Origin of the sequence: Clostridium acetireducens DSM 10703 (genome assembly GCF_001758365.1) — a bacterium.
In the GTDB taxonomy this organism is placed as follows: domain Bacteria; phylum Bacillota; class Clostridia; order Clostridiales; family Clostridiaceae; genus Clostridium_C; species Clostridium_C acetireducens.
Map to the genome: position 1 here is coordinate 1 of NZ_LZFO01000017.1, position 49,594 is coordinate 49,594.

47 protein-coding genes and 5 pseudogenes are annotated in these 49,594 nt (G+C 26.6%); 11 read left to right on the forward strand and 41 right to left on the reverse strand.

Features of this window, described 5'->3' with window-relative positions; all coding sequences use genetic code 11:
• Nucleotides 1-88 precede the first annotated feature (88 nt).
• From CLOACE_RS06700 to CLOACE_RS06780, 15 genes and pseudogenes are all read right to left on the reverse strand, one after another.
• Complete coding sequence (locus CLOACE_RS06700; protein WP_070110337.1) at nucleotides 89-1,939, reverse strand: coiled-coil domain-containing protein; 1,851 nt, start codon at nucleotides 1,937-1,939, stop codon at nucleotides 89-91.
• A complete protein-coding gene (locus tag CLOACE_RS06705; RefSeq protein WP_070110338.1) occupies nucleotides 1,926-2,648 on the reverse strand; it encodes a DUF6063 family protein in 723 nt (240 codons plus the stop codon). The genes CLOACE_RS06700 and CLOACE_RS06705 overlap by 14 nt, the downstream gene beginning before the upstream one ends.
• Before the next feature lie 12 nt (nucleotides 2,649-2,660).
• Complete coding sequence (locus tag CLOACE_RS06710; RefSeq protein ID WP_070110339.1) at nucleotides 2,661-4,271, reverse strand: hypothetical protein; 1,611 nt, start codon at nucleotides 4,269-4,271, stop codon at nucleotides 2,661-2,663.
• 12 nt (nucleotides 4,272-4,283) lie between these two features.
• Entirely contained in the window at nucleotides 4,284-5,291 is a 1,008-nt protein-coding gene (locus tag CLOACE_RS06715; RefSeq protein ID WP_070110340.1) for a Wadjet anti-phage system protein JetD domain-containing protein, read from the reverse strand.
• Between the two features lie 220 nt (nucleotides 5,292-5,511).
• Nucleotides 5,512-5,985 carry a hypothetical protein gene (locus CLOACE_RS06720; protein WP_070110341.1) on the reverse strand — a complete coding sequence of 158 codons (474 nt, stop codon included), beginning with the start codon at nucleotides 5,983-5,985 and terminating at the stop codon, nucleotides 5,512-5,514.
• A 217-nt stretch (nucleotides 5,986-6,202) separates the two neighbouring features.
• A complete protein-coding gene (locus CLOACE_RS06730; RefSeq protein ID WP_070110342.1) occupies nucleotides 6,203-6,487 on the reverse strand; it encodes a helix-turn-helix domain-containing protein in 285 nt (94 codons plus the stop codon).
• Nucleotides 6,480-6,845, reverse strand: a complete 366-nt coding sequence (locus tag CLOACE_RS06735) for a type II toxin-antitoxin system RelE/ParE family toxin (protein ID WP_070110343.1) — start codon at nucleotides 6,843-6,845, stop codon at nucleotides 6,480-6,482. The genes CLOACE_RS06730 and CLOACE_RS06735 overlap by 8 nt, the downstream gene beginning before the upstream one ends.
• Nucleotides 6,846-7,120: 275 nt before the next feature.
• Nucleotides 7,121-7,381, reverse strand: a complete 261-nt coding sequence (locus tag CLOACE_RS06745; RefSeq protein ID WP_070110344.1) for a hypothetical protein — start codon at nucleotides 7,379-7,381, stop codon at nucleotides 7,121-7,123.
• A gap of 156 nt (nucleotides 7,382-7,537) precedes the next feature.
• Nucleotides 7,538-8,005, reverse strand: a pseudogene (locus tag CLOACE_RS12075) (conjugal transfer protein TrbL family protein).
• Between the two features lie 20 nt (nucleotides 8,006-8,025).
• Nucleotides 8,026-8,150, reverse strand: a pseudogene (locus tag CLOACE_RS11970) (DUF6133 family protein); the annotation flags it as partial.
• A 336-nt stretch (nucleotides 8,151-8,486) separates the two neighbouring features.
• Nucleotides 8,487-9,679, reverse strand: a pseudogene (locus CLOACE_RS12110) (type IV secretory system conjugative DNA transfer family protein); the annotation flags it as partial.
• 119 nt (nucleotides 9,680-9,798) lie between these two features.
• A complete protein-coding gene (locus tag CLOACE_RS06765; protein WP_070110347.1) occupies nucleotides 9,799-10,362 on the reverse strand; it encodes an ATP-binding protein in 564 nt (187 codons plus the stop codon).
• A 72-nt stretch (nucleotides 10,363-10,434) separates the two neighbouring features.
• On the reverse strand, nucleotides 10,435-10,698 hold the full coding sequence (locus tag CLOACE_RS06770; RefSeq protein WP_070110348.1) for a YkgJ family cysteine cluster protein: 264 nt from the start codon (nucleotides 10,696-10,698) through the stop codon (nucleotides 10,435-10,437).
• Between the two features lies 1 nt (nucleotide 10,699).
• Nucleotides 10,700-11,719, reverse strand: a complete 1,020-nt coding sequence (locus CLOACE_RS06775; protein ID WP_070110349.1) for a hypothetical protein — start codon at nucleotides 11,717-11,719, stop codon at nucleotides 10,700-10,702.
• A gap of 29 nt (nucleotides 11,720-11,748) precedes the next feature.
• Nucleotides 11,749-13,422 (reverse strand): glycine zipper 2TM domain-containing protein, encoded by a 1,674-nt coding sequence (locus CLOACE_RS06780; protein ID WP_070110350.1) that lies wholly within the window; start codon nucleotides 13,420-13,422, stop codon nucleotides 11,749-11,751.
• A gap of 491 nt (nucleotides 13,423-13,913) precedes the next feature.
• Between CLOACE_RS06780 and CLOACE_RS06785 the strand changes: the two genes are divergently transcribed.
• Nucleotides 13,914-15,098, forward strand: a complete 1,185-nt coding sequence (locus CLOACE_RS06785) for an MFS transporter (protein WP_070110351.1) — start codon at nucleotides 13,914-13,916, stop codon at nucleotides 15,096-15,098.
• 83 nt (nucleotides 15,099-15,181) lie between these two features.
• Here the strand turns inward: CLOACE_RS06785 and CLOACE_RS06790 are convergent, their stop codons facing one another.
• From CLOACE_RS06790 to thiS, 5 genes are all read right to left on the reverse strand, one after another.
• Nucleotides 15,182-16,438 (reverse strand): L,D-transpeptidase family protein, encoded by a 1,257-nt coding sequence (locus tag CLOACE_RS06790; protein ID WP_242866416.1) that lies wholly within the window; start codon nucleotides 16,436-16,438, stop codon nucleotides 15,182-15,184.
• Nucleotides 16,439-16,829: 391 nt separating this feature from the next.
• Nucleotides 16,830-17,783, reverse strand: coding sequence for a bacteriophage abortive infection AbiH family protein (locus CLOACE_RS06795; RefSeq protein ID WP_070110353.1), 954 nt, complete (start codon nucleotides 17,781-17,783; stop codon nucleotides 16,830-16,832).
• A 411-nt stretch (nucleotides 17,784-18,194) separates the two neighbouring features.
• The gene (gene thiH / locus CLOACE_RS06800; protein WP_070110354.1) at nucleotides 18,195-19,355 is read right to left on the reverse strand and encodes a 2-iminoacetate synthase ThiH; all 1,161 of its coding nucleotides are present in this window, start codon (nucleotides 19,353-19,355) and stop codon (nucleotides 18,195-18,197) included.
• 11 nt (nucleotides 19,356-19,366) lie between these two features.
• Nucleotides 19,367-20,137, reverse strand: a complete 771-nt coding sequence (locus CLOACE_RS06805) for a thiazole synthase (RefSeq protein WP_070110355.1) — start codon at nucleotides 20,135-20,137, stop codon at nucleotides 19,367-19,369.
• Nucleotides 20,138-20,215: 78 nt separating this feature from the next.
• The gene (gene thiS, locus CLOACE_RS06810) at nucleotides 20,216-20,413 is read right to left on the reverse strand and encodes a sulfur carrier protein ThiS (protein WP_070110356.1); all 198 of its coding nucleotides are present in this window, start codon (nucleotides 20,411-20,413) and stop codon (nucleotides 20,216-20,218) included.
• 549 nt (nucleotides 20,414-20,962) lie between these two features.
• Between thiS and CLOACE_RS06815 the strand changes: the two genes are divergently transcribed.
• A complete protein-coding gene (locus tag CLOACE_RS06815) occupies nucleotides 20,963-22,465 on the forward strand; it encodes a sodium-dependent transporter (protein ID WP_070110357.1) in 1,503 nt (500 codons plus the stop codon).
• The gene (locus CLOACE_RS11650; RefSeq protein WP_139141314.1) at nucleotides 22,466-22,573 is read left to right on the forward strand and encodes a MetS family NSS transporter small subunit; all 108 of its coding nucleotides are present in this window, start codon (nucleotides 22,466-22,468) and stop codon (nucleotides 22,571-22,573) included.
• Between the two features lie 333 nt (nucleotides 22,574-22,906).
• Here the strand turns inward: CLOACE_RS11650 and CLOACE_RS06820 are convergent.
• Nucleotides 22,907-23,868, reverse strand: a pseudogene (locus CLOACE_RS06820) (tRNA dihydrouridine synthase).
• 221 nt (nucleotides 23,869-24,089) lie between these two features.
• Here CLOACE_RS06820 and CLOACE_RS06825 point away from each other — a divergent pair.
• Nucleotides 24,090-24,959: an SGNH/GDSL hydrolase family protein gene (locus CLOACE_RS06825; protein ID WP_175429445.1), complete on the forward strand. Its 870-nt coding sequence runs from the start codon at nucleotides 24,090-24,092 to the stop codon at nucleotides 24,957-24,959.
• A 123-nt stretch (nucleotides 24,960-25,082) separates the two neighbouring features.
• Here the strand turns inward: CLOACE_RS06825 and CLOACE_RS06830 are convergent, their stop codons facing one another.
• The 12 genes and pseudogenes from CLOACE_RS06830 to CLOACE_RS12040 form a co-directional block, all read right to left on the reverse strand.
• The gene (locus CLOACE_RS06830) at nucleotides 25,083-25,373 is read right to left on the reverse strand and encodes a sensor histidine kinase (RefSeq protein ID WP_070110358.1); all 291 of its coding nucleotides are present in this window, start codon (nucleotides 25,371-25,373) and stop codon (nucleotides 25,083-25,085) included.
• A gap of 42 nt (nucleotides 25,374-25,415) precedes the next feature.
• A pseudogene (locus CLOACE_RS12090) lies at nucleotides 25,416-25,493 on the reverse strand (hypothetical protein); the annotation flags it as partial.
• Nucleotides 25,494-25,956: 463 nt separating this feature from the next.
• Entirely contained in the window at nucleotides 25,957-26,403 is a 447-nt protein-coding gene (locus CLOACE_RS06835; protein WP_139141315.1) for a serine hydrolase, read from the reverse strand.
• A 394-nt stretch (nucleotides 26,404-26,797) separates the two neighbouring features.
• Complete coding sequence (locus CLOACE_RS06840) at nucleotides 26,798-27,403, reverse strand: helix-turn-helix domain-containing protein (RefSeq protein ID WP_070110360.1); 606 nt, start codon at nucleotides 27,401-27,403, stop codon at nucleotides 26,798-26,800.
• Between the two features lie 107 nt (nucleotides 27,404-27,510).
• Entirely contained in the window at nucleotides 27,511-28,782 is a 1,272-nt protein-coding gene (locus CLOACE_RS06845; RefSeq protein WP_070110361.1) for a S41 family peptidase, read from the reverse strand.
• A gap of 114 nt (nucleotides 28,783-28,896) precedes the next feature.
• Nucleotides 28,897-29,634 (reverse strand): ABC transporter permease, encoded by a 738-nt coding sequence (locus tag CLOACE_RS06850; RefSeq protein ID WP_070110362.1) that lies wholly within the window; start codon nucleotides 29,632-29,634, stop codon nucleotides 28,897-28,899.
• Nucleotides 29,634-30,032, reverse strand: a complete 399-nt coding sequence (locus CLOACE_RS06855; RefSeq protein ID WP_070110363.1) for an ATP-binding cassette domain-containing protein — start codon at nucleotides 30,030-30,032, stop codon at nucleotides 29,634-29,636. The genes CLOACE_RS06850 and CLOACE_RS06855 overlap by 1 nt, the downstream gene beginning before the upstream one ends.
• Nucleotides 30,033-30,119: 87 nt before the next feature.
• Nucleotides 30,120-31,031: a sensor histidine kinase gene (locus CLOACE_RS06860; protein ID WP_101495400.1), complete on the reverse strand. Its 912-nt coding sequence runs from the start codon at nucleotides 31,029-31,031 to the stop codon at nucleotides 30,120-30,122.
• A 1-nt stretch (nucleotide 31,032) separates the two neighbouring features.
• A complete protein-coding gene (locus tag CLOACE_RS06865; protein WP_070110364.1) occupies nucleotides 31,033-31,728 on the reverse strand; it encodes a response regulator transcription factor in 696 nt (231 codons plus the stop codon).
• 13 nt (nucleotides 31,729-31,741) lie between these two features.
• A complete protein-coding gene (locus CLOACE_RS06870) occupies nucleotides 31,742-32,296 on the reverse strand; it encodes a GNAT family N-acetyltransferase (RefSeq protein WP_070110365.1) in 555 nt (184 codons plus the stop codon).
• 31 nt (nucleotides 32,297-32,327) lie between these two features.
• Entirely contained in the window at nucleotides 32,328-33,239 is a 912-nt protein-coding gene (locus CLOACE_RS06875) for a DUF2156 domain-containing protein (protein WP_070110366.1), read from the reverse strand.
• Nucleotides 33,240-33,406: 167 nt separating this feature from the next.
• Nucleotides 33,407-33,538: a clostri-philic family protein gene (locus CLOACE_RS12040; RefSeq protein ID WP_278287459.1), complete on the reverse strand. Its 132-nt coding sequence runs from the start codon at nucleotides 33,536-33,538 to the stop codon at nucleotides 33,407-33,409.
• A 201-nt stretch (nucleotides 33,539-33,739) separates the two neighbouring features.
• Between CLOACE_RS12040 and msrB the strand changes: the two genes are divergently transcribed.
• Nucleotides 33,740-34,207: a peptide-methionine (R)-S-oxide reductase MsrB gene (gene msrB / locus CLOACE_RS06880; protein ID WP_070110367.1), complete on the forward strand. Its 468-nt coding sequence runs from the start codon at nucleotides 33,740-33,742 to the stop codon at nucleotides 34,205-34,207.
• A 150-nt stretch (nucleotides 34,208-34,357) separates the two neighbouring features.
• On the opposite strand, the gene CLOACE_RS06885 is transcribed toward msrB, so the two are convergent.
• Nucleotides 34,358-34,771 (reverse strand): hypothetical protein, encoded by a 414-nt coding sequence (locus tag CLOACE_RS06885; RefSeq protein WP_070110368.1) that lies wholly within the window; start codon nucleotides 34,769-34,771, stop codon nucleotides 34,358-34,360.
• A 372-nt stretch (nucleotides 34,772-35,143) separates the two neighbouring features.
• Here CLOACE_RS06885 and CLOACE_RS06890 point away from each other — a divergent pair, with 372 nt between their 5' ends.
• From CLOACE_RS06890 to queC, 6 genes are read left to right on the forward strand one after another with little or no spacing between them, the layout of a single operon-like run.
• On the forward strand, nucleotides 35,144-36,148 hold the full coding sequence (locus tag CLOACE_RS06890) for a 2-hydroxyacyl-CoA dehydratase family protein (protein ID WP_070110369.1): 1,005 nt from the start codon (nucleotides 35,144-35,146) through the stop codon (nucleotides 36,146-36,148).
• On the forward strand, nucleotides 36,142-36,903 hold the full coding sequence (locus CLOACE_RS06895; protein ID WP_070110370.1) for an acyl-CoA dehydratase activase: 762 nt from the start codon (nucleotides 36,142-36,144) through the stop codon (nucleotides 36,901-36,903). The genes CLOACE_RS06890 and CLOACE_RS06895 overlap by 7 nt, the downstream gene beginning before the upstream one ends.
• 14 nt (nucleotides 36,904-36,917) lie before the next feature.
• Nucleotides 36,918-37,343: a 6-carboxytetrahydropterin synthase QueD gene (gene queD / locus CLOACE_RS06900; protein WP_070110371.1), complete on the forward strand. Its 426-nt coding sequence runs from the start codon at nucleotides 36,918-36,920 to the stop codon at nucleotides 37,341-37,343.
• Entirely contained in the window at nucleotides 37,344-38,009 is a 666-nt protein-coding gene (gene queE, locus CLOACE_RS06905; protein WP_070110372.1) for a putative 7-carboxy-7-deazaguanine synthase QueE, read from the forward strand.
• A 1-nt stretch (nucleotide 38,010) separates the two neighbouring features.
• A complete protein-coding gene (gene folE / locus CLOACE_RS06910) occupies nucleotides 38,011-38,598 on the forward strand; it encodes a GTP cyclohydrolase I FolE (protein WP_070110373.1) in 588 nt (195 codons plus the stop codon).
• 4 nt (nucleotides 38,599-38,602) lie between these two features.
• Nucleotides 38,603-39,271, forward strand: a complete 669-nt coding sequence (queC, locus tag CLOACE_RS06915; protein WP_175429446.1) for a 7-cyano-7-deazaguanine synthase QueC — start codon at nucleotides 38,603-38,605, stop codon at nucleotides 39,269-39,271.
• A 107-nt stretch (nucleotides 39,272-39,378) separates the two neighbouring features.
• Here queC and CLOACE_RS06920 read toward each other — a convergent pair whose 3' ends face one another.
• The 7 genes from CLOACE_RS06920 to CLOACE_RS06950 form a co-directional block, all read right to left on the reverse strand.
• On the reverse strand, nucleotides 39,379-43,809 hold the full coding sequence (locus tag CLOACE_RS06920) for a coiled-coil domain-containing protein (protein WP_070110375.1): 4,431 nt from the start codon (nucleotides 43,807-43,809) through the stop codon (nucleotides 39,379-39,381).
• Entirely contained in the window at nucleotides 43,809-44,546 is a 738-nt protein-coding gene (locus CLOACE_RS06925) for a DUF6063 family protein (protein ID WP_070110376.1), read from the reverse strand. The genes CLOACE_RS06920 and CLOACE_RS06925 overlap by 1 nt, the downstream gene beginning before the upstream one ends.
• A complete protein-coding gene (locus tag CLOACE_RS06930) occupies nucleotides 44,533-46,044 on the reverse strand; it encodes a replicative DNA helicase (protein WP_070110377.1) in 1,512 nt (503 codons plus the stop codon). Before CLOACE_RS06930 ends, CLOACE_RS06925 begins: the two co-directional genes overlap by 14 nt.
• A complete protein-coding gene (locus tag CLOACE_RS06935) occupies nucleotides 46,035-47,069 on the reverse strand; it encodes a Wadjet anti-phage system protein JetD domain-containing protein (RefSeq protein WP_070110378.1) in 1,035 nt (344 codons plus the stop codon). Before CLOACE_RS06935 ends, CLOACE_RS06930 begins: the two co-directional genes overlap by 10 nt.
• A 234-nt stretch (nucleotides 47,070-47,303) precedes the next feature.
• Nucleotides 47,304-48,407 carry an ATP-binding protein gene (locus tag CLOACE_RS06940; protein WP_070110379.1) on the reverse strand — a complete coding sequence of 368 codons (1,104 nt, stop codon included), beginning with the start codon at nucleotides 48,405-48,407 and terminating at the stop codon, nucleotides 47,304-47,306.
• 180 nt (nucleotides 48,408-48,587) lie between these two features.
• Nucleotides 48,588-49,028 carry a hypothetical protein gene (locus CLOACE_RS06945; RefSeq protein WP_070110380.1) on the reverse strand — a complete coding sequence of 147 codons (441 nt, stop codon included), beginning with the start codon at nucleotides 49,026-49,028 and terminating at the stop codon, nucleotides 48,588-48,590.
• A 126-nt stretch (nucleotides 49,029-49,154) separates the two neighbouring features.
• On the reverse strand, nucleotides 49,155-49,442 hold the full coding sequence (locus tag CLOACE_RS06950; protein ID WP_070110381.1) for a putative quinol monooxygenase: 288 nt from the start codon (nucleotides 49,440-49,442) through the stop codon (nucleotides 49,155-49,157).
• Nucleotides 49,443-49,594: the final 152 nt, after the last annotated feature.

Here is a 49,594-nt window from a genome sequence, read left to right on the forward strand (position 1 = left end):
AAGTTATCCACAGGTGCAATAGCACCTTAGCTTTGCTATTATCTTTTTCTGAACAAAATAGTTAATTATTAACAAAAAGTAATGATTTTTAAATATAATTGAGGAAGTTTAATTGTGCAATTTCCTCAATTATATATTCTTTATTAAAAATCTTATTATCATCTACATCTACATATTTTATAATATTTTTTCTTTTTTCTATTTCCTTTAAAAAAATTTCATTTTGCTTTTTTATATTATTTATTTCATTACTTATATTAACTATTTCTTTAGTTAAATCTTCTTTTTCTCTTTCTTCAATTTTATTTTCTTCAAACTTTTCTTCAAGAAGTTTTTTATTATTTGAAATATATTTTTCTTTGTTGTTTAAAATATTTTTGTATTCTAATAATGTTTTATTTATAAAATTCTCATCATAATACCCCATTATATTTCTTTTAAAATTCTTTTTATATCTTTCATTAAATATTTCTTCCTCTTTTGAAAAAGAATTTATACTATTTTGAAGTTGCCCTTCTATTTTATACTTTTCTTGAAGATTTTTATTTATTTCTTCTATTTCTCTTTTTGCATTTTCTATATTTTCTTTTACACATTTTATATTTTCTTCATTTTCCCTTAAAACTCTTAATACTTTTTCCTTTTTCATTTCATAGTATTTCTTTAATGTAAAACCTATGTTTTCTCTTTCAGGTTCTAAATTCTTATTTTTTTCTTTTATAATTTGAATTGCATTTTCATATTTTTGTACATCTCTTGAAGCTTTAACATATTCCTCATATATCTTTGCACATTGTAGTATATACTGTTGTGTTTCTAAGGAATTTATATTATTTTTAAAACATTCAACTTTTCTTTCTAAGTCTTCTTTTTTTCTATGAATTTTCATAGATTCATCTTTAATATTATATATTTCAACTGAAATTTCCTCATATTGTATTTCTTTAATGGAGTTTTCTATATCTAAAATAATATTATTAAGATTTTCAAAATTCTCTTTTTCTAATTTAATTTTGTTTTCTAAAAACATAGTAAAATTCGCTATTTTATTTGCCAAACTATTACTATAATTTTTTTGCTCCACAAAAATATTTGCTGAATCTAATATATCTTTAGCACAAATTTGAAATTTCTCTATAGAATTTTTCTTTTCTATTTTAGATTGATTATCTCTATATTGATATATGTATTTTTTAACTATTTCACTAAAATTCTTTACTTTATCATCTTCTCTATTTATTTTGTCTTCTACAGTTTTAATAAACCATTTTTCCACAAGTCCTGATACATTTTTTGCATCTTTAAATAAATCTGAAAGTCCAGATTCCTTCATATTAATTTTTTTAATTATGCTTTCCCATTCTTTATGATTTATTTTATACTGCTTTAAGTTTTTAAAGTAGTTATTTATTTGAGAAGATGCAGTCATATCAAAATAATTAAATGTTGTATATTTATCTTTTTTTAGTTCCTCAAATAGCAATTTAGCATTAGTAAAGCTTTTAATTTTTTTAGTGTTTTTATTTTGTTCTACAATAGGGAAATTTTTAATATTATACTTATTATTCATTCCATATTCATATATGAAATTTATTATATCTAATTCTTCTGAAGAATCTTCATCAGAAACTACACTTCTTTTTTTTATCATCATACCTACTAATATATGACCAACACCTCCATCTAAAACCCATTCAGTTAAAATGTAAGTTGGAGAAGATGTAGTAAAATAACTTTTAAAGGCTCTATCTTTTAAATCTCTGTATCTTTTATTTACAAAAGGAGCCATCATCATTTGAACCATTACAGTTTTGCCTCCACCATTTCTAAGGCTTAATAGAGTACTCTTTCCATCTAGTTCAAAAATTTCATCATCTATTTTCATAGAATTATTATTGTAGTTTAAATTTATAATTCTAAAAGCATTAATTTTGCTCATGCTCGCTACCTCCTAAGGCTTTTGCCACTCTTTCATAATTATTTCTATTTAATATATTCCAATCCATAAAATTATCTAATTTAGGAGTAGTAGTTATCATATCATCTACTTCAATATAATTAATAAGCCCCTGATTCTCTAAAAAACTTAATATAGTATATATAAATCCTTCTTTAGTAGTTTTAGACTTTGTTTGCTTATCAGTACTTCTTAAAGCTTCCCAACGTTCTAATATATTAGTATAGGCAATGCCCATTTTATCTTGAATTTCTTCTAAATTTTCTTTTTCCACAGCTTCTTTTAATCTATCACTTATTATATTTAAAAGTTGACCACTTTTTAAAAAGTCTCTAGATTTACTACTCCTACCTTGAGAACCATAAAATTCTACTAGCAAAGTAAGTATAAGAAATTGAGATAAATAATAATCTTTTTGATTACTGTTTGATTTACATAATTCTTTTTTAAGTTCTGCTTTAGAATATCCTAAAAAATCATTATCTTCATTAGGTATAATATATATAACTCCACTATATTTTTCTACATTACAATCAAAATTTTCACCTTGTCTTTTTACTAAATTCATAATAGATTCATTTTCAGAATACATTCTATAAAGTTCCCTTTCATTTTCTTCTGAAATTTCTCCTTTTTGCAGTAAATAATAAAATATTATATTGCTATTGCTTATATCTTCAATATTATACATAAAACTACCTCTCTATTTCTTTATAGTAAAAAGTAAATCTGAACAGGTTACTGTTTTTACCATACCTTTGTCACTTGGCAATCCATAAAATCTAACTTTATCTTTATTAAATAATTTAGAAATATAAATATATTTAATATGTTTCAGATTTACATTTTCTTCTAATATATTTAATATAGTTTCATTTAATTGAAATTGAAGATGTCCATCAATTATTACTGATGCCCTTTCTTCTTTTAACTCTTGTATATCAATACACTTACATTTTAACATTTCAATTATTATTTCTCTAAATATTTCAACTGTAGGTACTAAAATTTCTTTAATACTGTTATCTTTTTTTATTTCATTAGCTATTTCACTTAAAGATATACGCCCTTTTTCATTAGTAATTTCCAAAATAAATTTTAATGAGTTTTTGTATTTTTCAAGCTTTTTCTTTTGTATTTCCTCTTTTTCTTTAATCCATTCTTCTTCTTCAAAACCTAACTCTTGGTCTTCATCTATTTCTTTAGATTTTATATTTTTTTGATACTGAAGACACTTGTTAATATTATAAAACTTATTAATAGGTGCTCTGTATAAAGGTCTCAAAATATAATCTATAGAATCCAAATTAAAACTATTTTCTATAACTTTATCATAAATATCAGTACTTATATTAAATCTTTTTATAAGAGACATAGCAGATATTTCTTCCAATTCTTTAGAATAAATACTTTTAAAATCAAAATGAGCATTTAATATCTTTTGCTGCTCCTCAATAGCTCTTCCAAGATATTGTTCTATAACACCTAAAAATTTTAAATTTTCCTGCTCTTTTTCATTTAATTTTTTTACATTTATATCTTGCATCTTAAGTTCTGATATTTTTTCATTAATCATTACTCTATAATCTTGAAACTTTTTTCTCGTATCTGCCAATGAGTTCATATTTTCCTCTAACAACCGCCTATATTCTTCTACAGAATAATTGAGAGCATTTTGTCTAATTCTTCTTATAGCTTCTTGCATCTTTTTAAGTTGTATTCTAAGTAAATTAAATATATTTTTTATGTCATCTACAGCTTTATCATAACTAGCTTTTTCAAGATGAAGTTTAAAAATCATTTCATGTATTGTAAGTTTCATATTATTTTCTATTTCCAAAGTACCTAAAATTAAGGAATATCCATCTTCTGTTAAATAATAAGAAGTTCTCCTTACAGCATCATCTATGTAAACTATTTTATTAGCAACAAAATTAATGTTAATGTCTTCGTAATCTCCTTTATAAAAATCAAATCCTTTAAAGTACATTGCTTTTCCTTCATCACAAAATATAGTATTTACTATAAACTCTCCTAGTTCTTTACACTGTTGTAAACTTAAAGGTTTTTTAAAAAATTTCATATTTATATCATCAATAAATCCCCCTATACTATCCATAGTGCAATATTCATCTTTTAGAGATTCTTCCATTATGTATAACATAACTGAAAAAATTAAATTAATGTATTCATAAGTTTCTTCAAATCCATAGCTTTTCCATGTATTTTTAAACATACTATTTTTACATATAAGAGCATATGCTCCTACCTTTTTCATTCTTATATGAAAGTCTTTGAGAAAATCTATATTCATGGTCAATCTCCTTTAAAAATCAGAAATATTTAGTATCTCTTCAGGTATATATTTACCTCCTTCAAGTATATCTAGTATTTTATTTTTATATTCTACTGTAAATTCTTCTATAAATATTTTTCCTATGTTTCTATTTTGACCTTCTTTTGTATCTGGCAAAATCATATTTTCTTTAATATATTTATCTATCATAAATTTATATCCTTTTACAAAGGGTTTTATATTAAAATTATCCTTAAAAATTTCGTATAAACCTTCATAAATTATAATTCCCTCATAATCCAAATCTCCTAAATATAATATTTTATTACATCTATGTAAAAGATAAGGTTCTACACAATATTCAAAATCCTTAAAAGTTTTATATATACTTTTTCCACCACCATATATTAATGTAGAAATTTCTTCTCCTAATATATTATTATTGCCTTTTATCATATGCTTTCTCATACTGTAGAATGTATCTTTATTTTCAATAATTAATATCTTTTGAGGTGAATTTTTATGGTGGGAATAATAAGCTAAAGGTTCTGTGGTACTGTATATATTTAAAAATTTTCCTGATACATTAAGATTTTTAAGTATCCTTTTACCTCCTTCTTTAATTAAAAATTTCTCCCTTCCCCAAATTTGAAAACTTCTTTCATTAGCAGATACCTCTGTATTTAATAACTCCTGTTTTTCATCAAGAAATTTACTCAATTTAATTACGTAATTCCTATCCCTTTTATATTTATCTATATTTTTCATATAATAAGTTTTATCTAAAATAATATTTAGTTTGTAGCAAAGTTCATTTATGTATTTTGAATTATCTTCTTCTTTTTTTTCAATATTATATCTATTAAAAAGAGATGGTTTTTTCCCATTTTGCTTACTGCTTTTTATAGGCGTTATTACTCCTTCATTGATTAATTTTATTACTGCTTCTACTAGTTTTTCATAATCATCTATTTGAAGATATTCTTGTATTTCATAAATTTCTATTCTTTTTTTATTAAGGTTTCTTAAATCTTTCATATATACCACCTTTTTTCTACACATACTATAAATATATAATACTATTATACATAATTGTGTTATATATTTATAGTATGTGTCAAGTTAAATTGAAAGAGAAATAAAAGAAGAGCTAGGTTGTTCTGTAGCCCATTTGCTATTAAACGGGCTACTTCTGTTTTGCCTATTCCAGATGCTCCAAATAAAAAAATTGAAAAAACCTTCTGCTCCTTTAATTTATTTAAGGCAATGAAATTTTCAAGACAATATTTAAATCGTTCTTTGAAATATTCGTGTCCAACATGTTATTTCCATCATAATAAAATGGTACATAAGAAGAAAATAAGTACGGGAAAAAATTTATTGTATCATCTGACGACTTTTGATTAGCGACTGGGCGAGTGGCACTTTTTATTATTTTCGAGGTAGTCTCACTGCTTTGGTTTTGGCGTATCCCTATATCTTGAAGATAAGTAAAAGTATTAGAGGATATAGATTCTTCTTCAACAAGCCCCTTATAAACACCAACAATTGATACATGGCCAATTAGCAAATCGTTAATGCAATATTTGTTTTCAAACTTATTTTGTATTTCTAAAGGAATCTTAATAATAATTTCTGCAACTGCATCTTTTATGTTGTCATCAAAGACTGTTCCTTTAAGAATATAAGCATAATCCTGAAGCATAGAACTAACTAAATTATTTAACTCCACACCTTCAATCCGAACCCCTTTTAAAGCATCTCTCCTTAAAATAAGAAATTGCCTCAGAAGAAACAGCAGCTTTAATTTCTTTGAAATATACTGACACAACTAAAAATACAATTCTAGGAATTACCATTGGTAAAATAAATAAAGCAGGGATAATACTTAATAGTACCATTCCTGCTTTAAAATAAGCTTTTGCTCTGCATGTTCAAATTATTTTATATTATCTTAATTCAATATGAATTTCTTTTCCTAAGCCTTTTGCAAGCTTACTAAGAAAATCTAAAGAGGGATTGTAATTACCACTTTCAAGCCTGCTTATATTTGATTTTTGAGTTCCTATACGTGAAGCTAATTCTTCCTGAGTAAGATTTAATTCCCTTCTCGCTTTTATTACTTCAGAAATAAGTTCATATCGTGGTTTTAACTTCTCATATTCATCTTTGAACTCATTATCTTTCATAAGTTCTTCCTTGATTATTGAAAAATTAACACTTGCTCTACTCATCTTCACACCTCTTTTCAAAATCATTTTTATATTTTCTAGCTTTTTCAAGATCTGCTTTTGGGGTTTTATTAGTCTTTTTTAAAAAACCATTTAATAATACAAAAGTATCTCTATGGTAAGTGAAATAAAATATTCTTGATGCATCTGATCCTAATTTTATCCTTAACTCATATATTCCTTTATATTGTTCCCCTTTAATAGGTTTTACATAAGGTTCCTTCAAATAAATTCCATGCTCTTTTAAAAGCTCTATTTCACTGTATGCTTTTGCCCTCATTTTAGGTGAAAGCGATAATAAGAAGTCCATTACAGGGATGTTACCACTTTCTCTTTGGTAAAATTCAACTTTCCATTCCACTTTTTCTTCTTCCTTTTTATAATATATGAATTTCTTAATTAAATGTTATCACATACGATAACTTCAGTCAATATATTTATTTTCTATATTCCACAGGTTTAGTAATCTTTATTACTGCTGCCATGGATATAAATATAACTGTTAAACAAACTGCAAGTATTGCCTTTCCAATGCTTGTGAACACCAAAATGTCGTACTATTCCTTATTTAGAAAATACATAAGTGGTATATTACCTATTAAAAGTATGGTCATGGTTATAAACTCCTTCATAGGTTCATAGAGTAAATAATCTAATTAAGTGAGTTTCATACTGATCTTTATCTAACTTTCTATTTATAGGACATAATAAACATCTCAATAAATTTTTAACTGACTCTACTGATTCTTCCTTAATATTATCTATATACTTATTAAACCATTCATAGTAAGGAATTTTACAAAATGGATAAACTTCATCGTTACTAATAACTAACTTAAACCACTCATCCAAGTTATTATAATTATTTGTATAATATATTGAATTATATTCCCACATAAACATCACCTACATTCTAACTTTTTGTTTATATTCATATATTTTTTGTCTTTATTAAGAATAATATACAATAATCAACTCTTTAATCTGCCATATACACTCCACAATGATATAAAAAAATATTAAGTATATTATGTCCGTAAATAATCCTGCACTTTATATTTCAGTAATAATTGCTGAAAAATCAGTTTTCATACCTTTACTTATTAATTTTATAACTTTACCAGTTAAGTCTTCAACTATAGTTGTAAGCCATAGGTAAAGTGTAGGAAAAGTTACTGCTATAGCCAATGATTTTTAAAAAACTGTAAGAAATATTAAAGTATCTGCGTCTGCATCCCCTTCTGTCCAAAGTATATACTGTTCAAATCCTTTCTTTAAGAATTTAAGTACAATAAGTGATATGCCAAAACATAAAAATATATTAAATACTTCTGTAAATCCATTGGTGCCGAGTAAAGTATCCATATATTTTTCTGCATGAAAATCTATAGGCACAAGGTCGTTTAAAAGTGAATTTACATACACAAGACAACCACTTAATATTCCTGCAATTAGCATTACAAGTAATTCTTCCAAGATTATCACCTCCAAAAGATTAAAGGGCTTGAAATTTAAACTCACAAGCCCTTTGAAAAGTTACTTTAAAACATCTCCTTTATTCTTTGAATTAAAGTTGGAAAAACTGTATCCTTAAATAATAGATATAATCCACCAAGTGCTAATGCTCTATTACTACTGACATTAATATCTTTACTGCTGTATCTACTTATTAAATTTAAAGTTGCTGAAGCTATAACAGCACCTATTCAAGAAACTATTGCAACTACAATTTTGCTATTCCATTTTTTCTGATCCATTTCATCAGCAGCACTACGCCTTATAAAGAAATATATTATAAGAACACCTGAACTATTGGTGCAAGAATCATAAACCATGTAGTTACATCATTAATAAGCTTTTCTGTACCTTTTACAAGCTTACTACTCTATACACTACTACTAGCATAAACAGTATAACTACTCATGAGTACAGTAAATATGCTAATAATTAATGTTCAGGTCTTTTCTTTTATTTTTTTGAATAAATTTTTAATCTTCATTGCTGTATAGTTCCCAGGCTTTTTTGATATTTCCTCAAGAGTTTCTATATCATCTGCCTGAAGATAAATCCAGTTTTCACAATTCCCTTTTATGGTCTTTGCCACCTCCTTTCCATACTTATCATCAAACTGGGCAAAACTCTGTAGAAATAAATTAAACCTGATTCCTCTGCCATCATCAACGGTTAGCTTATTTGAGAAATCAAGTATTGTAGCAAAATTTCCAAATTCATCAAGTAAGAAATTTACTCTGTTTTTTAATCTACCACCTCTTTCATCTGCACTTTTTATAAGTTCTGCATAATGCTGAGATACAAACAAACTTGCTAATGTATAATAAGTAGTTTTCTCATCCTGAAGTATTATGAATATAGCTCTTTTTTTATTGCCAGTTTCTTTAGGATCATAATCACTAACATTTGACATAGAATTGATTAAAGGATTTGTAAATAATCTTAGAGTAGTAAGAGCTGTTGTATAAAAGCTTCCCCATCTGTCCACATTCTCTCACCCTTTGCTTCTCCTATAAAATAAATCTTTTCACTTCCTTTATGATTTTTGCAACCTAAAACTATCCCACCCTGCGGTAAAAAAGCTTTGCTAAATTCACCTGAACATTTTGAGTTTTCAACTTTGGACTTTCTTTGAATATCTCCTTTTTGTCCTTCCATGGTAAATTGTTCTTTGCCTTCAAAACTTTTTTCTTGTTCCTTTTCCTCTTCATCTTCTCTTTCACTTTTTTCATTCCATCCTTTCTTCATTTCTTTTAAATCATCATATCCTTGTCTTATTAGCACCTTTACTGTGATGTCATTTGCATTTAGAATAAAGCTATTAAAAGCTGAATCCTTCTCTTTTTCTAGCCATTCTGCTGAACCAAATTGTTTTTGTCCTGCTGGCACTGGTGTTGAAATTTTAGGTGTTATTTCTCTTAAATCACTTTGATAGGGCTTGTTATTTGCTACATAGTAGAACATTGAAAATAAAACTATTAATCCATCAAGACATAAAAAAAGCAGTAAGTGCTGTTTACTTACCGCCATGCTATGGATACAAATTATTAAACTTGGAATTTTTAAAACTGCCATTTGCTTTGAAAGCAGTTGATGAATTATTGTTGAAAAATAAAAATTAAATAAAATACCACTCACTAATATGAGTAAGCTTATTAAAAGTTTTTTCTTTTTGGATTTCATGGAGCAAGCCTCCTTTCTCAATTGAGTTTTAATTATAAAAATAAGACCTACACGTGGTAAGTCTTAAAATTTTATCTGCTCTATTAATTGTAGTTTGTTGGTTTATTCAAGTTGTTATGCTATATCTCATTGAAGATGTGTTTTTTATTTTTTCTTTGGCTTAAATAAAGCACTGTACGCTTTAACATCCAGGTCAATGTCATAAAGCTATGATTCAATATTTTGTAAAAATATTGAATCATAGCTTTATGACATTGTCTCTCTGGGTTATAATCTATATTTTCACTTTGAGATTTTAACTCATCACTTCCTATATTAATATCTAATGAAAACTTTCTAGAACAACCTTTTTTATTTGAAAGCATTTCTATTTTATTTCCCAGTTTAAATAATGATTTTTTTATACCTAACCCCGAAATACGTTTTCCATCATTTATACCTATTCTAAATATTTCTTTATCTGTTATGTTAATATTAATTCCGCCACTATTATCACTTATTATTATTAAATTTTCAAATATATTTATATTAATGTGGCAAGGATTTTCACTTGTTGTTACTTCTTGTCTAGCTTTTATGGAGTTGTCTATGAATCTACTTAAAAATTTTGATATATCCTCTTTCTCTACCAAATGTCTTTTTAAGAAATTTTTATCAATAATAACTTTACTGTAATTAGCCATAATTCCTCTTTCATATAAGTAATTTAATATTACTATATGCAAAGAATTTTATTTTGCTACTAATATATATTTTTACTTATTATTAAAGTATTCTTTTAATTTTTTACAAGCCTCATAATTTAAATTGTAATATTGTTTTATTGACATAACATTTTTGAAATATTTTTCATAACATTTATCTATACAACAAAATATAGGTCTATTTTCATAAATTGAGCACTTATTAGTTTCATTTTCAAAATATTTGCACGTTCCATCTCCCCTATCTAAATGTTTATAAATATCATTAGTTGATACTGATCTACAACAACATCCACACATATCACAATTAAACATTTTAACTTAACCTTCTTAGAAAATCTTCTCCATTTTTTAAAGCTTTTTTACTTTCAGGCATTAATTCTCCCTTTTCATTTAATAATGATGTATCAATAACTACTTTTATTGTTTGTGCTATTTGTACACAAATATAGATATTGTTTTTCATACTATCTGGATATGTATTCCAATTTGTACCACATGTTTCAATTCCATATTTTAAAATTTCTATAGAATTAACAAAATATTTATTAAGTTTATTTAATAATTTACGTAAATTATTTGCTCTAGTAGAAATACTAGATAACATTGTTACTATAGTTTTGCCTTGTTCTTCAAATTCCTTTGCCTTATCAGCATTTGATTGTGCATCATAGTATGCTTTTTCTGCTTGTTTTGCAAAAAGAGCTCCTCCTATTGCTAGCGCTGGACCTGCTACTATTCCACCAAGAACAGCCATTCCTCCAACCATTCCAAAGCCACCTGCTGATAGTGCACCTCCACCTAACCACGCTAGTGTTGCATTAGTTGCAGCTACTCCTGTTAATGATGAAAGTGCAGTTCCTGTTGTGGCTGTAACTAAAAGACCTCCAAGTCCACCCATAACTATATTATAAGTACCAAATGCTAATAAGGCACCTCCACCTATAGCACTTAATCCATTAACCGCAATTTCTTTTGCTTCAAATGATGCTTTTTTTAATTCTTTAAATTCTGAACTTTGAGGATTAAAGTTTCTTAATTCATCTATTCCATCACTATCTTTTAAATTAATATTTTTTATTTTTTCAAAATTAATTATAAAGTCATTTATAGATGTACTTAATAATTCAATTTTTTTTCTCCCTAAATTTTCTATAAATGTTTTAGTTCTGTCTTTTGCTTTTTCTATGGACTTTTCTGTCTTTCTAACTATTCTATTTGCTTCTTCATTAATACTTTTTGCTAAATCCATATCGTTTTTAGCATCAATTCCTTTTTTTACTCCTACTGCACCAGTAGCAAGTGCTGCTGCACCCAATATAAATGGTATTGGCATATTTATCCCTCCTAAATTAATTATAATATTTAAAATTCAAGACTTGATGTATCATCTTGCATAAATCTATCAAATTGATCAAAATTTTTAAATTGTAATGTTGATCCAAATTGAATAGCAATATTATTTAAGTCTTGAGTAAATAAATTAACATCATTATTTTTAATAGCTGCATCCATTGTGTTAAAGCTATTCTCAAATATAGCTTGTCTATTTTTGAAATATTTATCAATAAATACTTCAAATTTTTTCCTCTCTTCTTGCATTGATTCAATAGATGCCATACATAAAGAATGTATAGTTTCATATCTTTCTTTTGCAATTCTAACTTCATTTAATACTTTCATTGAAGCATTATATATGCTAGAACTTGTCATGTATCCAATCATTCCACCAACTGCTGTTCCTATTCCTGGCAAAATTGCTGTTCCTACTGCTGCTCCTAAACTTGCTGCTAACATACCAGTTCCTTTTTCACCTAATTCTTCAACCAATTCAATTTCATCAAGTTCACCTTTAGCATATTTTTTTATAGAATTTACTACTTGTAAAGTAGTACTAGCAATCATTGATGGAAAAGATGTTTTTGATAAATTAACAAAAACGCTATTACTGCTAGATGCCATAAATCCTCTAATTGCAGTATCACTAGCACCTGTTATATATCCTAGTACTGAACCTTTTGCTACATCAACTGCTGAATCATATAAAGCCTCAGAAATTTCCTTTTCTCCTCTCATAATATAAACAACATTTCTTGATACAGATAAAGTTCCTGATATTATAGCTACCCCTTTAGCTTGTTCGATTCCACATCTATGTGATATCTTAGCAACATTTTTAACAGTAGCTAATTTAGGATATTCTCTTAAAAACATTGCTTCCCTTGATGTAATTCCACTATCTTTTATATTTTTACTTACTTTTTGATACTTTTGGGCTTGTTGTTCTAATTCAATTGATTTATGTAAATTTCCTAATTGTTTTTGCTTAGATGATTCATCAAATAGCTCTTTTGCCTTTTTTTCTGCAAAATTTTTTGCCACAGAATATTGTTCTTTAGGTATTAGAATGTCATTATTTCTATATCTATCCCATTTAGGATGTACTAATTTCTTTACTAAATTTTCTGACCTTCTTTTTATTTCATCTGCAGTTTGATATGCACCACAAAATTTCATTTGGGCTCCCCATTTTGGATCCTGTCCATCTAGAACAACATTACCATTAATATCTACAGCTACAACATCAAATCTAGTATCATTTCCTCTTCCAACATCATTTGATCTGCTTATCCTACTATTATTTTTATTTATTATATTTTCAGCATTTGTTTTACTTACATAATCTACTTCTGCTGAAAAACCAGCTTGCTGTTTTAAATTCTGATACTTAAACTTTTCATTAACTTTAGATTCTGAAATTTGTTTTAATCCTTTTTTTATTAGATTATTATTACCGTCATATGTTCCACTATACCCTTTTATATATTCGCTTGCTGCACTACCATATCTTTTTAGTTGTTCTGTATTCATAGTTGCATTTATTATTGTATACATATTAATATCATTTTTTTGAATATATTTAAGAGTCTTTTCAATATCTCGTTCATTAGATTCATAGTATTTTTTTACTTCATTTTTATTCAAACCGGTTTTAAGTTGTATATCGTTAATACACTTATTATCATATTCACTAAACATAACAACACCTCTTTATTTCCTTTATACTCTATAAGTTAATATATAATTAATTGTTTTTTACAATATTATCATTTATTTATCTAATTTCTATATGTTTAGATGCTAATACATTTTTATATTATTTTTGCCTACTCAATACTTTTTAACAAAAATTATCTGTTTCCAATTTATCTGGCTTTGAATATTTACATATATTTAATATTCTATAAATCTTGTATTTTACCTCCTTTTTATCTAATTTTTCCCTAAATTTTTTATATAAATATTAAATATTATATACTACTTATAAATAACCTAAATCTTTTCATATTTAATAAATTATTTTAATACCATTTTTTAATAACTCATAATTTATGTAACTACCATCTTAATTACTGATTTTATGGTTATTCAATTTGACTTTAACATTAGACAAGTTTAATGTTAAACTATATATTGTAGAAAATAACATAAAACTAAAGCTAATATTGCAGACTTGAGGTGAAATAATTATGACTTATATTGAAAAAGGTTCAGATGAATTCAAAAAAACCAACATAGCACTTTTTGCAGGTGGTTTCAGTACCTTTGCAATTTTATACAGCACACAACCACTACTTCCTTATCTTTCTAAAGAATTTCACATTTCTCCAGCAACCTCCAGCCTTTCGCTTTCAGCTGCAACAATTGCACTGGCAGCAAGTATTCTCATAGTTGGCTCTTTATCGGAGGCATTTGGTCGAAAGTCAATAATGACATTTTCAATGTTTTCGGCATCCATACTAGCAGTACTTACAGCATTTGTTCCAAACTTTCACTTTCTTTTGATGTTGCGCATACTGCAAGGTTTTGCTTTATCGGGATTATCTGCTATTGCCATGGCATATTTGAGTGAAGAAATTGAGCAAAAGAGTCTTGGAATGGCAATGGGAGTATTCATTAGTGGAAACTCTCTGGGTGGAATGTTTGGACGTATTATCATAGGAGTTCTCACAGATATTTTCAATTGGCGTGTTGCCCTTTGCAGTGTAGGTGTATTGAGCTTGATAGCAAGCATATTGTTCGTAATTGAACTTCCTCCGTCAAGACACTTTCAGCCACGTACTCTGGAAATATGGAAATTATTCAAATCCTTGCTCAGCCATTTGAAGAATCCCAAATTGCTTTCTCTTTTTGGCATTGGATTCCTACTATTGGGAAGTTTTGTTTCATTATATAATTATATAGGCTTTCAATTGATTGCTCCTCCCTATTCACTGAGACAGACACTTGTAAGCTTTATTTTCATACTCTATCTCATGGGAACCTTCAGTTCTACTTGGATGGGACGTATGGCGGACAAGCATGGGCAGAAAAAAATGCTTTTGAGTGCACTTTTTATAATGTTTGTTGGTATATCAATAACATTGAGCATCAGCCTAATTTTAAAGATTGTAGGCGTTGCCCTTTTAACCTTTGGTTTCTTCGGAGGTCATTCCATAGCCAGCAGTTGGGTTGGACACCTTGCAACTCATGACAAGGCACAAGCTTCTTCACTTTATCTTTTCTTTTATTATGTAGGCTCAAGCATAGGTGGCACTGCAAGTGGAACCTTCTGGACTTCATATGGATGGAGTGGTGTAGTTGGCATAATCATGTGCTTTATCATATTGGCTTTTATACTTTTAACTAGACTTTCGCCAAATAAAGCAAAATAAAATTCATAGGCACCCATTAAAGAGGTGCCTTACCTAAACCCCTATAAAAGCATAATACTACCAACATATAATAGTTTATAAAATTAATTATGATTATTTTCTTCATAACAAATAATAGGCGTTCCACGTTCTATATTATCAAAAATTGTTTTAGCTAAATATAATGGGGTATTTACGCATCCATGTGTTCCAACTCTTTTATATATATCCCCTCCGAAAGAATACATCCAGCTTGCATCATGTATGCCTATATTTCCATTAAAAGGCATAAAGTAATTTACTTTAGCTTCATAAGTTGGACCTCTTAAAACTGCCTTTTTTTGTTTGTAATTAAGTATATACGTTCCAGCAGGAGTGGCATTCCCTCTATGAGGATTACCTGTTACTATTGGACCTTGAGTTATAAGCTTTCCATTTTTATAAAACCATAACTGTTGTTTTGTTATGTTAATTTCTACATAAGTATTGCCTATGTCGTCTTTATCCCTACATACAGCTTTTTGAGTATATATAGGTTCTTTTTTGAGTACTTCACCACCTTTTATATTTTTTAATAATGCTAGTGCCTCACTAACACAATTAATTTTCCATCCATAAAATCCTCCCTTAACTTCGACTATTTTACCTGTAGATGTTTTAATTTTTCTTGCTACTCCAACTGTATCATATTTTTTACTCAATGCTTGCACATATTTTAAAACTGCTTTGGGTTTTATTACTACTTCTAAATTTTCATCAACATTAATCCATTCATTTATTATATTACCATCTAATATTTCATTCTTATTTCCAAATGTATAAGTGATTTTTGTTGATACATATTTATTTAGCAAATTTTTGGTTTCAGAAGTTTTAGTAGAACTTACAGTGTACTTTGGCTTTATATAACAAAGTTTTTCATTTAAACCTAATTTTTTTTCTCCTTTTAGTATGCTCATTTTTATAGCTTTATTTAATTTATCTTTATTTACCTTATTTCCATATACTTCTTTAACTACCTTGTATGAACCATTTAAATACTTAAAACTTACATTTTTAGGTTCTGTAATAACTGTATTTAAACAGTTTAATTGATTTATTTTATTTTGCAATTCATCTTCATTGTAACTAAATAAATCATTCACATAATATTTTTGATCCTTTAATAATGAAGTAATCCATTTAAGTGAATTTTTCCTATGATAAATTTTAGAAATGCTATTTTTTTCATTATATTGCACTCCTACATCTTGCCCTATTATTTCTTCTACTTTTCCATTTCTCTCTACTAACTGTAGCTTATAACCTTTAATATAACTTTTAATTATATTATCTGCATCTTTATGTGCTTTTAATGACACATTTACTCCGTTTATTACTGTATTAAAAAAGAAATGCTTAGAAAAGTATACTGAAATAAGTAAATAAAATAGCAAAATTAAAGCTATTAAAATACTAATATTTACTGTATCCTTACATTTAAAAAACTTTTTTATGTTAATATTTTTCATATGGCTTTATACCTTTCGTGAAAATGCTTTCATTTAAATATAATAACTAATTTAAAATATGTTTCTATTTTTGACTTTATAACTAATATATAACTTACATTAGAAGGATATTATTTTAAATTTAAATGAAAGTAATAAAAAACCGCACCTATTTATGGTACACCGTATCATACTAAAGTGCGGTTTTATCAAATCTATAAATATCAATTTATAGGGATATTCATTTTGCTAATCTACAATATTAACTATCCCAGAATGTATCAGATTGTTCAAATTTAACCAAGTTAATATCAACTATACCAACATTTTCAAATACATTTTTCAATGCACTATATGCTTCTTTGTTATACCAATATACTGTCCAATGAGTACTCTGATTTACGCTCTCAATTATCTTATGTAAGTATGGAAGGTCCACTTCCCCACCTGACCACCCAATAATAACAACATGATTCACCAAATTAAGTCTTTCAAAGAAATTATAGTTTCTATTAATCTGCTCATCTGTGTCCTTATATATTGCTTCAAGGTAGTCTGCCACAGCATCTTGTACACTCGCCTCTGCTTCAGCATACTCGTCATCAGCCTCTTTTGCCCATATCCTATGTTTTTTAATGTCTTGCTTGTTACAATGTCCCATTATTGGATCTATAGTACAAATCGAAGAAACTCCGCCATGTATATGCATAACATCATCAATGCCATAAACCTTTTCTAACACATCTGTATAATTAAAACTCATAAAAATATCTGTACTGTTTATCAGAAACATGTTTAAAGGCTTCAATTTATCAGTATTAATTGTCTCAATCCAATCTTTTACATATGAGTGCAGTTTTTTTACACCTCCAAATTCATCCTTCCAATAGTAATCCATATGATCCCGAATTCCAATTTTGGGCATTCCTTCTGTAACAGATTCAGACATTTCAAGCATTTCCATCGTATTAGGATTACCTATGTGGTGTTCAAACACACTCCACAAATTATGATTTACAGATTTATTCCATCTTTCTTGTGCTTCTTCCGTATACCATGGTTCTGTATCATCAAGAGACTGAATATTATATCTGGATTCAAAAAACCTTAAAAACTCCGGATCTCGTTCTTCAATATACTCTCTCATTCCCCAATAATTTGTATTTAAACCATGTGCCACATCAAACCCATTTCCAATAATATATAATGTCTTCATATTAACCTCTCTATTCATAATATTACATTAAAACATTTTTCAAATACTATTAGCATTAAGTAATACCTATATTGATAAGTTGATTATTCACCATAAGATTCATTAACTCTACTACAAGAAATAATCTATATTTTATGCTGTCCACATTATTAGAATGAAAATTCTTTACTATTAACGTTCCCCCCCAAACCTAAATAAACTGTACTTCAATAGACAAACATATTTTTCATGATTATTATAAATCATATCACGTGGAATATTTTTCTCATACTCCAGATAGCAGTCAATTATATCTACAACTTTTATTTCCTCATAATTAGTCCTACAAATCAGAATTTGTAGGCTTGTTTTACTAGTGAAATAAAAACCGCACCTATTTATGGCACGGTTCTCTATTCATTATCCTAAATTTTATACATACACATAATCATTCGCTACTGGTTGCAAACCACGATCTTTAATTGCCTGATACACTTCTTCTACAGAACGTGTATCTGCAATTTCAAATTGATCATCTCCTACTTCTTCTGTCTCTTCAACATGACTTCCAATTCCAGTACTAACACCAGCTGAAATCTTCGTAGCCGCTAAACCAATTACATTATCGCGGAATCCAGCACGTTCTCTTGTTGAAATAGTAATACTCGCAAATGGCATAAAGAGACGATATGCTGTAATAACTTGCAAAAGTTGTGGTTCATGAACATCTTTAGGATTAATTTTATCATTATTAATAATTGGTCTTAGTCTTGGACAAGAAAACGCAATTTCTGCATGTGGATATTTTCTTTGAAGAAGATATCCGTGCAATCCTGTGGCAAAAGCATCTTTACGAAAATCATCCAGTCCAAGTAATGCAGCAAATCCAACGCCACGCATACCACCTTTTAATGCCCTTTCTTGAGTATTAGCTCTATATGGGAATATACGTTTATGTCCTGCCAAATGAAGAGTCTCATATTTATCTGAATTATAAGTTTCTTGGAATACAGTAACAAAATCTGCACCACATTCATGAAGATATTCATATTCATCAGAATTCATAGGATATACTTCTAAACCTACCATCTTAAAGTATTTACGTGCTATTTTACAAGCCTCTCCTATGTATTTTACATCTGACATTTTTCTGCTTTCACCAGTAAGAAGCAATATTTCTTCTAAACCAGTTTTAGCTATAGCTTCCATTTCTTTTTCCATTTCTTCAGAATTTAATTTTGCTCTACGTATTTTATTGTGACAGTTAAATCCGCAGTAAATACAATAATTTTCACAATAATTAGCAAGATATAATGGTGTAAACATATAAATTGAATTACCAAAATGCTTTCTTGTCTCCTGCTGTGCTAACTGAGCCATTTCTTCTAAAAATGGAGCAGCTGCTGGAGATAATAAGGCTGCAAAATCTTCTACTGTTCTAGAGTCATGATTCAAAGCTCTTCTTACATCTGCCGCTGTATATTTATCATAATCATAGGCTTCCATGCTACTAATAACTTGTTCTACTATATCTGATTCTAGCACTTCCATTCCTGGCATATATTCCATATGATTTGTACGTTTTTCACTCATTATTATCCCTCCTACTTTTCTAAAAATCCAGTTAATGGTGAAGATGCAGATGCACCCTTGTCCAATACACGACCTAAACCTGAAAGATATGCTTCACGTCCAGCTTCAATAGCCTTTTTAAAAGCACCTGCCATAACTGGAATATCACCAGCAGTTGCAATTGCAGTATTAGCCATAATAGCTGCAGCCCCCATCTCCATAGCTTCACAAGCTTGTGATGGACGACCGATTCCTGCATCAACAATAATTGGAAGATCAATTTCATCTACTAATATTTTGATAAATTCTTTTGCAGCTAGTCCCTTATTAGAACCAATTGGTGATGCTAGAGGCATAATGCAAGCTGCTCCAGCATTAACTAAATCACGTGCCACATTTAAATCTGCATGCATATATGGCATTACAACAAATCCTTCTTTTGCAAGAATTTCTGTAGCTTTTATTGTCTCATAGTTATCTGGAAGTAGATATTTTGAATCGTGAATAATTTCAATCTTTACAAAATCTCCACATCCTAATTCTCTTGCTAATCTTGCAATTCTAACTGCCTCTTCTGCATTTCTCGCTCCAGATGTATTAGGAAGCAATGTTACACCCTTTGGAATATAATCTAAAATATTATCTTTTCCGTTAGTGTTAGCACGTCTTACTGCTAATGTAATAATTTCAGCTTCTGCACATTCTACTGCTGCCTTAATTAAATCTAAATTATACTTTCCTGATCCTAGGATAAATCTGGATGAGAACTCATGTCCTCCAATTGTTAACATATCTTTTTTCATTATTATTTCCTCCTTTAAACGTCTTCAACTCTAATTTTAATTTATCGTCTTTGTCATACTAAGATGACATATACTATACTAGCCTCCAGCTACAAAGCTAACTACCTCTAGTGAATCATCATCTTTAATAATTGTGTGGCTATATTTATCTTTCGATATTATGTTACCGTTGAGTTCAACGGCAATTCTATCTAGCAAATATCCTTCGCCAATAAGTAGTTTATCTAAATATATTCCATTTTCATTATTTACTTTTTTTCCATTTAACTTTGCCATTTACTCACCTCATTTCTAAGCATAATCAAAAAAAGGTCACACGAAGATTTACACCCGTGGTGGTGTACCCCTTCGTGTGACCTCTTTCACACTCTACTGGTATTCTATCATCACTTTACATTGTTGTCAAATTATTTTTATTATTCGATATCTTCAAGTTACTGTTACTTGACACTTAAAAGAATGCGTGATATGATGATAAAAATTGCAAATAGGAGGAAATATTATGAATTCCAAAATTAATATAATAATTTCAAAATCAAATATTAATCTCTTATTATTAGCTAACTTAACTTAGCGATTGTATAGATAGATAAAAATACTATCATAGATACAATCGCTCAAAAAAGATGCGTATTGTATCTATGGTGGCTAATATATTTGTAGTAAAATAAATTAAGCCTCGTAGATAAAACTAAGGGGCTTTTTTCTTATATCCTAGGCAAAAGTGAAAGTCCTTTAGTATATAACTAAGGGGCTTTTTTATTTTATATAAATTAATAAAAAACAATACATTTAATATAAACTGTTTAAAAGGGGCTGAAATAAATGAAAAAATCTAGAGAACAATGGGGAACTAAAATGGGGTTTATACTTGCCGCTATTGGTTCTGCTGTAGGATTGGGAAACATATGGAGATTCCCTTATGTAGCTTATTCAAATGGAGGAGGAGCTTTTTTAATACCCTACTTCTTTGCTATATTTACAGCTGGAATACCTTTATTAATTCTTGAATATGGAATGGGACACAAATTCAGAGGGTCAACACCTCTTACAATTGCAAGAGCAAATAAAAAATGGGAATGGCTTGGATGGTGGCCAATAGTCAGTTCAAGTATAATTTTGTGCTATTATTCAATGATTTTAAGTTGGTCTCTAAAATATTTAACTTTAAGCTTTACAAAGGGCTGGGGAACTGATACTAATAAATATTTTTTTAAAGACTTCTTAAAATTATCATCATCTCCTTTTGATTTTGGAGGTATAGTAATTCCAGTATTAATAGGTATAATTTTAATTTGGGCTATTAATTGGATTATATGTTACAAAGGAATAAAAAGTGGAATAGAAAAGTTAAGTAAAATAGTACTGCCAATACTATTAATAATTATGATAATTATAGTTATAAAAGGAGTAACTTTAAAAGGGGCATACTTGGGATTAAACAAATTATTTACACCAAACTGGTCAAAAGTAAAAGATCCTAAAGTTTGGATTTCAGCTTACGGACAAGTATTTTTCTCATTAAGTATAGCTACAGGAATAATGATGACTTATGCAAGTTATTTGCCCGAAAAAACAGATATAAATAACAGTGCCTTTATAACTGCTTTTGCAAATTGTGGATTTGAATTTTTGTCTGCTATTGGAGTATTTGCAATAATTGGATTTATGGCAAATACTCAAGGAGTAGGTGTTGATGAAGTTGTATCAAGTGGTATAGGACTTGCCTTTATAGTTTTCCCAAAGGTATTTTCAGTTATGGGAACTTGGGGAAATATTTTAGGAGTATTATTCTTCTCTTGTCTATTCTTTGCAGGATTAACATCTGCTGTGTCTTTAGTTGAAGCTATATCTTCATCTATAATTGACAAAATAGCATGGGAACGTAAAAAAGTAGTATCTATTATGTGTTTAGTTGGAGTTTGTATAAGCTCAGTATTTTCAACAAAAGCAGGCCTTTATTTGTTAGATATTATGGATAATTTTATAAATAATTATGGAATAGTAGTTGTAGGATTGTTAGAGGCTATCTTAGTAGGATGGATAATTAAAGCAAAAACCATTCGTAATCATACAAATTCAATTTCTTATTATAAGATAGGAAAATGGTGGGATGTAATTATTAAATATATTACACCAACTATTTTAACTTATATGTTAGGTAGTAGCATTATTACAGAAATAAGCACCCCTTATGGAGGATATGAACTATCAAGCTTATTAACATATGGTTGGAGCATAATTCTATTAGGTATTACATTAGGCGTAATAATTAGTAAAAAGCCATGGAAAGAAGATAATACCTATGAAAAAAAGGAGGCGGTTTAAATGACGCCAAGCGCAATAATATTTTTTACTATAGGAGCAACTGTACTTTGGGGCGGACTATTGTGTACCCTAACAATTGCAATAAAAAAAGAGAAAAGGTCAAATTAATTTATATAGGGAATGTGCACACTCTCCTTATTAACTAAAAATTAAAATAATAATCTTTAAAACGACTAAGTCCTAGCTTAGTCGTTTTTTAATATACTCCTACCACATAGCCATTATTCTTTCCTCTCTCTTAGCAATGTATTCTTTATATACCAACAAAATTCAAAAATTTAAAAAATTAACAAGCCTTCAAATATTATTTTTCTTTCATATTTATCTTTTTCCTCAATTTGAGACCCTAATAAATGTATTTCTTAATACTACTGATATCCAATATATCAATTCATTATTTATGATGCGGTTATATTTAAACTCTACAAAACTGCTCATCTTTTATAAAGTTGTAAATAATCCAGCCCCTTTTATAATTTCCTGCTCCCTAAACAAACTTAAGACAGCTTCATTATAATCTCTTAACTTCTGTGACTTCTTTATTTTTTTAGCATATTTTTTATTATCTGAAAATATGCTAATCATATAGCCCCATAGTTCTTTCATTCTAAACATTGCATTTCTATCTTCATTAAATAATTCTATATATTTATTCAAAATTTCATCATGAAAATCTTTTAATACTTTTTTATCTATATGAGCATTATTTTTAATTTCATTAATTATCCCTGGATTAGCTACTAGACCTCTTCCTAACATTACTGTTTTTAATTCTGGAAAAGTTTTTATTAATTTATCATAATCATCAACAGTAAAAATATCCCCATTATAACATACTGGATTGATGCTTAAAGATAATGCATCTTTAAATACCTGTAAATTAGGTTTATTTCTATAAAAATCTTCTCGGGTTCTCGGATGTATAATTAATTCTTCTAAAGGATATTTATTGTAAATTTTTATCAGCTCATAAAATTCTTCTGGACTATCTTTCCTATTCTAGTTTTTATAGAAATTTTCATATTATCCATTTTAAATATTTCATCTAAAAACCTATCAAGTTCTTCTCTTTTTGCCAAAAATCCTGAACCTCTATTTTTTGAGACAACTGTTCCAGCAGGACATCCTAAATTTAAATTAATCTCATTGTAACCTAATTGTTGTAATTTTTCAGAAATACTAATAAAACCTTTTGAATCGTTAGTAAGTATTTGAGGAACTATATTCATACCTTCATTATTTTTAGGCAAAACATCTTTTAATTCTTTAGCCTTAAAACTTATATTTTTATTTGTACCAATAAAAGGTGTAAAGTATTTATCAATGTTACCAAAAAATTTCTCATAAGAATTTCTATATATGTATCCCGTAATTCCTTCCATTGGTGCTAAGTAATATCTCATTCAATAACTCCTTTATAACTATTTTAAAAAAGATATTTAATAATCTCAACTCCATCATTATAAACACCAACTATTTCTTTTGCAATAATAATTTTAAAAATCTTTATTATGGTATGTGTAACTATTTTGTAATTATTATTTTATTTCCTATACTTTCATGGAAACCTCTACGCTGGATTGGGACAAGATCCTATGGAATATATTTTTGGCATTATCCTATTATGATTTTAAGTACACCTGTTTATGAAATAGGACATCCCTTATATTCACGTGTGTTTCTTCAGTTGGCTCTTACATGTATTATTGCAGAATTTTCGTATCGTTTTATAGAATTACCACTAAAAAAATTTGGGTTTAAAAAATACTATTTTGAAGGAAGATCCTTAAATTTATCAACCATAGTATCATTTATAGTAATTATATCACTTAATGTTGGTATTATTAGTATAACAAAAGCAAAATTAAACTCCCAAAAGTGTGAAGCATCTTCACCAGGAATAAGTAAAACTCAAATTAGCAAAAAAAATATGAGTAGGTCTAGTAAAAACAATGATACAAATTCTAATAAACAAAATTCGGTAATTTCTAATAAAAATAATAAAGAAAATTCACCAGAAGTAACTAAACGTTATACAAATATATTAGCTATTGGAGATTCTATTATGTTAGATATTGCTCCAAACCTTAATAAAAAATATAATAATATTACCATTAACGGAAAAATTGGAAGGCAGATGTGGCAAGCAATATCATTAGCTCCTAATTACACTACATTTAATGCTTCTGATAAAGTAATTATTATACAACTAGGAACAAATGGCTACTTTACAAATAAACAAATTGATGAACTGCTTGAGTCTTTCTCAAAGGCACATATCTTTTTAGTAAATACTCGTGTGCCTTGTTCATGGGAAAGTAAAGTCAATAAACTTTTAAAAGAAAAATCTGAAGAACGAGATAATGTAACCTTAATTGACTGGTATTCTCTATCTTCTAAAAATCCTGAATACTTTGAACCAGACGGTGTACATTTAAACCCTAAAGGATCCGAAGCCTTAGTAAACCTTATTAGCGAAAAATTAAAACAATAATCTAAAAAACGACTAAGTCCTAGCTTAGTCGTTTTTTATATACTCCTACCACATAAGACCTCCATCACCTTCTATATTTATTGTTTCTTTCAGTAGTATTTTTAAAAAACAGGTTCTTCCTCTTCAACTAGCTGCCTTATTAATTCTTGAATATATATACTCTTTATTAAATTGAATATCTCTAGAAGATAACTTTGAATATTGAAAAAAATCATCTAGCATTGATTTTAAAAATAAACTTTTATTATTTATTTTATCTATATAGCTTTCAAGTTCTTTTTCATCTTCATACTTTTCTTCTTTTATCATATTTAAATAACCTAATATTGAGATTAAAGGAGTTCTTAAATCATGCGAAATATTTGTTAAAAATTCTTTTCTTTTTTCATCTTCCTTTTCAAGTTCTGATGCCATATAATTTATATCTTCTGCTAATTCCCTTAATTCATTTCTATATTTTAGTTGTACTCTATGAGATAGCTGTCCTTGAGTAATGATTTTAATGGATCTCTTTATACTTAGTATATAGTTTATTCTTCATAAACTAAATAAAGTAAAAACTGCTGCTAAAATTATGGTCTTTATTTTGTTTTAGGAAATAATGCAGATATAAATAAGACTATACTCCAAATTGTAATTAAGTACGTTATAATTAAAAATCCATAGGGCATTAAAAATGCTAAATTTGCTTAATAAAACAGATAATACCATATAAACACTAAAAATAAAGGAGTTGTCAATCTTATGCATAATTTAACAATAGATTTTTTCTCTTTTTTAAAAAATAATATTCTTTTCCTTTTTTTAAAATTTACACTAAATGATATACAGTAAAATATCAATAAAAGTCCTATTAATATTGTCGCAGCAAAAAATGCTTTACTTACACTTTGTATTGTATAATATTTAAAAGGTAATGTACCAGTTTCATATTCAATCCAAAAATCCGTAACCTCCTCTGTCAAATAAAAGCCATTATCGCTATTTGTAACTATTATTAATCCATCTTTTTTTTAGGTATTATTTGATATTGAGAAGTCCATCCTTTATTACTGCCAACATGTCCTATTTCAGCACTATTATCAGGTAAAGCACTCTTAAAAGTTCCAAGTCCAGAATTTAATATTAAATCTATATTTTCACTTTTTAATATTTCTCGCCCCTTTGGCTCACCATTATTACCATCCATACTTGCTAACATAAATTTTAAGAAATCCTGTACGGTTGTTTTTAACCCTGCTGCTGATTTTTCTGTATAATTATAATTTAGTAATGCCTGGCCAAAGAATCCATATGCTTTTGATATATTAGTATCCGTAAAATCATTAGCGAAAGAGCTATGTTTCATTCCTAAAGGCATTTTTGTAACTTCTTCAATAAGTAACTGTAATACTGTATATCCGCCATCTGAATACAAATATTTGCTACCAGGCTCTATTATAATTTCTTATACATGATTCTAATCCTCCTATTAATACTAGATGTGATTAGCTTATTATCAATGGTATTTTATATAAAGCAGGAATACATAAATTTGTAACTATCTAAGTATAATCTTACCATATTACTATCTTTTATTAATATATTTTTATAACTAATTTAATGTTAAAATCTCGTTTTATTTTTTTGTATATATTCTGTATAAATATGGTATAACTCTAAAATGTAATCATTTATACATCACTTAAAAATTAAAATTAAATTTTTCGGTTTTGATATAGAAGTTAAGAGCAAAGAAAAAAGCACTCATCTACAAAGAACAGTGCTTTAGATTCTTAAATTCATATAATAAATTTTTTATTTAAAAATTTTAATCTTAATAATATAAATTGGAATTTTTAAACCAATAACAATTTGACATACTCAATTAATCTTAATAAAAAATACATTCCTAGAGATACAACTGCTGCAATCAATCCTGAACAAATTACTAATAACGCTTTTTGGTATGGGCGTTTTGCAATTTCACAACTCTTTTCAATTTGATCAAGTTTTTTTCCCTCGGCAAAAGCTATGATTTCTCTGTATGTTTGAACGTCATGAGTTTTCTTTTGCTTTTCAATGCATCTTGCATAATACATTGTAATGCAAAATAGCACTAACCAGATTGCAACTCCAATAAAACTTAAGTAAAGAAATAGTGGAACGACCAATATTCCTGTTGCCATAAGCAGTACAGTAAAAATCATACCGTCACGGTTAAATTTTTTGATGTCCTCTGTTTTAATTTCTTCTTTCATTTCCTCCAAATCTCCTTTAACTAGAATATCAAGAGAAACACCAAAGAGAGTGCTTAATAGTACCAGGCTATTTATATCAGGATAGTTCTTATCGTTTTCCCAGTTTGAAATTGTCTGACGTGTTACAAATACTTTTTCAGCCAAATCCTCCTGCGACAATTTTGAATCGAGTCTATATTTTTTTATTTGTTTACTAATGTCCACTTTGATATCCCTCCTGCTTACATTCTATCGTTCGGAGCGTGTTCATGCTATCAAACCTATTTTACATCACTACTTTTTAATATGTAAAATGGATTTTACATGCCATTTTATTCAATATTTATGTACTTTTTTACTATACTCTCCATCACCAAATCCTTATTATCCATAAACTCATAAATTGATGGTTCTATTGTTTTGTCTGGCATGAAAGATGGTGTATCTTTTTTGGATGTTTCAAAGTATTTCGTAGAGAAACTAACACATATTTTGGTGTTTGGTAATTTAAATTCTCTTACTTCTCCATAGTGGTTTGGTTTTCCCCCTGTAGGTTCTCCTACAAAAATTGCTTTAGTTTCATTTTTTAGTGTTAGAGCATTTAGTATAGCTGATGAGAAAGTTCTTCTGCCTACTATTACAAATAATCTATTTTTATTATTTATACTTCTCTTTTTTATTTCTTTTATAAAGGGATCTAATATAGATGAGCTTCCTCCTCCATTATCTCTTAAATCAATAACTAATTTTTCTGGTTTATTCTTATCTATTGATTGTAATAACTCTTTAGAGAATTGTTTAAATGGTTTCTCCTTCATTTCCATGCAAGAATTATATTTAAAATACATAGTTTTTTCATCTTTTAAATATTTGAACCAGTAATTTTCATCTTGATTTTGCATGTATAATGGCACATTTTTATTATTTTTATTTTCTTTAAGCTTTTTAACTAAATTTTCATTAATTTTCACTGATTTTACATCTACATTAAAGGTTTTATTTTCTGTATTTTGAAAAGTAAATGTAGCTTTCTCCGCAGAGTCTATAATTTTTAATCCATGAAGTATACCTGGGGTAGTTAAAACTCTAGGAACTCTATTTTTAAGTTGAGCTTCATTTTCGTGGGATATAGTTTTGCTAACTTCTTTTTCTACATCTTCTATATTCTTGCCATTAATTTTAGTTAATTTGCAATTTAATATTTCTTTATATTCAGGTAATGTATTTATTGCATATATACCTTCTTTAAACCAGTATAAGTTTATTGGAAATATCTTTTCTGTTTCAATGTAAACACTGGTATGAGCGTCATTTACAGAAGCTACAATTTCAGATATTCCAACTTTAACTTCATCATCATTAAGTTTTGCTACTTGGGTTTTTAAAGTTTCTATTTCCTTATTAAATTTATCTTTACTTAAACTAAAAAATAAATCTTTATGCTTTTTAGGAAGTTGTTTAGCTAAATATTCTATATCCTTTGTCCACTTTTCATTTCTATTATTAGGATCTGCAGCGTATTTACTTTTAAATCCTCCTAATACAGCTATTGCAGCTATTATAACAACTACTAATGATATAATTATAATTCTTAATTTTTTCATATATGCACCTCCTTAGGTTATATTACTATACTTTCTATAATTGTTAAACAGTTTTCATAAACATGAAACATATTTTACCATAATAAAATCAATTAGCAACTCTTTAAGCTTCATTTAAGAAATATCACATTTTTCATAATAAAATATAGATGCCAATATTGTTATAATAAAAAATACTATTGCAATTTCTATTGTGTATTTGTTTATAATTAATTTCATATTATTAAACTTAAGTGACATTAAGGGTACAGATGGATAGCATAAAGGAAAATAAACACTATAATCTTGATTTTGTCCTACAACTAAGTTAATTAAGGTTCCTATAATACTATATATCATAGGTAATACTAAATTTTTACTTACACTTGTTATAAATATTGCTAGTGGTGTTATGGCAAATTGAAATAACATAGAGTAAAAATATATTTTTATGTTTAACATTACAAAATTCATATCTAAAGGTTCATGATCTATGCTACATCCTGTAATAATCATAGTTATAAATTGCAAAACATAAACAATAAATATGCATGTAAATAAAGTTAGTAATTTGGCTACAAAAACTTTAGTTTTACTTATTGGATAAGAATATGTAATACAAGAAACTCTTTCTGTAAATTCTCTAGCATAAGTATAGGACGCTATTAATGTAAAAAATATTAATCCCATTACTAAAAACATCATAGCTTCTATATTCCCCATATAAATTTCCCATTCTACTATGTCTTGTCTATATAATTGACCAAATAGCATAATCAAAGGTTCCGCTACAATTCCTAATATTAATAATAAAGATATTGGCGACCTTTTTAATTTTAAAAACTCACAATAAACAGCATTATACATTGTCATTAAGAAAAGTTTTTAACTTTTTTATTGCCTATATTTTTTAGTCCTACCATTTCTAAAGTTTTCTTTACGCTATCTTTAGCTGCAAATCCGCTCATTCTTCTGTGTATTTCTAAGTTTTCTTCTGCTGTAAGATTTAAATAAAATCCAGGATAATCTACTAAACATCCTATTCTTCCATAACAATTTCTATCTAAAATCTTATTTCCAAACAACTCTATTTCACCACTACTAACTTGTAAAATTCCTAAAATCATTTTTATAGTAGTAGTTTTTCCTGCACCATTTTTACCAAGGAAACCATATATGTCCCCTTGTTTTACATTTAAATTAAGCTTGTCTACTACATTTAAATTTTTATACGTTTTGGTTAAATCATAAGTTCTAAGTATATAATTCATTAAATCACCTCTTATAAATTAAAAAAACTATGCTTTAATTATAAAACATAGTCCTTACACAACATTTACATATTCCTTAAATATTCCTTAAATATTAGGCAGATTAACTATAAATTCAGTTTTTTTATTAGGAATGCTTTTGGCAACTATAGTTCCCCCTTGCATTTCTACAAGCTTTTTAACTATTGTTAGACCTAAACCGCTACCTTGAAAACTTTTATTTCTTGATTTTTCTAAAGTATATAACCTTTGAAATATTAAAGATAAATCTTCTTTTGATATTCCTTTTCCTTCATCCCAAACTGTTATTTGCACATTTTTTTCATTACATATTAAATTAACCCCTATATTTTTTCCATCACAGCCATACTTAATTGCATTGGATATAAGATTATTAAGAATTCGCTCTATTGCCTTTTTATCCCCCATTATATACACATCTTCATTAGGCATATCTATAATAGGATTTATATTTTCATTATTAAAGTCATTATAAAATAAAATTACATTTTGTCTTATAACTTCTGATAAATTAACTTTTTCTCTCTTTAGCTCAATATCATTGGTTTCCAATTTTGATAACTGAAAAAATTCATTCATTAAGTTTCTTAAACTATTGCCTTTACTTTCAATTATATTTAGATATTCTTCTTTTTCTTTTTCACTTAAGTTCTTATTAGATTTTATAAATTCTATATAGCCTAATAAAGAAGTTAAAGGTGTTCTTAAATCATGGGATATATTAGTTATCATTTTCTTTCTTTCAAATTCATATTCTTTATTCAATTTATGTGTATTTTGAAACTTGTCCAATAAATTATTAATGCTTTCTATTAAGTTTTTCACATTTTTATTACAATTTTGCATTCTTATTCTTATATTAAAATTTCCCTGTTCAATACCTTTTAGGGCTCTGCAAATATCATAAATTTTTTTATTTAAATTTACAATAATCATTAATAATACTAATATAATTATCAAAAGTACTTTTTCAGTCAAATTACATCACCCCTAATTTATATCCAATACCCCACACAGTTACTATATATTCCGGTTTATTAGGGTTGTCCTCTATTTTGTTTCTAAGTCGTCTTATATGAACCATTACTGTATTATCTTCTCCCATATATTCCTCTTTCCAAACATTTTCGAATATCTGTACTTTTGTAAATACCCTATTAGGATTTGTGAAAAATAGCTTTAATAAATCAAATTCCTTTGCAGTAAGAGTTATTTTTTCTCCCTGTTTATAGGCACAATAATTATTTAAATCTAAAGTTACATTTCCTCTCTTTATTATGCTTTCCTCTTTATCACCTAAGCTAAATTTAGTATATCTTCTAAGATGAGATTTAACTCTAGCCACTAACTCTCCTACAAAAAATGGCTTTACTATATAATCATCTGCTCCTAATCCAAGACCTGTTATTCTATCTAATTCCTCTCCTTTAGCAGATAATATAATAATAGGAATCACACTTTCTTCCCTTATTTTTTTCATAACTTCTATACCATCTACAAAAGGAAGCATTATATCTAAAATTATAATGGAACAATTATTAGATTTATATTTAGCAAATCCATCCATGCCATCAAAGGCTTGTACAACACTAAATCCTTCTTTGGTTAAAGCTTCTTTTACTAAATTATTTATGTCTTTATCATCTTCAATTATTAAAACTTGTGTATTATCCATATAAAATGTCTCCCTATTTTATGTGTTTATTATTATTCCATTCATGCTTTAATATGCCATACAAATACATATCATATTTTTTACCATCTCTTATTATAAATTCCCTATGGGTTCCCTCTTTTATAAATCCTAATTTTTCATATAAACTTATAGCTTTAGTGTTATATTCTAATACATTTAAATATATTCTGTTAAAGTTAAGTTCCTCAAATCCAAATTCCATAGTTAAATATAAAGCTTCTTCCCCTATACCCTGTCCTCTATAATTTTCATTTCCTATGCCTATATATATTAAAGCATTTCTATTATTCCAAAGTATATTTTCAAAGCCTGTAACTCCTATAAATTTATTATTTTTAATAGTACGAATAGCAAAAATGTATTTATCAGTTGACTTTCTAACATCTTCTATCATTTCTAAAACATCTTCACTACTTTTAGGAGCTGCACTTATTACATCATAATATCTCATGAATTCTGTGTTGTTATACCATTTAGTAAATTCATTAATGTCTTGCTTTTCAATAGCTGTAAGTCTTATATTTTTACCTTCTAATAACTTTTTCATAAATCCCCATAACCTTTCATAAATTAATTTTTTACACACATTGTAAGCAATTAAAAATAAACTTTTTTTCTAGTTTAAATGGTTGATAGGATAACTTAGCTTTTCTAAGTCCTTCAATTCCCAAATCTTGCTCTCTATTTATTATTTTAACATCATTAAAACACTTGTCTATAAAGGTTTTATTAATAAAGCTGTATACTCCTTTGTAATTTACGTCCCCTTTTTCTATATGAATAACTGCTAAATCCTTATTAAGTTTTTGTCCTATACTAAATGCCACTACTTTATTATCTACATAAACTGCTATGCCTTTTAAATCTAATAGTTGAAAATTATTTAAAATATCTTTAATTGCAATTGTCTCATAATACAAAAATTTATCTTTATTATCATTTTCCCTATACCAATTTTCTGATGTTTCTATTACATCATTTTTAACAGTTTCGTTACTAATATCTTTTACTTCATAATCATATTTTTTTACAAATGAATTATAATGATTTTTCTTATTATGAAGCTTTTTACCTGAAAGTTTAGATAATTTTTCTGCCTCATATAAATAGTCGAAATTATCCCTGTCTTCCTTTATACAGACATTTTTCTCATACTCACAAGCAAAGCACTTAATCTTTTCTACAAAAGATTCATCTAGATCTTTAAACATGTATTTCATATTATTTTTTATTTTGTATTCTTTTAATTTAATGAGAATTTCTTTTAAATCCTCATCTTTATATCCTAAAGGAGTCATAAAATAATAATCTCCATTAAAATCTTGCTTTTTTATAATTAATGCATCTTTATATATTGTATACTGAACATCACAGGCATCTTTCCAAATATATAAAGTAGTAAAAGCATATTCACAACTTAAAAATTTATAAGGATATATATATTTATCAAATAGTTTTTTATCTTCTAATGTAATTTTTTTAAAATTCATTTTATCAACCTTCCTTTAATAATAATTGATGTTATTTAATTATTATTATACTTTATTTTCGTTAAATTTGTATACTATTTATTTAATATTTGCAAATTATTAATTTTTATAAAAAAAGTGAACATCTCAAAATTGAATTTTAAGATATTCACTTAATATTTAAAGTATTATTCCAAAGGTTCTCCTTTAAAGTTTTCATATTTTGGCTTATTTTTAGGTTCACCTTGATTATTTTGAAGGTTGTGAAGCTTTTGTCTTCTTTTTCCTTTTCTTTGTTCATCATCAGGATGCTTTCCCATATAAATCTTCCTTTCTTTAATGTTTTATATAGATTTATTATGTCTCTAATAGGGAAGTATATTTATATGAATTAAATCATTTTAGATTTATTGATATATATTTTCTGTTAAATATTTTTACATTAATTAATTTGATATATAAAATTAAAGTATTGGTATACTTAGGAATTTAAATTATAATTACATAAAGAGGTGATTTAAATGAAAAATACTAAAAAAGAAAACTGGGATAAAAATAAAGTTAAATCCCTTAATTTAAAAGATAAACTAACACCTATGCAATATGAAGTAACACAAAATGATAAAACTGAACCACCTTTTCAAAATGAATACTGGGATAATCACGAGGAAGGTATATACGTAGATATTGTAAGTGGAGAACCTTTATTTTCTTCAAAAGACAAGTTTGATTCTGGTTGTGGATGGCCTAGTTTTGCAAAGCCTTTAAAAGATACATCTCTATCAAAAAAGACAGACTTATCTCATAATATGTATAGAACAGAAGTCCGCTCTACTAATTCAAATAGTCATTTAGGTCACGTATTTGATGATGGTCCTAAAGATAAAGGTGGATTAAGATATTGCATAAACTCTGCTTCTTTAAGATTTATACCAAAAGAAAAAATGGAAGTTGAAGGGTATGGGGAATATTTGAGATTATTTAAATAATATATAATTGATACCATATTTGCAAACTTACTAACTAAAAAATATAAAAATAAAAATCCACTAGCTTAATTAATGGATTTTTATTGCATATTTTTTAGTAAATATAATCTTACTAATATAACAACTGTTTTTATGTAATTTTTTATAACTTTATTTGTATAATCCAAATCCAGTTATAACTAATATGTCCCAATCACTTTCTTCGTTATTAACCCAATTATGTGTAATGTTAAGTTCTTTTAACCATGCATTAAGGCCAGAACTTTTTTTACTTGCATTTGGTGATTGTCTTCCAAATATATCTTTTATAAGTTCAAGTAATTCTTTTTGTTCTTGTTGTCCTAATTCTTCATTTAACATTTCCTCTATAGCTTCTTTACATTCTGCATAACATCTATAATCTTCGGAATACAATTCATTAGCTAACACTTGTCTTTTGTTATTTAATTCATCTCTTACAGAATCAATTTCTTCTACATTTGATAAGTATTTTCTTGCAATATTCATAGCTGCTATATCAGTGTCTAATCTCTTTATTGATTTTTCTAATTTTTCATTTTTCATTTTTAATATTCTCACTTTACTTTTTATTTTGTCTTCTTTTGACAATATTACACTGGACTTAATATAACACAATAATATTACTTTAGCAATTATATTTACTTAATTCTTTTTTTACGCAATTTCCAATTCCCTAAAACATTGATTTGACTTACTTAATAACCTATAGTAAAATATATAATTGTAAAAAACATAATACAGACAGTTCGTAACCATCCTGTCTATAAACAAAACTAGGACGTAACTACCGACTTAGCTTAGGTAGTTTTTTGTTTAAGGGCAGTTTATGCCCTTTTTTATTTGCATAAATTTATAAGTCTTAAGTTTTATTTATGTTTTCTACTCTTTATAAACTAAAAATAAGGAGGAAGCATAATGGAAAAAATAGGATTAACAACTACAGTACCTGTGGAAGTTTTAATTGCAGCAGGATATACACCTGTTGATTTAAATAATATTTTTATTACATCTGATGACTACTCAAAATACATAGATATAGCCGAAAAAGATGGATTTCCTAAAAGTTTATGTGCTTGGATAAAAGGAATATATGGAGCTTGTCTATGCAATAATATTAATGAAATAGTTGGAGTTATGGAGGGAGATTGTTCCAATACAAAAGCTCTTATTGAAGTTTTAAAATTAAAAGGAATTAAGGTTTACCCTTTCTCTTTTCCTAATAGCCATAAAAAAGAAGATGTAAAAAATGAAATAATTAAATTTATGAATTTATTTAATGTATCTTTTGAAAAGGTTGAATGTATTAGAAAGAAATTAAATAAAATTAGAGATTTATCTAAAGAAATTGATGAATTAACCTACAAGTCTAACAAAGCCACTGGTTTTGAAAACCATTTATACCAAGTAAGTTTAAGTGACTTTAATAGTGATATAAATAATTTTGAAACTACTCTTAAAAATGCTATTAATGATATCAAAAATAGAAAACCCAATACCCCTAAAATTAGATTAGGATATATTGGTGTTCCCCCTATGACAGCAGATATATATAGTTTTGTTGAAAAATTCAGTGCTAGTTTTGTATACAATGAAGTTCAAAGGGAATTTGCTTTTCCTAGAGCTATTGAAGCATTGGATATTTTTGAACAATATTATGATTATACCTACCCTTATGATATTCAATTTAGAATTAAGGAATTAAAAAAACAAATTAAAGAAAGAAAATTAGATGCTATTATTCATTATACTCAAGCATTTTGTCATAGAGCTGTAGATGATATAGTTTTAAAACAAGCTTTAGATATTCCTATTTTAAATATTGAAGGTGACAAACTAAATAAATTAGATGCAAGAACTAAGCTTAGATTGGAAGCTTTTATTGATATGTTATTAGATTTAAAGGAGGCTGAAAAATGCTAACTTTAGGTATTGATTTAGGAAGCAGAGAAGTAAAAATTGTTTTAATGGAAAATAACAAAATAGTTACTAAGAAAAAAGTAAGTACTGTTAGTTTTTATAGAGATTACTGTACATTTGATGGCAAAGTTATTGTAGATTTAGCTAAATTAAATATAGGAAAAGTTTCAAGGGCTGTATCTACAGGTTATGGTAGAAATAATACTGATTTAAAATTGTTTACTCCTATAAATGAAATAAAGGCTCATGTGTATGGAGCAATGTATCAAACAGGATTAAAGGATTTTATACTTTTAGATATAGGTGGACAAGATGTTAAAGTAGTTAAGGTGGAAAAAGGCATTACTACTGATTTAGAACTTAATGAAAAGTGTGCCGCTTCTTGTGGAAGATATTTAGAAAACATGGCTAATGTACTTGAAGTTTCAGTGGAAGAAATGAGCAAGCATTATGAAAATCCCATAGAATTAAACTCAACTTGTGCTGTATTTTCCGAATCAGAACTAATTGGAAAAATAGCTGAAGGAATACCTACAAAAACATTATGTGCCAGTGTTAACTACTCTTTATACAAAAGACTCCATCCCCTTTTAAATAAATTTAAGGGAAATAAATTAGTTTTAACTGGTGGAGTTGCTAATAATACTGCAATACAAACTTATCTTAAGAAAGATTATGAATATATAATATCCGCTAAAGAACCAGAGTTTAATGGAGCCATTGGATGTTGTTATTATGGCAATAATTTTTCAAAATAATAGGAGGATTTTATATGTATATTTTAAAAACAGAACATAGCTTTGATAGTGCTCATTTTCTTGCAGGGTATAAAGGAAAGTGTAGTAACATTCATGGTCATAGATGGAAAGTTGAAGTTGAAATAAAGTCACCTACTCTAGTAGAAGGTGGACAACTTGATGGTATGGTAATTGATTTTGGTGATTTTAAAAAAGACGTTAAAGAAATGATAGATTGTTATGATCACGCATTAATTATACAAAAGGATACTATGAGAAATGAAACATTAAATTATATAAAAGAAGATGGTTTTAAAGTTATAGAAGTTGATTTCAGACCTACTGCTGAAAATTTCGCTAAGTTTTTCTTCGAAATTATGAAAAGCAAAGGATATAAAGTGCATAGAACCACAGTATTTGAAACCCCTACTAACAGTGCTATGTATGAGGAGGTAATTTAATTGAATTTTAAAGTAGTAGAAAAGTTTGTAAGCATTAACGGTGAAGGTACTTTAGCAGGACAATTAGCTGTATTTATAAGATTTGCAGGATGTAATTTAAACTGTAGTTATTGCGATACAACTTGGGCCAATGAAAAAGATGTATGTTATGAGCTAAATACTGCAGAAGACATATATAACTATATAAAATCTACAGGAGTTAGAAATGTAACTTTAACTGGCGGAGAACCCCTACTTCAAAAGGGAATAATTGATTTGTTAAAATTACTTTCTAAACACAAAGAAATCCATGTTGAAATAGAAACTAATGGTAGTGTTCTATTAGATGAGTTTTTAGCTATAGAAAATCCACATAGCTTTACTATGGATTATAAATTACCTTCAAGTAATATGGAATCAAAAATGCTTTTAGATAATTTTAAATACTTAACTAAAAAAGACACTGTAAAATTTGTATCTGGTTCTATAGAAGATTTAGAAAAAGCTAAGTATATAATAGACACTTATAAACTTACAGAAAGAACCAATGTATATATTAGTCCTGTATTTGGACAAATTTCCTTAGACTCTATAGTAGAATTTATGAAATGTAATAATATGAATGGAGTTAATATGCAAATTCAACTTCATAAAATTATTTGGAATCCTAATAAAAGAGGTGTTTAATATGGCAATAGATACTAAAGCAATTCAAGAGCATATCAAGGGTATTTTAATAGCTTTAGGTGACGATCCTAACCGTGAAGGACTTAAAGATACTCCTAAACGTGTTGCAAAAATGTATGAGGAAGTTTTTGAAGGAATGAATTACACCAATGATGAAATTTCCGAAATGTTTAACAAAACCTTTGAAGACGATTTGTCTATAGAAGAAAATAATAAAGATATGGTTTTAATGAAGAATATAGAAATATTTAGTCATTGCGAACATCATTTAGCTTTAATGTACAATATGAAAGTTACAGTAGCTTACGTTCCTAATAAGAAAGTAATTGGATTAAGTAAAATAGCCAGAATTGCTGATATGGTAGGTAAAAGGCTTCAACTTCAAGAAAGAATAGGTTCTGATATAGCAGAAATTATTCAAAAAATAACTGGTTCAAAAGATGTAGCTGTTATTATAGAAGCTGAGCATGGATGCATGACTACTAGAGGAATAAAAAAACCTGGTACAAAAACTCTTTCAACTACTTTAAAAGGAAGATTTAATACAGATGTTATTTTAAATAATAAATTAATGATGCTTTATAAATAAAAGGATGGTGTTAAATATGAATAAAGAAAAAGCTGTAGTAGTATTTAGTGGTGGACAAGACAGTACAACTTGTTTATTTTGGGCAAAGAAAAGATTTAAAGAAGTTATAGCAGTATCTTTTGACTATAATCAAAAACATAAATTAGAATTACAATGTGCTAAGGATATTTGTAAAAAATATAATGTGGAGCACCATATTTTAGACTTAAATTTACTAAATCAATTAGCTCCAAATTCATTAACAAGACAAGACATAAAAGTTGATAAATCCTCTCCTGAAAATGGAGTTCCTAATTCTTTTGTAGATGGTAGAAACATGTTATTTCTAAGCTTTGTAGCAGTATTTGCAAAACAAAGAGGAATAAATACGATTATAACTGGAGTATCTCAAAGTGATTTTAGCGGATATCCAGATTGCAGAGATGTGTTTATAAAATCCTTAAATGTTACTTTAAATTTAGCTATGGATTATGAATTTGAAGTTCTTACACCTTTAATGTGGATTGATAAAGCAGAAACTTGGAAAATGGCTTATGATTTAGGTGTTTTAGATATAGTTAAAAATGAAACTTTAACTTGTTACAATGGAATAAAAGGCAATGGCTGCGGAGATTGCCCTTCTTGTAAGTTAAGAAAAAATGGATATTTGAAATTTAAAAAAACTTATTTATAGAAAATAGTGCTGATGAAAATCTAATATTTGATTTTGCATCAGCACTATTTTATGATTTCAGAAATTCTTACATATAAATCATATTGTAAAAAACTAAAATATTTTTTCTAAAACAATTTAACTTGTTCTAATCCACCTAATCTAAATAAAGCTTCAGCATCATTATCTCTAAAGAAAGCTTTTCTTAATTCTTTGTTTTTAATCATAATTTGATTATTACCATTTATTGCATTTCTTAATTTACAACTATAAACTATAGGAAAATAAGTTCTTATAAATTTTCCTTCTGCATGAGCTGTTAAAGCTATAATTTGAAATCCTAATTGCTTTGCAATAAAAAATACTGGATCTAATACATGGTCACTAGAAGCTTTCCCAAAGGGATTATCTACTATAACTGTTCTATTTATTTTGCGATTTGAAATAACTTGTGTTCTTTTTTCTGTTAAATAATTTAAAATCCCTAAAAATAAAGTCATATTTTTACTCCATTTTTCTCCACCAGACCAAGAATTTGATACTTCCCATGAAAAAGGCATACTGCTCATATTTTGATCATTGGTTACTTTGCGGCATTTTACTTTAATATCATTTGATTTCATAACAACTTTAAGTAATTGCTTTGATTGAAGCCACTTTTCTATTGCATTTCTAACTTCTTTTTCAACTTCAATACCATTTTCATCTTTAAAACGTTCTCCTTCTAATTGTGTTTGCATCCATTCAATATATTTTGATAATTCTTCTTTACCTTCTTTTTCATCCCATTGTGGTATATTAAATAAAAATACCTCTTTCCATTGTTTTCCTAATTTTATTTTTGTTTTTCTAGGAATTTGTTTTAACTCTTGCATCATTGTAACTAAATAAGAATGTAGATTTGTTATAAATTGTTGAACTTCCTTATCATGCTCACAAATATCATTTTCTGCAATTTCAATTGTACGTAAGATTCTTTCATTAAGTTTACTTTGCCATTCTAAAATATCAGCAAATGTTTTCTTTTGTTGAACTCCTGTAACTACTATTTCCTTTAACTTTATATCTAAAATTTCATAGTTACAAAATCTAATAAACTCATTTTTACTACGCTCTAATTTTGATTCTTGTACTTCTAAAAGTTCATTAGCATCCTTTACTTCATCTATTATATCGTTTATTGTTTCAGTTCTCTTATAGGGAAACTCTATTTTAAAATCATCTTTTAAATCTATCTCTTTAATTTCTTCTGCTAAATATAAATATTTAAAATTGTATTTTTCTAATTTGTCAATATTTTTATCTATATCTCTCTGTTCTTTTTCTAAAAATTTATTTTGATTAGCTAAGTAATTCTTATTTTTTTCTATATTAACTTCTTCATTATTTAAGCTATTTTTTATCTGTTTTAATGGCAAACCAAAAACAACTGTTTCTTTATATTTATTGTAAAATTTCCTCTCTTCAGCTTCATGCACAGCTTTTTTTTCATAAAATAAAGCTTTAAATTTCTCACATTTCTTTTCTAAGTTTTCTAATGGTTTAGTCAATTCTTTTGATTCTTGTATTAGTTTACTTATTTCATTATCACCGTATATAGGGAATTTTAAGTTTTCATCTAAATCAAATTCTAGTTCTTCAACTAAATCATTTAATTCCTTTTCTGAAAATTCTTTTGCTTTTAAAACATATTTTATCTCTTCTTCTAATTGCTCTCTTCCCTTTTGTTTTTTATCTAAAATATCTTTCAAAGTTTTTCTTTGTTGTTTTAATACTTCTATACTTATTTCTGTATATTTAGGGCTACATTTAATAACTTCTTTGTAGAGTTCATTTGATTTTAATATACTTAAACTTTCTTTAATCTCAGAAGCTTTATAATTTATATCTTCTTTTGTTCTTATGCTTATATTTATCTCCCTTTCCCATTTAACTAGTTCTTCATCATTATACATTAACTTACTTTCAACTTTAATTTTTTTAATTTCATTTTCACTTTTTTCTTTCTTTTTATTTAAATATTCATTTGATTTTATAATCTTTTGTTGAAGAATATTTTGTTCTTGAATTCCATCACTTATTATTTTTATAATCTTTTCTATTTCACAATCTATATATTTTATTCTAGATTCTTTATTATTAATATTATTTGCTAATACCTCTATCTTAGCTTCTAGTTCTCTTATATATCTTTGTTTATCTTGATATTCATTATAAGAACATCTACTATAAAATTCTCTTAAATTTTTTAAAAGTTCAACACAATTACTAAATTCTTTTTCTTTATCCATACGATATTTTGTTATTTCTTCAGCTTTAATTAGAATTTCTTCTTTCCATGTTTTAAAATTACTTAAGCTAATATTTTTTTCCCATATAGAAGGCATTAAAATATTTTCTTCTTCAAATACAGCATTTCCTTGCAATTTAGCTCTTGCTTGTGCTTCACTTATTATAATAATAGGATGGGATATTTCATCTAACTTATTTTTAAGTTTATCCTTTAATTTGCCTATTTCTGAATCTAAAGTTATTATAGATATTGACCATAAAGGATATTTATTATTAATTTCTGTTAAATCTTTAGAACTACTTGCTAATCCTTGAATATATTCTGTTCCGCTTTCAATATAATTAAATGAGTTTCTCCATAAATTAATCCATTTTTCTATTAAAGGATCAGCCATATAAATTTCACTTTCCTTATAGTCATCAATCCATCTATAAGCTATTCTCTCCTTAAATATTAAATTTTCCTTTTCTTCTCTTAATATTTCCATACTATTTTCTAGTTGATTTAAAATTGCATTTCTTTTTAAATATAAAGAATTAAAGCTATAAAATCTATTTTTAAATTCTTTAATCTTCATTAATAACTCATTATGATTTTCATCTATATTTTTTAATCCTTCTCTTAATTTTATTTTTTCCTCTTTTAAATTTCCTAATTCTTTTCTATTCAATGGTATTTCTTCTAATAAATTTTGCTTTTCATGTTCTAAAGACCTCTTTTGTTCTTTATACTTAAAAATTAAATTTTCTAACTGTACTATTCTATCATTCCATTTAAGAAATTGTTCTTCTATTTTTTCTTTACTTGGATTATCTAATATAGAATTCTTAATTTTATTTATATCTTTTGTAAGTAGTTCAATAGATTTCTCTATAGCACCTTTTTTTGCAATTAAATCTTTTTCTATATGCTTTATTTTTAAAATTTTACTTTTATAAGTTTTAATATCATTCTCAATATTATCTAGCTGGCTTTGTATTATTGATTTTTCATTTTCTAATTTTTCTTCTTCAGCTAAATAATAACCTCTCAAATCCTTACTATTAACTTCTAACTTTTCACTAATATCTATTACATTCTCATCTTTATCTAGCTTTTCAATTTCTCCTTTTAAAAATTCAATTTTTTCTTCTTGTATCCTTATATTTTGATTATATTTAGCTATTTGTAAATTTTTTCGTTTTTTCTCTTTTTCCTCTTTACTATTACGAATTTCTTCATATTTAGTTAAACTTTCAGAAAAACTTTTTTTAGCCTTAAGTTTTTCTTCTTTTAATAATTCTAAATTATATGAACCCTTTTTTTGATTTAAGTATTTTTCACTATCCAATAAAATTTCTTGTTCTTTTTTATTTTCCTTAATTTTTTCTATATTGACATACTGTTGATTTTTAACAAGTTTATATATAACTTTTATCTTTCCTTTTATCTTAATTAGATTTTCATTTACATCATCATAATTTTTATATACTTTAACATAAGAATCTATCTCATTTTTCACTAATTTGCTTTCTTCAATTTTAGATTTTAATTGCTTATATTTTTTAAAATGCTCTCTTTGCTTTTCAAAAGTTTCCACAAAATCCTTGGTACCATTTCCGACTAATGCTTCTTCCACTGTAGGAATTAAAAGGTTGTCTACTAATTGACCAGTAGTTGTACAAGCATCAAAGAACTCTTCTACTCCACCTTCTGCTCCATTTATTAAAACAATTTTTCTCCATTCTGAGGGAATAATTTTAAAGTTACTTTCTATATACTCATGATATTCATGAATAGTATTAAAAATATTAGCTGTTATTCTATTTTTACTCATAATAGAATAATATTCTCCCATTTCTTCTTTAGTTGCAGCTCTTTTTCCCCCATTAATAGTTTCTTTTACAAAGGGAATTTTATCTATAGAATTATCATCACCCTCTTCATATTCATAAACATATTTAAGTGACTTTACAAAACCCTTATTCATAAATAAAGTTACACATGTTAATGCATATCTCCTAGGTTTTTCACTTAATATCCATTCTATTGCTATATGAGCTACATTATTTTCTAACATTAAAGTGTTTTTAATTTTACGTTGAGCTAAATCACTATGAGGTAATATAGATTGAATAGCTGTTTGTACAAAAACAGTTTTTCCCCCTCCATTTTCAATTAAAATTACTCCATTATGACCATCAAACTGAAATATATCATCATTATATCGTTTTGAACCATTTTCATAAATTACATTAGTAAAGCGTATTTTAGAAATTGCTGGCATTAACTTTCTCCTTTCTTCTGATCAATATTATACATAAAATCTAATATTTCTCGATTATAATCATATTCCATATAATATCTTTGAATTATAGTTTTAGCTTTTTCTGTAAGCTCTACTTCTTCATTACCAACGTCTTTTACCAACTCTTGTTTTTCTAGGAAATTTGTTACTGTACTTAAAAAACTTTTTCTGCTTATAGTTCTAGCATCTTGATTTTTTACATTCTCCTTAATTTCATCCATATCCATCCATTTTTTTAAAATAGCTGACCAGTTATAATCAAATTCTTTATCTAATTTTTTTAATTTTTCTAAATCATATTCATTTAATGCTAATATCCTATTATTTAAAACATTCAACCATTCATTTACACTTATAAAATCTCTAGTAGGTTCCATGGTTTGATAACTATCATAAAATTCTCCAAATAGTACAATTATAGATACATACATTAAATATAAATCTAAATTCACTGCTTTAGAAGGAAGATATGTATTTTTAATAAATTCATTTGAAACATGATATATAGAATCTTTTGATATAGGTATCATATATATGTAGTCTCCTGATGCAAAAATAGTACAATCTACTTCTCTTGCAAATTGGTCAACTAACCCTCTTATATTTTCATCAGCTGCATATAAACATAATTCTTCTCTTTCACCATATCCTCTTATTGAAAGCTTTGAATATAATTTAAAGGCTTGAATTACTTGTTCATTGCTATATTGAAGCATTATTTTCCTCCAATCTAACACTCATATTTTTTATAGTAAATCTATCTGTAACATATAAAACTTCTTCTTCTTCTTTTACATAAAGGAGTTTTCCACAATTTATTAATAATTTAAAAGCTTCTGCAAATAAAGACTCTTTTTCTTCATCTTTTGTTTCTATATTTATTGGTGACTTTTGATGCAGTATAATCCAAAAGTCATAAAAGCTGCGATTATTTAATATATCCTCTTCTTTATTATTTTTAAGATATTTTATAATCTCTTTAATAGTAATTTTTCTTGTATCATCGATAGTCTTTAAAATAATTTCTGCTACTTTTTTAAAATTTTCTCTTTGAATTTTTTTATCAATTTCAATTTCTTGTTCTGAAGATGGAATTAAAAAATTTTCATTTTTTTCGTTTTTATCTTTATTTTCAATTCTTTGTTTTGAAAATACTGTTAATGGTGACCATGTTTTATGTATTTCTAAATACATAAAAGGTTCAATTAATCTTCTTGATGCATTTAAGGGAAGAGGTGATGAAAATAACCTACTTGTAATTTCTTGTTCAAAATTAAATGAATCTATTCCTATATAATAAAGTGATTCCTTAGCAGCTTCAAGAGCAGAAGTTTTAAGTATAATACTTTCTTTAAAAAGTAATCTATGTTCATAATGTACTTGTCCCAATTCTTTATCGATTTGAATCATGAGGTCATATGCTTTTCTATCCTTATCATTAGTAATTTCATTACCAATAGTTTCTTTAATCTGTTTTACAAAAGAATGTAACTCTTCAAATTCTTCATTTTCACGTTGTAATCTTAAATTTATATCTTCAATTACATTTTTATATCTTTCATATATTTCATTTGACACTATATTTCTATTAACTTCATGTTTAATTCTTTCTATTCTATCCTGAAGATTTTTAACATCAAGACTCATTTCATCAATTTGTCTTAAGGCTCCTATAAATTCTCCCTTTTCAAGCTGTTTTCTTAAAACTAATTGATTAATAGATAGTTGAAATTCATTAAAATATTCCTTTGTAGCAAAAATTAGCTCAAGGCCTTGTTCATCTAAAGTGTAATATTGAGTATTATTTTTTAAATCTGCTTTATCTGCTTTTAAAATAGAGTAATTAACACTGTCGTTTTTTCTTGTTTCCCAATTATAAAATATTTTAGAATTTCTTTTTCCGCTTGGTGGTCTAAAGGTTTCTATAATTGTTCTTGCAACTTTTTCAAATCCATTATAATCTAAGTCTATTTCCCCCTTATTTACTCGCTTAAGAAATATAGCTACTTCCTTTACTCCTATTTTCTTATTTCTTATGACCATATTTTCAAAAAAGAATAATAATGTGAGAAGACCTAAACTAAAATAATCAATAACCTTATTACTATTATCCTTTAAAGTTTTATTACTTAGCTTATATAGTGGATCAAATAAAGCAAGTCTTTGGATTCTTTCTCCATAGTTTTCAGTTACATTATGTATATTTATATCCAATTTGTATTCCTCCATATATCTCTAAGTTCATTCTTATTTAAAGCTTCTTGTGGCAAATATCCTCCCTTATTTAAAATATTTTTAATTTTTTCATTTTCCTTATCACTAAAAAACTCAAAAAAGTTCTTTAAGGCATTATAATCTTCTATTTGAGTTTCTTTTCCTAAACTATAATTCTTATTAATAAGTTTCCTATAAAATTCAACAGCTAAAAAAGCATTTACCTTTTCATTAAGAGAATTCCAAATAGATATACCTTCATTATCTAAATCCCCAAAATAATATATTTTATGTTCTCCTTGAACTCCTAGCTGCTTTTCTAACATAGTAATGTTAGCTACTATTTTCCAACCTGATCCCCAAATTAAGGATGTAAATTTTGTATCTTTTAGTACATCAAGTAATTCCAAAAATGTAGCTTTATTCTCTACTATTAAATGATAATATGTAATTTTTAAAAGTTGTTTTGAGCTAGTCTTTAACTTTTTTGGATTAATAGCTAACATTAGAGGATCTGAATTATTAACTATATTAAGCTTTTCCCATATTTTTATTCTTTCTAAAATTTTTCTTCCACCTTTTTCATCAATCCATTTTTCATCCCCTACAATATTAAAAGACCTTTCCTGTGCAGTTGTATAATTTCTAGGAAAACCCTTTTTATTAATATAATCATTAATTTTTTCAATGTAAGGCAAATCTTTATTCCACATATTTTCATTTAAATTAAAATATTCTTGTAAGTCAATTTCCTTACTAATTTTTAATTCATATTTTTGAATCTTATTAACATGCTCTTTTCTTAATTCATATCTATTAATTCCAAACTTATATGGCAAAGAAATTTCTTTACCATTATTATTATTAGGATTTTTTTGAATAAGTATATTTTCATTAACTAATCTTTTTATACTTTTAGCAAATTCATTATATGTAATATCTCCTGAAACTAAATTTTCTAATTCTCCTAGTTTTATAGTTGATTTCTTATATGATTTTAAATACGAAATTAAATCTTTATACATGGAATTCTCCTTTAATTCTATTATTTAACATACATTGTATTGGTTTTTATTATATCAGTCAACATTTTATTTACATTTTTCTTAGGTATTTTCCAATTTTATAATTAAAACAAAAAAACACCAACTAAATTCTTAATAGTCACTGTTAATTTAAAATTATTTATATATAATAAACTTATTTAATAAAAAAACAGAGCATAACACTCTGCTTTTTAAAGTACACCATAAAAATAATCATTTTAATATATATCTATTATAAGATTCATCAAAAGAATCTTCACCAACATCTTTATTTGATTTTACATTATAATAACTTTTTAATGTTTCTACCATATAATAAGGTCTAGTATATTTAACGTTTACTTCCTCAGCCCTAAAATACATTCTATATTTTTCTATAACTTCCCTCATAAAATCTATTATTTCTTTATTATAAAAATTTTTAGCATCTAATTTACCATTATTATTTTTCCAAATAGGAAGATTGCGTATATAATCTCCAGTTATAATTACTTCTCCAATAAACGTCTTATAAGTATGTCCTGATATAATTACTTGATTCTTTTTTCTCCAAAATAAGTTTTTATCTTTACTTATTACACATATACCATTTACTATAAAATACCATCCGTTTTCTAATTTTTCACTATATTCTTTACAAAAATTATATAATTTAATCTCAACTTTCATATCATTCATCTTTTTATTTTCAGAACCTACATAAATTCTTTCATAAATATCATTTAAAAGTATCTTTTTATCATTAATCCATATGCTAAAATTTTCTTTTAATTTGCACCTATACCTATTAACTATTAAATCAATTAATTTATTAATAAATTTAGTATTCATAAATATTTTTTTTACTTTTCTATATAAATCGTGTATATCTATGATAACTCCTTGTTCAATACAACTGTTTATTTTCTCTTCTTTAATATCCATACTCCAACTATTTTTTTCCCAATTAGATATATTTATTGGAACATTATATCTACAACCGGAAATTTTGGATGTAATATTAATTTTTCTTCCTATTTTTAATACAGATCGTTTAAGTCCTCTATCATGTTGTATTTCATAATCTTCATTAACAAAAAAAGTAAAAGCTGATTCTAGCTTCTCTTTACTCATTCCTCCACAATTATCTTCTATACTAAATTGTTTAGGATTAATTAAAAGTTTAATAGTATATTTTTTATTTCTATTATATTTATCTGAAGCTTGTATACAATTATCTATCAAATTTAATATAGCTGTTTCTAAAGTTATTTCTCCTACAATTGATTTAATAATAAAATCTCTTGATGGACTTAAGTCTATTTTTTTATTAATCATATATACATTAACCTAAATAGTGATTTCATATTATATTTATTATTTATTTTGAAAAATATTCTTTTAATATAAAAAATATATTAATATTCTCTATTTATTTCTGCATTTGTAACATATTAATTTGCATAAATTTCATTTTTAGTTAATATTAATCTAAAAAATAATAGACATGATATTTTATTATTTTTTTAAATACTCTTCCATAATTTTTTGCATAATTTCTTTATTTGAATCTTTAACTTCATTCAAATAAACTAAAGCACTTCCATCATATTTTTGAGTTTCTCCAAATAATATTACCTCATAGCAACTTCTTAAAACATTTATTATGCAATTATCATAATGATCTTCCTTACAACTTCTGCATTGTTTAAGAATATCACTTATTCCTACTACTAAATTATGTTGATCATATAGCTTTGCATCTGCACTTGGTATATTTTTAAATCCATTTTCAACATATGTTACATCATTTTTAAAACAACCTAATATGCATTTTTTAGAATATCCAATTAAACACTTTTCTTCTTTACAAGCACCACATTTTTCTTCTGTTAAACAGCAATTAGCTAGATTTTTTGTAATATTATCAAAATTTATTTCATTCTTAGCTATACCCATAGTATGTCTCCCCCTTAAATTAAGTGTATAATGATTATTACTTAATAACTATTATACACTTAATTTAAAAAGATTTCAACCTTATGAAATTTTTATCTTACATGGTAGTATATTTATACCTGCTTACTAAATCAATTTGTTATATACATTAACAGTAGACTCTGGTAAAACTAATTTAGCTATCATAGGAACTATTCTCTTAAAATGTTCTGCATTATTATGTTTAGCTAGTGCATCTTTGCTTTCCCATTCCTCAATTACTGCTAATATTGTAGAATCTTTATCGTCTTGGAATAACTCATATTTTATGCAGCCTTCTTCTTTTCTTGAAGCTTCAACTAACTCTTCATATAATTTTATAACCTCATCAAGTTTATCTTGTTTAACAAATTTTTTTGCTACTACTTTTATCATTTGCAAATCTCCTCTCTCTCCTATAAGTTCTGTTAAGTTATATGAACATTGCTTCCCCTCAACCTATGAAATATAATAGATTTACCATAAAAATATTACCTCCCAGAAAGGAGAGAGGAAACAATGAACAAAGCTAATAAAAAAATCACCTG

Coding starts and splice junctions, on each gene's coding strand:
- CLOACE_RS06920 (WP_070110375.1), bottom strand. CDS start 43,809: ATGCCAGCAATTTCTAAAATACGCTTTACTAATGTAATTTATGAAAAT.
- queD (WP_070110371.1), top strand. CDS start 36,918: ATGTATATTTTAAAAACAGAACATAGCTTTGATAGTGCTCATTTTCTT.
- CLOACE_RS06700 (WP_070110337.1), bottom strand. CDS start 1,939: ATGAGCAAAATTAATGCTTTTAGAATTATAAATTTAAACTACAATAAT.
- CLOACE_RS06870 (WP_070110365.1), bottom strand. CDS start 32,296: ATGAAAAAGTTATTAGAAGGTAAAAATATAAGACTTACAGCTATTGAA.
- CLOACE_RS06850 (WP_070110362.1), bottom strand. CDS start 29,634: ATGACAATGTATAATGCTGTTTATTGTGAGTTTTTAAAATTAAAAAGG.
- CLOACE_RS06845 (WP_070110361.1), bottom strand. CDS start 28,782: ATGAAAAAATTAAGAATTATAATTATATCATTAGTAGTTGTTATAATA.
- CLOACE_RS06885 (WP_070110368.1), bottom strand. CDS start 34,771: ATGAAAAATGAAAAATTAGAAAAATCAATAAAGAGATTAGACACTGAT.
- CLOACE_RS06875 (WP_070110366.1), bottom strand. CDS start 33,239: ATGAATTTTAAAAAAATTACATTAGAAGATAAAAAACTATTTGATAAA.
- CLOACE_RS06825 (WP_175429445.1), top strand. CDS start 24,090: ATGATTTTAAGTACACCTGTTTATGAAATAGGACATCCCTTATATTCA.
- CLOACE_RS06865 (WP_070110364.1), bottom strand. CDS start 31,728: ATGGATAATACACAAGTTTTAATAATTGAAGATGATAAAGACATAAAT.
- CLOACE_RS06745 (WP_070110344.1), bottom strand. CDS start 7,381: ATGTGGGAATATAATTCAATATATTATACAAATAATTATAATAACTTG.
- CLOACE_RS06950 (WP_070110381.1), bottom strand. CDS start 49,442: ATGATAAAAGTAGTAGCAAAAAAATTTGTTAAACAAGATAAACTTGAT.
- CLOACE_RS06780 (WP_070110350.1), bottom strand. CDS start 13,422: ATGTTTAGTGAATATGATAATAAGTGTATTAACGATATACAACTTAAA.
- CLOACE_RS06945 (WP_070110380.1), bottom strand. CDS start 49,028: ATGGGTATAGCTAAGAATGAAATAAATTTTGATAATATTACAAAAAAT.
- CLOACE_RS12040 (WP_278287459.1), bottom strand. CDS start 33,538: ATGGGAAAGCATCCTGATGATGAACAAAGAAAAGGAAAAAGAAGACAA.
- CLOACE_RS06890 (WP_070110369.1), top strand. CDS start 35,144: ATGGAAAAAATAGGATTAACAACTACAGTACCTGTGGAAGTTTTAATT.
- CLOACE_RS06715 (WP_070110340.1), bottom strand. CDS start 5,291: ATGAAAGATTTAAGAAACCTTAATAAAAAAAGAATAGAAATTTATGAA.
- CLOACE_RS06925 (WP_070110376.1), bottom strand. CDS start 44,546: ATGCTTCAATATAGCAATGAACAAGTAATTCAAGCCTTTAAATTATAT.
- CLOACE_RS06730 (WP_070110342.1), bottom strand. CDS start 6,487: ATGAGTAGAGCAAGTGTTAATTTTTCAATAATCAAGGAAGAACTTATG.
- CLOACE_RS06935 (WP_070110378.1), bottom strand. CDS start 47,069: ATGTATAAAGATTTAATTTCGTATTTAAAATCATATAAGAAATCAACT.
- CLOACE_RS06830 (WP_070110358.1), bottom strand. CDS start 25,373: ATGGCATCAGAACTTGAAAAGGAAGATGAAAAAAGAAAAGAATTTTTA.
- CLOACE_RS06785 (WP_070110351.1), top strand. CDS start 13,914: ATGACTTATATTGAAAAAGGTTCAGATGAATTCAAAAAAACCAACATA.
- CLOACE_RS06805 (WP_070110355.1), bottom strand. CDS start 20,137: ATGAAAAAAGATATGTTAACAATTGGAGGACATGAGTTCTCATCCAGA.
- thiS (WP_070110356.1), bottom strand. CDS start 20,413: ATGGCAAAGTTAAATGGAAAAAAAGTAAATAATGAAAATGGAATATAT.
- CLOACE_RS06770 (WP_070110348.1), bottom strand. CDS start 10,698: ATGTTTAATTGTGATATGTGTGGATGTTGTTGTAGATCAGTATCAACT.
- CLOACE_RS06795 (WP_070110353.1), bottom strand. CDS start 17,783: ATGAAGACATTATATATTATTGGAAATGGGTTTGATGTGGCACATGGT.
- folE (WP_070110373.1), top strand. CDS start 38,011: ATGGCAATAGATACTAAAGCAATTCAAGAGCATATCAAGGGTATTTTA.
- queC (WP_175429446.1), top strand. CDS start 38,603: ATGGTGTTAAATATGAATAAAGAAAAAGCTGTAGTAGTATTTAGTGGT.
- CLOACE_RS06855 (WP_070110363.1), bottom strand. CDS start 30,032: ATGAATTATATACTTAGAACTTATGATTTAACCAAAACGTATAAAAAT.
- CLOACE_RS06775 (WP_070110349.1), bottom strand. CDS start 11,719: ATGCCAATACCATTTATATTGGGTGCAGCAGCACTTGCTACTGGTGCA.
- CLOACE_RS06705 (WP_070110338.1), bottom strand. CDS start 2,648: ATGTATAATATTGAAGATATAAGCAATAGCAATATAATATTTTATTAT.
- CLOACE_RS06895 (WP_070110370.1), top strand. CDS start 36,142: ATGCTAACTTTAGGTATTGATTTAGGAAGCAGAGAAGTAAAAATTGTT.
- thiH (WP_070110354.1), bottom strand. CDS start 19,355: ATGAGTGAAAAACGTACAAATCATATGGAATATATGCCAGGAATGGAA.
- CLOACE_RS06765 (WP_070110347.1), bottom strand. CDS start 10,362: ATGGCTAATTACAGTAAAGTTATTATTGATAAAAATTTCTTAAAAAGA.
- CLOACE_RS11650 (WP_139141314.1), top strand. CDS start 22,466: ATGACGCCAAGCGCAATAATATTTTTTACTATAGGAGCAACTGTACTT.
- CLOACE_RS06710 (WP_070110339.1), bottom strand. CDS start 4,271: ATGAATATAGATTTTCTCAAAGACTTTCATATAAGAATGAAAAAGGTA.
- CLOACE_RS06940 (WP_070110379.1), bottom strand. CDS start 48,407: ATGATTAATAAAAAAATAGACTTAAGTCCATCAAGAGATTTTATTATT.
- msrB (WP_070110367.1), top strand. CDS start 33,740: ATGAAAAATACTAAAAAAGAAAACTGGGATAAAAATAAAGTTAAATCC.
- CLOACE_RS06815 (WP_070110357.1), top strand. CDS start 20,963: ATGAAAAAATCTAGAGAACAATGGGGAACTAAAATGGGGTTTATACTT.